The sequence below is a fragment of the Onishia taeanensis genome (assembly GCF_013349955.1).
GTDB lineage: Bacteria > Pseudomonadota > Gammaproteobacteria > Pseudomonadales > Halomonadaceae > Onishia > Onishia taeanensis_B.
The window spans coordinates 459,003-516,673 of sequence record NZ_JABVXC010000001.1; the positions used below are offsets into that span (position 1 = coordinate 459,003).

The window sequence follows — 57,671 nt, forward strand, 5'->3', positions numbered from 1 at the left end:
AGCGAAGCGGACGCGATGCCCTTGCCAAGAGAGGACACAACGCCGCCGGTCACGAAGATATATCGTGTCATGGAGAACCTGTCGAAACGTGATCAGAAGGCGCGGCAGGAAACCGCACCAGGATGGGACGACAGAATAGCAGAGTCGCCTTGGCGGCTCAATTTCGGCCGGCGCCTGGAAATGATGGACGCAGGACTAGAAGGCCGGGCGACCTCGCAAGGAGGCTGACGGGGCCGCGACCTCGGGGACAGGCCGAAGAGAAGGTCCTCTGCCATGGATGGCAGAGGTAGCGCCCAGGGATGGGGTCACCGCGCCTCCTCGCAGGCCTGTCGCCGGAGACGCTAGCGGCTAGCGTGTCGAATCGGAACAAGGTCCCTCTTGCCGATTCTCGATCGACATCCCTGTCGATCGCCACGCGCCGCGTCACTCGGCACCAGCGCCCTTGCGAGTCGCGACACTGGTCGCGCCCCTCGCCAGCATCGCCGCAGAGGCTACACCTCGAGATAATCGAGGATGCCCTCGCCGGCCTGGCGGCCCTCGTAGACGGCAGTGACCACCAGGTCGGAACCGCGCACCATATCGCCCCCGGCAAACACCTTGGCGTTGCTGGTCTGGAAGGGGTAGCGACCGTGCTCTGGGGCGGTAATGCGGCCACGCTCATCGGTGCTGATATTGTTCGGCTCGAGCCAGTCGATATCGGTGGGCTGGAAGCCAAAGGCGATCACCACCGCATCCGCCGGCAATACCTCTTCGGAGCCCGGCACCACCTCGGGACGCCGACGACCGTTCTCGTCAGGCTCGCCCATGCGGGTACGCACCACCTTGATGCCTTCGACCTTGTCCTCGCCGACCACTGCCACCGGTTGGCGATTGAACAGGAAGTCGACGCCTTCCTCACGGGCGTTGGCTACTTCGCGCTTGGAACCCGGCATGTTTTCCTCGTCGCGACGATAGGCGCAAGACACGCTGGCGGCGCCTTGGCGAATCGAGGTGCGGTTGCAGTCCATGGCCGTGTCGCCGCCACCCAGCACGACCACCCGCTGACCCTCGAAGGACACGTAGTCGGCGGGATCGGTCTCGAAGCCCAGGCAGTGGTTGACGTTGGCGATCAGGAAATCCAGCGCCTTGTGCACGCCTGGCAGGTCCTCGCCCGGGAAGCCCCCTTGCATGTACTTGTAGGTGCCCATACCCAGGAAGACGGCGTCAAAGTCCTCCATCAAGTCATCGATCGCGATATCACGACCGATCTCGGTATTGAGGCGGAATTCCACGCCCATCTCCTCGAAAACCGCACGACGGCGTTCCATCACGCTCTTCTCGAGCTTGAACTCCGGGATGCCGAAGGTCAGCAGGCCGCCGATCTCGGGGTACTTATCGAATACCACCGGCGTAACACCGTTGCGTACCAGGATATCGGCACAGCCAAGGCCCGCCGGACCGGCGCCGACGATCGCCACCCGCTTGTCGGTTCGAGCAACCTGAGACATGTCAGGCCGCCAGCCCATGGCGAAGGCGGTATCGGTGATGTACTTCTCCACCGAGCCGATAGTCACCGCACCGAAGCCGTCATTGAGAGTGCAATCACCTTCGCAGAGTCGATCCTGCGGGCACACTCGGCCACACACTTCGGGCAGCGAGTTGGTCTCATGGGAAAGCTCGGCGGCCTTGAGGATATTGCCCTCGGCCACCAGCTTCAGCCAGTTAGGAATGTAGTTGTGGACCGGACACTTCCACTCGCAATAGGGGTTACCACAGCCCAGGCAGCGATCCGCCTGACTGGCGGCTTCGCCTGGCTGGAAAGGCTCGTAGATCTCGGCGAACTCCCGCGAACGGGTGCGTGCCGCCTTCTTTTGCGGGTCCTGGCGACCCACGTCGATGAACTGAAAATCGTTGTGCTGAAGACGCTCTGCCATGATCGTCTCTCCTCGAAAACTGGAAGGTCAGGGCGGGGCCAATGCGGACGCCCCGCCGGGACGCGGCCCTTGCTCAGGGCCGCCGGGACTCGGCTTACTCGGGTCGCCGCCGGGACTCGGCGAGCAAACTGCCAAGACTCGCGGCCTTGGGCTTCACCAGCCAGAAATGGCGAATGAAGTGGCCGAAGTCCTCGAGAATCGCCGCGCCCCGTGCCGAGCCGGTGACGGCGACATAGCCCTCGATGACCTCCCTCAGGTGGCGCCGGTACGCCTCCATGGCTTCGGTGTTGATCCGGTGGATCTCCACCAGTTCGTGGTTGTACTTGTCGACGAAGGTACGATCCTCGTCGATCACGTAGGCAAAACCGCCGGTCATGCCCGCGCCAAAGTTAACGCCGGTCTCGCCGAGGACCGTGACCAGACCGCCGGTCATGTACTCGCAGCAATGGTCGCCAGCGCCTTCGATGACGGCAATGGCACCGGAGTTGCGCACCGCGAAGCGCTCGCCGGCGGTACCGGCGGCGTACAGGGTGCCCCCGGTGGCACCATACAGACAGGTATTGCCGATGATCGCCGTCTGATGGCTCTCGAATTGGCTACCCTTTGGCGGCACGATAGTGATCGAGCCGCCGTTCATGCCCTTGCCGACGTAGTCGTTGGCATCGCCCTCCAGATACAGGTTCAGGCCGCGTGCGTTCCACACCCCGAAGCTCTGACCAGCCACGCCCTGGAAGCGCACGGTGATCGGCGCGTCCTCGAGGCCCGCCTCGCCGTAGCGCTTGGCAATGGCGCCGGAAGTCATGGCCGCCACGCTGCGATCGCAGTTGGTGATGGCGAAGTCAAACTCGCCGCCCGACTTATTGTCGATGGCCGGGCGCAGCGACTCGAGCACCTCGAGGTTCTTGGCGCCCGGGTCATGGGGCACGTTGCGGCTGACACGGCAAAACTGCGGCGCATCGGCCGGCACATGATCGTTCTCGAGCAGTGGCGTTAGATCGAGCTTGCGCTGGGCGCTGGTCTGGCCTTCGAGCACCTCGAGCAGGTCGGTTCGTCCGATCAGGTCGGTGAGCTTGCGCACGCCGAGCAGCGCCATCAGCTCGCGCACTTCTTCGGCGATGAAACGGAAGTAGTGCTTGACCATATCCACGGTGCCGCGGAAATGCTCGTCGCGCAGAAACTGATCCTGGGTGGCCACACCGGTCGCGCAGTTGTTGAGGTGGCAGATGCGCAGGTACTTGCAGCCTAGCGCCACCATCGGCGCCGTGCCAAAGCCGAAGCTCTCGGCGCCGAGAATCGTCGCCTTGACCACATCGAGGCCGGTCTTCAGGCCGCCGTCGGTCTGCAGGCGGATCTTGTCGCGCAGCCCATTGATGCGCAGCGCCTGGTGGACCTCGGGCAGGCCGAGCTCCCAAGGGCTGCCGGCATGCTTGATCGAGGTCAGCGGGCTCGCCGCGGTGCCGCCATCGTAGCCGGATACGGTGATCAGGTCGGCATAGGCCTTGGCCACACCCGTGGCGATGGTGCCGATACCCGGCTCGGAGACCAGCTTCACCGACACCTGGGCGTCAGGATTGACCTGTTTGAGATCGAAGATCAGCTGAGCCAGGTCCTCGATCGAGTAGATGTCGTGGTGCGGGGGCGGCGAGATCAGGGTCACGCCGGGCACCGCATAGCGCAGCCGCGCGATCAGCTCGTTGACCTTGCCACCGGGCAACTGGCCACCCTCGCCGGGCTTGGCGCCCTGAGCGACCTTGATCTGCAACACCTCGGCATTGACCAGGTAGGCCGGCGTAACGCCGAAGCGTCCTGAGGCAATCTGCTTGATCTTCGATGAGCGGATGGTGCCGTAGCGGGCCGGATCCTCACCGCCCTCGCCGGAGTTGGAGCGCCCGCCGGCCTCGTTCATGGCCTGGGCCAGCGCCTCGTGAGCCTCCGGCGACAGCGCACCCAGCGACATCCCGGCGCTGTCGAAGCGCGGAATCAAGTCATCAATGGCCTCGACCTCCTCGAGCGGTACCGGCTCGGCGGCGGGCTTCAATGTCAGCAGATCGCGAACGGTCGCGACCGGGCGCTCGTTGACCAGGGCGGCAAATTTCTTCCACTTCTGGTAATCACCCTGCTGCACCGCCTGTTGCAGCGTGGTCACCACGTCGGGGTTGTAGGCGTGATATTCCTTGCCGTGAACATATTTGACCAGGCCACCCTGGCCAATACCCTTGCGCGGGGTCCAGGCACGGCGGGCCAGCAACTCCTGCTGCATCTGCAATTCGCTGAAACCGGCCCCTTGGATACGCGACGCCATATTGGTGAAGCACAGGTCCATGACCTCGCTGCCAAGACCCACCGCCTCGAACAGCTGAGCCCCCCGGTAGGACGCCAGGGTCGAGATCCCCATCTTGGAGAGAATCTTGTAAAGCCCCTTCTGCAGGCCCTTGCGGTAATTCTCGCGGGCGTCTGCCGGATTGCCGGTAAGCTCGCCGGTGCGATGCATGTCGGCCATCACCTGGTAGGCGAGATACGGATAGACCGCGGTGGCACCGACGCCGAACAGCACCGCCATCTGATGGGCGTCCCGGGCGTAGCCAGTCTCGACGACCAGGTTGACCCGCGGGCGCAGCGCCTCGCGACCCAGGTGATGATGCACGGCGCCCACGGCCAGCGCGGCCTGAATCGGCAATTGACCCTTTTTCAGGCCGGCATCACTCAGCACCAGGATCACCTTGCCGCTGCGGGCGGCGTCCTCGGCCTGCCGGCAGAGCACCTGAATGGCCTGCTTGAGTCCGGTGGTCTCGGGGTCGTAGGCCAGGGACAGATGCTGGCTCGCGAAGGCCGGGTCGTCCTGACTGACCAGCGCGGTGAACTTGCGCGGCGACAGCACCGGGGTCGTCAGGATCAGGCGATGTGCGTGCTCGGGCGTGGCATCGAAGACGTTGAGCTCGGCGCCGCAGATGGTCTCCAGCGACATCACGATCGCTTCGCGCAGTGGATCGATGGGCGGATTGGTGACCTGGGCGAACTTCTGGCGGAAGTGGTCGGTGAGCAGACGCTCGTGGCGCGACAGCACCGCCATGGGCGTGTCATCGCCCATCGAGCCCACTGCCTCCTGACCGCTCTCCGCCAGTGGACGCAGCAGCTGGTCGCGCTCCTCGAAGGTGATCTGGAAGAGCTTCTGGTGAACGTTGAGTTCGTCGGCGTCCATGGGCTGGAAGCGGGCCAGCTCGGTCAGCGCCGATTCCAGATAGCTGGCCTCGTCCTTGAGCCAGCGACGATAGGGGTAAGCCGACTTCAGGCGGTTATCGATATCTTCGGTGTGCAGGATCTCACCGGTCTGGGTGTCGATACCCAGCACTTGGCCGGGGCCGACGCGCCCCTTGGCCACCACGTCTTCGGGCCGATAGCCATAGGTACCGATCTCGGAGGCCAGAGTGATATAGCCGTTCTTGGTGATCACCCAGCGGGCCGGACGCAGGCCGTTGCGGTCGAGCATGCAGACGGCGTGACGGCCGTCGGTCATCACCATGCCGGCGGGCCCGTCCCAAGGCTCCATGTGCATGGAGTTGTACTCATAGAAGGCGCGCAGGTCGCCGTCCATGGTCTCCACGTTCTGCCAGGCCGGCGGCACCATCATGCGCACAGCGTTGTAGATATCCATGCCGCCGGCCATCAGCACCTCGAGCATGTTGTCCATGCTCGAGGAATCGGAACCGGAGGTATTGACGATCTCGTCGAGCTCGGCGATCTCGGTCAGGCGCTCGTTGACGAAGTTTTCCTTGCGCGAGTTCGCCCAGCCACGGTTGGCCTCGATGGTGTTGATCTCACCGTTGTGAGCCAGCAGGCGGAACGGCTGGGCCAGCGGCCAGCGCGGTGCGGTATTGGTCGAGAAACGCTGGTGGAAGACGCAGATGGCAGTCTCGAGACGCTCGTCACCCAGGTCCTGATAGAAGGTGGGCAGATCCACCGGCATCATCAGGCCCTTGTAGGACACCACCTGAGAGGACAGCGAGCAGACATAGAACTCAGGCTCACCGGCCAGCTTTTCCTCGGCGCGGCGGCGCGCCATGAAAAGATCGACGCCCAGCTCGGCCTCGAGGCGATCGTCACCGGCAGTGATGAAGACCTGACGGATGCGCGGCAGGCAATCCAGCGCCATGGGGCCACAGACGCTCGCGTCGATAGGCACGTCGCGCCAGCCATGCACGGTCAGGCCACGAGCCTCGAGCTCGCCGCTTAGCACCTCACGGGCGGCCTGTTCGCGAGCATCGTCATCCGGCAGAAAAATGCTGCCAACGGCAAAGCGCTCCCCGAGTTCGACGCCCAGTGAGTCCCGGGCCACGGCTCGCATGAAGTCGATAGGCATCTTCAGCAGCAGGCCGCAGCCGTCGCCGGTCTTGCCGTCGGCGGCGATGCCGCCACGGTGGGTCATGCAGGTCAGCGACTCGATCGCCGTTTTCAGCAGGTCATGGCTGGCCTGCCCTTCCATGTGCGCAATCAGGCCGAAGCCGCAGTTGTCGCGAAATTCACCGGGCTGGTGGAGACCTTGTCTCATGGGCGCGCCTCATCAATATTCAGTAGTCTTGTGTCCAGACGGCTTCAACGATATACTTATCGGTTTTATTTATTTCTGCATCGTTGCCAAATGCCGTTTTCTGGCGCCGAAAAAGGCTAACCAGCATAGCCAGCCCCCTCGCTCGGCGCAATTCCCCACCCACCTTGGCGTATAAAAAACCGCCGAAAAACCGCACCTTAGCGTATCTTTTCGGCAAAAAACCCTGACAGGTCAACCACTTGGACTCTGGCTGCACGACAACTCCAGCGCTATAGACTTTAGTCGCAAAAAACCGCTCAAGGGCATGCCAATCATGCATAAGCCATGCGAATTGTTTTCTAGCCATCGACAGCCAGCCATTGCGATAGCGCCAGACCAGACCGCCCCCAAGCCGTGCCGATATTTTTCACCGCCGATACAACACAGATCTAGCCGCCAGTCCGGCCACAAAAAAGGCGCCCGTGAAACACGGACGCCTGATTTCCAGTCCAGCGATATCACCCTCTAGCAACGAGGGAAGTCTGCCAGCAGTCTCTCGAGCACCTCAGGTGGAGTCGAGTCGTACAGAGTGGCATCACCCAAGCTTCGCAATAGCACCAGACGCAGCCGGGCGTCGATGTTCTTCTTGTCCAGTCGCATCACAGCCAGGAAGTCATCCACCCCCATGTCTTCGGGCGCCGCCGGCGGAAGGCCGGCGGCAGCGATGACCGCCGCCGTGCGATCCACCTCGTCCTGAGTCAGCCACCCCAGGCGCTGCGAGAGCTCGGCGGCCATCAGCATACCGGTACCCACCGCCTCGCCGTGCAGCCAGGCACCATAGCCTTGGTGTGCCTCGATGGCATGGCCAAAGGTGTGCCCCAAATTGAGCAGCGCCCGGGCGCCCTGCTCGGTCTCATCGGCGGCCACCACCTCGGCCTTGATGGCACAGCTTCTATAGATCGCCTCGCGCAGCGCACTGCCGTCAAGGCCGCGCAGCGCATCCATCCTCGCCTCGAGCCAGGCCAGGAACTCGAGATCGCGTATCAAACCGTACTTGATCACCTCGGCGAGCCCCGCCGAAAGCTCCCGGGATGGCAAAGTGTCGAGGGTATCGGTGTCGATCAGCACCGCCTTGGGCTGCCAGAAGGCGCCAATCATGTTCTTGCCACGAGGGTGGTTGACCCCGGTCTTGCCACCCACCGAGGAATCGACCTGAGAAAGCAGCGTCGTCGGGACCTGAATGAAGGCGACGCCGCGCTGATAACAGGCCGCAGCATAGCCAGTCATGTCGCCGATCACGCCGCCCCCCAGGGCAATCAGGGTACAGCGACGGTTGAAGCCGGCGGCCAGCAGGGCATCCCAGATACGGGCCACGGATTCCAGGGTCTTGGTGTGCTCACCGTCAGGCAATACCACCTCTTCGACCTCGAGATCCTCGGGCAGCCCTCGCTTGAAGGCCTCGAGATAGAGCGGCGCGACCGTCTCGTTGGTGACGACCATCACCTGGCGGCCGGCGAGATAAGGGGTAATGGTACCGGCACGGCCCAGCAGGCCGGGACCAATATGGATCGGGTAGCTGCGCTCATCGAGCGCCACGCTGAGGGTGCGGATAGCGTCGGACTGGGGCATGAGAAAGCTCGGTCAGAAAGACTCGGTCAGAAAGACTCGGTTAAGAGGTGCGGCAAGGGCACCGTCAGGCCTTGCAGGACATCAGCGGATCGAGCTGGCGGCTCACACGGCGCACGATTTCACCCACCACCGCCTTGGGGCCACGGCGATCGGTGCGCACTACCAGGTCAGCGGTCGCCCGATACAGCGGGTCGCGACGGGTAAACAGGGTGCGCAGCACCTCTTCGCGATCGTCTCGCTGCAACAGCGGTCGATTGCGGTCGCGAGCGGTGCGCCTCAGCTGCTGCTCGACGGTCGTGTAGAGATAGATCACCGTGCCGCGCTCGCGCAGCGCGCGACGATTGGCTTCCCGCATCACGGCGCCGCCTCCGGTGGCCATGACCACGCCGGGATACTGTGTCAGCTCGCCAATCACCTGCTGTTCGCGCTCACGAAAGCCGGCTTCACCTTCCACATCGAAGATCCAGGGGATATCGGCCCCGCAGCGGGCCTGTATCTCGTGGTCGCTGTCGAAAAACTCGCGGCGCAGCTCGGCCGCCAGCAGGCGGCCGATGGTGCTTTTACCGGCCCCCATGGGGCCGATCAGAAAAACGTTGGGGAGATCGTCCTGCATCAGCGAAGGGCCAGCCTGTCCTCGAGAATCCTGGGAGTGATGAATATCAGCAACTCTACCTTCTCGTTCTGTTCTTGGGTATAGCGGAACAGCTGGCCAAGCACCGGCAAATCACCCAGGAAGGGCGTCTTGGACAGGCTGCGCAGCTCTTCCTGAGTCAGGATGCCACCCAGCACCACCGTTTCGCCGTTATCCACCAGCACCTGGGTCTCGATCTGATTGGTATCGATGGCGGGGGCGCCAGCGAAGCTCTGATCGGAGACGGTATCGTTGTTGATGGCGAGATCCATGATCACTCGATTGTCCGGTGTGATCTGCGGCGTGACCTCAAGCGACAGCACCGCCTCCTTGAACTCGATGTTGGTCGCCCCGCTGGAGGTCGACTCCTGATAGGGAATCTCCTGGCCCTGCTTGATGGTCGCGGTGCGCTGATTGGCGGTGATGACCCTTGGCTGGGAGATGGTCTGGCTCTTGTTCTCGGTCTCCAGCGCATTGAGCTCGAGATCGAGCAGCACGTCGCCCGACAGGTAGCCGAAGGAGAAGCTGGTCGAGGCCGAATCGGCACTCCCCAAATCGACCGCCAGCCCCCCGTTGCTGGCAACGCCGTTAGAGGCGCCACTCAGATTGGCGCTGCTGCCATTGCCCAGCACGCCATTGATGCTATCGGCCGACGACATTCCCCAGTTGACGCCCAGCTCCTGGGTCACCCCATCTCGGGCAATCACGATTCGCGCCTCGATCTGCACCTGGCGCACGGCGACGTCGAGCTTCTCGACGGTACGCAGAATCTCGCGGATCTGATCGGCAGTGTCCTGAATCAGCAGGGTATTGGTACGTTCATCGACACTGACCCGGCCGCGCTCGGTGAGCAAGCCGAAGCCTTCACCACCACGCAACAACTTGGCCAGGTCGGCGGCCTTGGCGTATTTGACCTGTACGTATTCGGTGGTCAGAGGGGCGAGGACCTGCATCTGCTCCCGAGCCTCGATTTCCTGGCGCTCGATGCTGGCAAGCTCACTGGCGGGCGCCACCACGATCACGTTACCTTCGCGACGACTGGCAAGGCCATGGCTCTTGAGCACCAGCTCAAGGGCCTGGTCCCAGGGCACGTCATCGAGATTGAGGGTGACTCGACCGCTGACGCTATCGCTTGCCACCAGGTTGAGACCGCTGACATCGGAGATGATGGCCAGCACCGCGCGCACCTCAATGTCCTGGAAGTTCAGGCTGATACGCTCGCCTTGGTAGCTGGTACGCGCCTCGTCGCGATCCGGCTGCTGCTCTCGCGTGACGGGACGCGCTTCAACGATCAGTTGGCGGCCCTGAAGCGTCGAGAACATCGCATAGTCGCCCTGGGTGTCGATCGACAGACGCACGCCATTGGCAACCCGGCTCGGCACGACACGCGTCATCGGTGTGCCGAAATCGGTGACGTCAAGCACCTGATCCTGAGCCTCGGGCAGGTCGACACCTGGAAGTTCGGCGATGATGCTGTTTCCAGACTCACGCACCTGAGAGGCCACCCCGGCCCGGTCGAAGTTGACCACCAGCCTCCCCCCACCTTCGACGCCGCGCTGGAAGTCGAAGCTCGAGATCTGCGGATCACGGCCGACATCGTCAGGAGCGGAGGGCGGTGAGGCCTGTGCATTCGCCACCTCGCCCTCTGGCGGGGCATCACCGCCGATCACCAGCTCAAGACGATTTCCGACCTGTCGAGTGCGATAGGCCAGCGGTGCGTCGAGATCGAACACCAGCCGCGTGCGCGACCCCGCCTCCAGCGTGATCAGGCGATCGACCCCGGCCAGCCCGATCTCACGCCGGCGCTCGCTGAGGCCGTTGGCAGTCTCGACCAGGTCGATGCTCAACCGGGGAGGCGAATCGAGCCGATAGCCGCGCACCTGGGGCACGTCGCCGTCGAAGCGCATGTCGACTTCCAGCTCACCGGCACTGCCCTGGCGAACCTCGAGCCCAGTCAGCGTCGACGCGGCCAGGGCCGTGGCCGGAAGCCCCCAGACCAGCATGAATGCCAGCAATACGCGCATCATGATTTGCATCGTCGTGTCCCTTGTTGCCTGCGTGGCACGGCCGTATCTTCAGCCGGCCTGTTTCGTTGTAGGATCGTCCAGCGTTAAGCGACGCGTGCGCTCGATCCAGCCGCCGCGCCCATTGTTGACTACTTCGACAAGCTGCACAGAGCGCTCGGTGATACTGACGATGCGGCCATAATCGGTGCCCAGGTGATCGCCGCTGGTCAGTCGATGCACTTCGCCATCGGGGGCCCGCACCAGCGCCGAGGGCCGATTGCCCACACTCAAGGTACCCACCAGCACGAGCTCGTCGAGGGGATAGGCTTCGAGCGGATCCAATGCGCGGTCTGGGTCAGGCGCCAGGTCGACGGAGCCTTCGGGCGCCGTCTCGGGCGCCGGCTGACGGGCCAGGAAGGGGCTACGACGACTCGACTGGTCATAGGCCACGGCAGCATAGTGAGGCAGCTCGGGAACCGGTGGCAGCTCCACGCTACCGGGATCGGCTCGCAGCTCGCTCAGCTTCTTATCCAGCCCGGCGATATCGGGTTCGCTACACCCCGTCAACGACAGGCCGAGAGCCAGCGACAACGCGAAAGTCCGGGGCGTGAAAGTCCGTGGAAAGCACTCCCGCGATGCCGGTCTCGCCCACGAATGCGCCTGCCAATGCCACGGTACCGCCCTGCCCTTGTGCCCGCCCCTTTGAGCGCCCTCTTGCTCGTCCTTTGGAAAGGGGTAGCGGTGCAAGAGGCCACGAAATAGGGAGGCGGCGCCCCTATCCCTAGGGGCATTACGCTGACTCATGGCGACGCCTCCTCGTCACTCGCTTTTGCGCTGGGCGCATAACTGTAGGTGCGAGCCAGCATGGATAGCTCCAATCGCTCACCATCGTCGACCGGCGAGAGGCTGAAGTCATGCAGCGTGACGATGCGCGGCAGGGCTGCCACCCCTGCCAGGAAAGCGCCGATGCGGTGATATTCACCGCGCACGCGAATGTCGAAGGGTCGCTCGATATAGTGCTCCTTGGGCACCGGCTCTCGCAGGCGGATCGCCTCGATGGACAGCTGGTTGTCCAGGGCCGTCTTGCTGATATCGTCGATCAGCGCAGGAATCTCGGCACCGCTGGGCAGCATTTCCAGCAGACTCTCGAGACGAGCATTGAGGGTAGCCACCTGTTCTTCCATGGCCGGCAGCCTCGCTGCTTGCGCCGCCTCTCGACCATAGGTGTTCAACAGCTGCGCCTCTTCGCGACGCGCCTGCTCAAGAGCTTCCACCTTGGGAGTCGCCAGGTACCAGTCCATGGCAAAGCAGGTCAGTCCCAGCACCAGCAAGCAGCAGCCCACCTGAAGCGTCCAGGGCCAGCCACCGGCCTCCTTTATATCCAGCTCCCGCCAATCCAGCTCACGCAGGCGACGCCATTCGGCCGATAGGTTCATGGCGCCTCCTCGACCGAGGCGGTCAAGCGCTGATCCACGCTCAGCGAAAAGCGCCTGCCTCCCTGCTCATCGCCCTCGACCTGCGATAGCACCGGCACGCCCAGCACAGGCGCCGCCTCAAGGGCACGCAGCTGGTCGGAAACCTGGTAGTTATCCTCGGCCACGCCATCCAGGCTCAGCCGCTGGCCGGCACGAGACAGCTTCGAGTAGTACACCCCTTCCTGAAGACTGGCGCTGAGAGCATTGAAGACGCGCACCGTCTGGCCGCGCCCCTCCTGAAGCTGACTGAAGACATCGATCTTGTTGCGTATGATGTCGCGACTCTGTTCATCATCGTGCATATCCTGAATATCCTGCTTGAGCAGGACAGACTCGGCGCGGATATGCTCATTGCGCTGCTGCTGCACATCCAGCTGGTGATCGTAGTAGAAGGTCATCGCATAGCCGCCGCCCAGTCCAAGGACCGCCATCAGCCCAAGGGCCAGGTTGAAACGCTTGCCGCGACGCTCACGCTGCGCCTCGCGCCAGGGCAGCAGATTGATTTCGATCGCCATCAGCGCCCCCTCATGGCCAGTCCACAGGCGGTCAGCATGGCCGGTGCATCATTGGCCAGCGCCTGGGCATTGATGCGGGGATTGACCTGCATGCGCCTAAACGGATTGGCGTTCACCACATCCATGCCGGTTTCCTCGACCAGACGTTCCTTGAGTCCGGGAATCACACTGGACCCACCGGCCAGTATCAAGCGATGCACTTTTTCCTTGCGCCCCGCGGTATAGTAAAGCTGCAGGGAGCGGCCGACCTGCTGCACGAGCGTCTCGATGAAGGGCATCAAGACATTGGTGGCGTAATCATCGGGCAATCCACCGCGTTTCTTGGCAAGCCCTGCTTCTTCTAAGGTAAGCTCGTAGCGATTGGCAATTTCATCGGTCAGGCGCCGGCCGCCGAAGACAGTGTCACGGCTATAGACGGTGCGCCCACCCTTGAGTACATGGAAGGCGTTCATGTTGGCGCCGATATCGACCAGCGCCACGCACTCTTCGGCGCTGCTGGCCACCATCTGCTGCTGGAGCTCATTGAAGGCACGCTCCATGGCGAAGGTTTCGACATCGACCGCTGCGGGCGTCAGGCCGGCTTGAAGCAGCGCCTCGGTCAACTGGTTGACGTCTTGGTTGCGACAGGCCACCAAAAGTACGTCCTGCTGATCGGTATAGCGCTCATTGATGCCCAGGCGCTGAAAATCGAAGGAGACCTCGCTAAACGGAAAGGGAATATGCTTGTCGGATTCGAGTTCGATGCGGGCCTCGATCTCCTCGTCATTGAGGGAGGCAGGCAGAATCAGCGTCTTGGTAATGGCAGCGCTGGCAGGCACGGCGACGCAGGCGTCTCGCGTGCCAGGTTGGGCCTGGACGACGGCGCGCTGCAGCGCTTCGGCGACGGCGCCCATATCACGAATGCGCCGCTCGACCACGGTGCCCTCACGCAAAGGCCGCACCGCATAACTTTCCACCCGGCGCTGGCCACGAACGTGCTTGAGCTCAATCAGCTTTACGGTCGCCGAGGAAATATCCACCCCGATCAACCCTTTTCCGGACCTTCTGAGCCTTTTCAAGGCCTCACCCCCAACTCAAGCCTATATTTCAAGCCTACATTGTCTCGTATCCACGCAGTAATCGACTGCGCTGCACTCAGGCTACAAAGCTCATACAGGCCAGACTACATGATTCTACGAATGCTAACACTTTAGGCGCCGTTCAATACCTTCAACGCTGGTGACCTGACGCCCAGGTTCCTATAATACGGCCCTCCACGGAAGTCTCGCTCTCAGCACCATCGCCCAGCCACCGTTCATCATGAGTACTAGGTTTTCATGAAGCTATTCAAAACGCTTGCCGCATCGGCGATATGGATCACGCTATCCCTGAGCGTATCCGGCGTCCTGGCCCTGGTCGGCGCCGCCCTGTACTTCGCCCCTGGCCTTCCCGACGTGCGCCAGCTACAGGACTTCGAACTGCAGACCCCATTGCGCATCTACACTCGCGACGACAAGCTGATCGGCGAGTTCGGTGAAGAACGTCGTCTGCCAGTAAGCTACGACGAGATCCCCAAGGACATGATCGACGCCCTGCTGTCTGCAGAGGATGCCGGATTCTTCGAGCACCCCGGCGTCGACCCCAAGGGCCTGCTGCGCGCCGCCACCGAGCTGGTCGCCAGCGGCGGCGACATTCAGTCCGGCGGCAGCACCATTACCATGCAGGTGGCCCGTAACTATCTGCTGACCCTTGATCGGACCTTTACCCGCAAGATCCGAGAAATACTGCTGGCGCTGCAGATGGAGCAGGTGCTGAGCAAGGAAGAGATCCTTACCCTCTATGTCAACAAGATCTTCCTCGGCCACCGCTCCTATGGCATCGGTGCCGCCGCCGAAACCTACTATGGCAAGCCGCTCTCCGAGTTGAGCCTGGCCCAGACCGCGATGATTGCCGGCCTGCCCAAGGCGCCCTCGAACTTCAACCCGCTGACCAACCCCGAGCGCTCGCTGATCCGCCGTAACTGGATCCTCTATCGCATGCGCGAGCTTGGCCACATCGATGCCGAGCGCTACGAAGCCGCCGTACAGGCCCCGATCACCGCGCGGCGCTTCGCCACCCAGTTAGATGTCGACGCCGATTACGTGGCCGAAATGGCCCGCCAGTTCATCGTCGACCGCTATGACGATGCCTATACTGGCGGCTACAAGGTCACCACGACCCTCGACAGCCAACTGCAGCCACTGGCCCGCCAGGCGCTGACCAAAGGGCTAATCGAGTACGACACCCGTCACGGCTGGCGAGGAGCCGAGGAAACCGACATCCCGGCAAGCCTAGTGGAAGCACAGAACCGCACCCAGCGCAGCGGCCTCGAAGAAGAGCTGTCCGAATCCGAGGTCCGCGAGACGGCTCGACAGGCCGCCGAACGTAGCCAGACCCAGATCAGCGGCATCGATGGCGACGTCAGCAACTGGCTGCGCGTCCTCGAGCGCACGCCTGCCTATGGGCCTCTGGAGCCGGCGATCGTCGTCACTACCGAGGGCCGCGAGATGCGCGTGCTCAGTCGCGACGGCAAGGCCATCACACTGCCCTGGAGCGGCCTCGAGTGGGCAGACCCCTATCTGAGCCCCTACAGCCGTGGGCGACCGCCGAGCTCTGCTGGCGATATTGCCGATCGCGGCTCACTGGTCCGCATCCTCGAGCAGGACGATGGCAGCTGGCGTCTTTCCCAGCGTCCCGCCGCCGAAGGGTCGATCATCGTTCAAGCCCCCGACAGCGGCGCCGTCCTGGCTCTGCAAGGCGGCTTCAGCTTTGCCTCCAGCAAGTTCAACCGCGCCACTCAGGCCAAGCGCCAGCCCGGTTCGACCTTCAAGCCGTTTATCTATCTAGCGGCGCTGCAGGAAGGCGGCATGACACCCGCCACCGTGATCAACGACGCTCCGGTGGTCATGGAGTCCAATGACGGCCTGTGGCGGCCGGCCAACTCCGGCGGCGAGTTCCGCGGCCCGACCCGGCTGCGCGAGGCGCTGGCGCAGTCACGCAACCTGGTGACCATCCGCATTCTGCGCACCATGGGGCTCGATCGCACCATCGACTTCCTGACCGGGTTCGGCTTCGCCAAGGACGAGTTGCCCAACGGGCTGTCACTGGCGTTGGGCAGCGCCAGCCTGACGCCCTTGACCATGACCAACGCCTATTCGACGCTGGCCAATGGCGGCTTCCAGGTCTCGCCCTGGTTCATCAAGGAAGTTTCCCGGGACGGCAAGGTGATCGAGAAGGCCGAGCCGGCGGTGGCATGTCGCGACTGCTCGCCGGATGCCGATCACGTCGAGCGCGACGGTGAGCGCTATCCGCTGGCGCAGCGCGTCGCCGAGGAAAGCTCTGTCTACCTGCTGCGCAGCATGTTGCGTGACGTCATCGAGCACGGCACCGGCCGCCGCGCCCTGGCCCTCAACCGCAGTGATATCGTTGGCAAGACCGGCACCACCAACGACCGCCGCGATGCCTGGTTCGCAGGTTTCAATGACGAGCTGGTGACCACCGTATGGATCGGTAAGGACAACTACGACACCATCGCCGAGTATGGCGGTCAGGCCGCCCTGCCCATCTGGATGGACTTCATGGGCAAGGCACTGGAAGGCCACGCCGAGAAACAGCCCGAGCGCCCGGATGACATCGTGACCGCACGCATCGACCCGACCACCGGCCAGCGGCTTCGCGACGACCAGTCCGGCGGCATCCAGGAGATGTTCGTGGCCGGCGAGCTGCCAACGCTTGCACCGCGCAGCATCGACCAGGAGCTCGAATCCCAGAGCGGCTCTCAGGGCACCGGTTCCTTCGACGCCATTTTCTGATCTCCAGCGACCCGGGGCACTCCGCCCCGGGCATCGGGCACCATGATTCCCCACTTTCCATACAGCGACCGGCACGGCCCCATCGACCAAGCTCTGCGGCGCGCCGGTCAACCAGCGGTCGCAACGCAGACGCCAGCGGCGACGCGGCCGGTCCGCCTGCTGCAACTCACCCTATTGGTAGGCACCTTGAGCGTCGCTACCGCCAGCGGCCCCGTCATGGCCTACCCCTTTTACGCACCGCCGAAGGCCAAGCCGGATGCACCAATCCTCAGCGGCGACGCTGAACTGGGCTACACGCGCCTGAGCGGCAACACCAATAGCCAGACGCTGCTCGCCAAGACTCGGCTCGCCTGGCTCACCGGCGACTGGCTGCATACGCTTCGCCTGGAGGCCCGCACCGTTAGCGAAGACGAGGAGACCGAGGACGAGCACTACCTGGCCTCCTGGCGTGAGCGCTACGACCTTAGCGGGCCGCACTACCTGTTCGGCTTCACCCGCTGGGAACGGGAACGCGACAGCGGCTATGACCGGCAGCTGACCGCCATCGGCGGCTACGGGCGGCAGCTCCTTGATGACCCCACTCACGAGCTGTCCTTGGAAGCTGGCCCCGGCTATCGCGATGACCGCGTCGAGGACCAGGCCAGCCAGCAGCTGACCGTCGCCTATGGCGCCATGGACTATCGTTTCACGCTTTCCGACACCGGCTACTTCGAACAGCAGATGTCGATAGAAACCACCAGCGAGAACACCACCCTGCGCTCGCTGAGCGCTATCACCAGCAAGCTCACCTCGCGCCTGGCACTGCGCCTGTCCCACGAGATCAAACACAACTCTCAGCCGCCGGATAGCGCTGAGGCACGCACCGACACCACCACCAGTGCCTCGCTGCAGCTGAGCTGGTAGTGCTGCTGATGCTCTTTCCGCGCTCTTTCCTACTTCCCATACGCAACACGCCGGCCCAAGGGCCGGCGTGTGGTAAGCGCAGCGCGTCGCGACCATCAGTCGCCGTAGACGCCTTCTACGCTGGTCAGCGGGTAATGCGCCGGGTAGGGCTTGCGCGCCACCCCGGTATCCACGGCCGCCTGGGCCACCGCCGAGGACACACGATCCAGCAGGCGTGAATCCATCGGTGTCGGAATGATATAGCCGCGACCGAACTCGAGGTGATCGATGTCATAGGCCTCGAGCACTTCAGCGGTGACCGGCTCCCGGGCCAAATCCTTGAGGGCGTGAACCGCCGCGACCTTCATTTCCTCGTTGATGCCGGTGGCGCGCACGTCGAGAGCGCCGCGGAAGATGAACGGAAAGCCCAACACGTTGTTGACCTGGTTCGGGAAGTCCGAGCGACCGGTGGCGATGATCACGTCGTCCCGGGCGGCCTTGGCGTCTGTGGGGTGAATTTCCGGGTCAGGGTTGGAGCAGGCGAAGACCACCGGATTCGGCGCCATGGTCTTGAGCTGCTCAGGCGACAGCAGGTTGGGACCGGACAGGCCCACGAAGACATCGGCGCCCTCGATGGCATCATCCAGGGTGCGATGCTCGGTCTCGGTGGCAAACATCGCCTTGTATTGATTGAGGTCTTCACGGCCGCTGTGGATCACGCCCTTGCGGTCGAGCATGAAGATATTTTCGGCCCGTGCGCCACAGGCGACCAACAGTTTCATGCAGGCAATAGCCGCCGCACCGGCACCCAGGCAGACGATGCGGGCGCTATCCAACGACTTGCCGGCGATATCCAGCGCGTTGAGCATACCCGCAGCCGTGACAATGGCCGTGCCATGCTGATCATCGTGGAAGACCGGGATACTGCAACGCTCGACCAGCGCCCGCTCGATCTCGAAGCACTCCGGCGCCTTGATATCCTCGAGGTTGATACCGCCCCACGTATTGGCGATACGCGCCACGGTGTCGATAAAGGCCTGCGGACTTTCGGCATCGACCTCGATGTCCACCGAATTGATACCGGCGAACTTCTTGAACAGCACGCCCTTGCCTTCCATCACCGGCTTGCTGGCCAGCGGCCCCAGGTTGCCCAACCCGAGAATCGCCGTACCGTCGGAGACCACGGCCACCAGATTGCCTTTGCCGGTATAGAGGTAGGCGTTCTCCGGATCCTTGGCGATCTCACGACAGGGCTCCGCCACACCCGGGCTGTAGGCCAGCGCCAGGTGCTTCGCCGAGGTCGTCGGCTTGGTCAGCTCAATGGACAGCTTGCCGGGAATCGGATGGGAGTGGTAATCCAGTGCCGCTTGCTTCGGATCAGTCATGTCGCGTCCAGTGATGTCATGTGAAGTGGCGCAAGAATATAGAAAAACGCCCGCCCTCACAACGCAAACCAAGTTGGCCTATTTTTCCAACTTTTATCGCGCGTTTGCTGTCATTTCCACCCATTTGCTGAAGTTTATACCTGGCGCCCCACCCATAACGCACAGCTTATCCTGGTGGTTCTGCCGTCGATCCTCCACAAAAAAGCCCGCCGCGGGATATCCCGGGCGGGCTCTGCTCCGGTCGACGACCCATAAGGGTCGCCGACCTGTCGGCATAAACGCTTAGCCGCGCTTGACGGCAGCACCGAAACGCTTGTTGAAGCGCTCGACGCGGCCACCGGTGGTCGCCTGCTTCTGCTTGCCGGTGTAGAACGGGTGGCACTGCGAGCAGACGTCCAGGTAGAACTCGTGGTTCGCGGTGGAGCCCACTTCGAAGGTCGCGCCACAGCTGCAAGTGGCGGAGACCTTCTTGTAATCGGGGTGGATACCTTGTTTCATCTTGAAGCCTCATTAAGCGGTATGCCGCCACCTGATCTGCTGCCAGGCACCGCATACGGGTTATGATCGCCCGCGGCCAAGTGGCCACGTCAACGAACCGGAATCCGCCGGCTCTCTCACATGTCCTGAATCAACCCACAACGGGTAGCCAGGAAACGAGATCGAGGCCGCGGAGGGCGGTGATTCTAGCAGACCCAATCTCGGAGGCCAATTGTCCGCCAGTGCTTCGTCGCTTCCCGACGCTCCCCGCGTGCTGGGGGTGGCCGTACCCACCCCACTGCGCCGCCTGTTCGACTACCTGCCCGGCCTCGAGACGCCCACCGGCGGCTGGCGACCCGGCCTGCGCGTCCAGGTCGCCCTGGGGCGACGTTCGGTCGTCGGCATCGTCATCGAATGTCGCGCCACCAGCGAGGTGGCACTCGACCGTCTCAAGCCCGTGGAAGCCTGTCTGGATGAAAGCCCACTGCCCGCTGACTGGCTGTGGCTGACGCGCTTCACCGCCCGCTACTATCAGCATCCGCTCGGCGATACTCTGCAGCAGGCACTGCCGGTGCTGCTGCGACAGGGGCGTCCGCTCGAGGCCCGCACCCTGGAGCGCTGGCGGCTAAGCGCAAAGGGCCAGGCGACCCAGGCCGCCGACCTTGGCCGAGCGCGGCGCCAAGCCGAGCTGTTGGAGCTCTTGCGTCAGCATCCACGGGGGCTGCCCACCGCCGCCGTCACCGCCCAACAGTTCAGCCGCGCCCAACTGACGGCGCTGCGCGACAAGGGGCTCGTCGACTGCCTGGAGGAGCCCCGCTTGGCCAGCGACCCACCACGCCCGACGACTCTGCTTGCCGAACCGGCACTCAACCTCAATCGTGAGCAGGCGGCAGCCCTCTCTACCCTGCATGACGGCCTCGACCGCTATCACCCCTGCCTGCTGCAGGGCGTCACCGGCAGTGGCAAGACCGAGGTCTATCTGCAACTGATCGAGGCGGTCATCCAGCGCGGCCGCCAGGCCCTGATCCTGGTGCCCGAGATCGGCCTTACCCCTCAGACACTCGAACGCTTTCGCCGTCGCTTCAGGGTGCCGGTGGTGGCCCTGCACTCAGGCCTCACCGATCACGAACGCCTGGATGCCTGGCTTGCCGCCATGAGCGGGCGGGCACCGATCATCATCGGCACCCGCTCGGCAATCTTCACGCCGCTGGCCGCACCTGGGGTGATCATCGTCGACGAGGAGCACGACGGCTCGCTGAAGCAGCAGGAAGGCCTGCGCTACCACGCCCGGGACCTGGCCGTGGCGCGGGCCCACCACCACGGCATCCCCGTAGTGCTGGGCAGCGCCACTCCGGCCCTGGAAAGCCTGGCCCAGGCCAGGAGTGGTCGCTATACGCATCTGCGCCTGACGCAGCGGGCCAGCCGCCACCCGCCGGCCAAGCTCGAACTGATCGACCTGCGCGGTCGCCCCCGCCAGGGTGGACTCATTCCCTCTGCGATCGACGCCATTCGTCAGACGCTCGCCGCCGGCCATCAGGTATTGGTATTCATCAACCGGCGCGGCTTCGCGCCGACCCTTGCCTGCCACAGCTGTGGCTGGCTCGCCGAATGCGACCACTGCGACGCCCGCATGACGCTGCACCGTCAGCCGCCGCTGCTAGCCTGTCACCACTGCGAGCGCCAGCAACCGCTACCGCCTGCCTGCCCAGAGTGCCAAAGCGGCGACTTACGCCCGCTGGGAGCCGGCACCGAGCGGGCCGAGGAAAGTCTAGCAGCACTCTTCCCGGAGGTGCCGGTACACCGCATCGACCGCGACAGCACGCGCCGCAAGGAAGCCTTCGGCGAGGTGCTCGCCGAGATCAAACGCGGCGAGCCGAGCCTCTTGGTCGGCACCCAAATGCTCGCCAAGGGCCACCATCTGCCCCATGTCACCCTGGTGGTGGTGGTCAACGCCGATGCCGGCCTCTATGCCAGCGACTTCCGAGCCCTGGAGCACTCGGCGCAGCTACTGACCCAGGTGGCCGGCCGTGCCGGCCGCGCCGCCCACCCGGGACGCGTGCTGGTGCAGACCCTGCACAGCGACGACCCGCACCTGCGTTTGCTCGCCGAGCGCGGCTACGACGCCCTGGCCGACGCCCTGCTCGAAGAGCGCCGCGGCGCAGCCCTGCCGCCCTTCCGCTTTCTGGCCCTGACGCGTTTCGAGAGCGCCCGGGAGGCCGAGGCCATGGGGCTCGCCAAGGAGGCCGGGGAGGCGTTACGCGAGTGGCTGGCAAGGCGGGGCCATGCCGTAACCTGTCTGGGTCCGGTGCCGGCGCCCATGGAGCGTCGCCAGAACCGTTATCATGTACAGCTGCTGCTCTCCAGCGCACAACGCAGCCAGCTGCACGAGGCAGGCGCCTGGCTCGTGGCCTGGCTGGAGGCCTGCCGCGACGCCCGGCGCGTGCGCTGGTCGCTGGATATCGACCCCCAGACACTGGCCTAGCCGAGAGTCCAGACTCGGCTCCAGGCCAGGATGGCGTCGGGAATACGCGACCTGGCGCAGCAGCTAATCTATGAATTCAGGTTTAAAGCGCGGCGCCAATTGCCGATAATGCGCCATCACGCTGAGTTGAGCGACGCGAACTCGCCGGCCGGCGGCACGCTCCTCGCCGTCATTCACGCCTGCCGGGCCAGGCAAAAGGACATCAGGTTTTTCATGAAAGACACCATTATTGCACTGCTCGAAGAGGCCCTGAGCGCCCTGCAGCAGCAGGGCGAACTGCCCCAGGACATTGCCCCGACCATCAAGGTCGACCCCACCAAGGACAAGGCTCACGGCGACTTCGCCACCAACCTGGCACTGATGCTGGCCAAGCCGGCGGGCAAGAAGCCCCGCGAGCTGGCCGAGGCGCTGGTCGCGGCCCTGCCGGCCTCTCCCGCCATCAGTAAGACCGAGATCGCCGGCCCAGGCTTCATCAACTTCTTCGCCGCCACCGATGCCCTCGCCCAGGTGGTGTCGACCATCCTCGACAGCGGCGATGCCTATGGCCGCTGCCTCGACGGCAAGGGCGAGAAGGTGCAGGTAGAATTCGTCTCCGCCAACCCGACCGGCCCGCTCCATGTCGGCCATGGCCGTGGCGCGGCGATCGGCGACAGCCTGTGCCGTCTGCTCGAGGCGACCGGCTACGACGTGACCCGCGAGTTCTACTACAACGACGCCGGCGCCCAGATCAGCAACCTGGCGCGCTCCGTGCAATCCCGTGCCAAAGGGCTGAACCCGGACGACCCGAGCTGGCCGGCGGACGGCTACCGCGGCGACTATATCCGCGATGTCGCCGAGAGCTACCTGGCCGGCGACACCGTGCACGCCGATGACCGCCACGTCACCGGTGCCGCCGACCCCAACGACCTGGACGCCATCCGCGACTTCGCGGTGGCCTACCTGCGCCGCGAACAGGACCTGGACCTCAAGGCCTTCGGCGTTGCCTTCGACGTCTACTTCCTGGAGTCCTCGCTCTACGAAGAGGCCAAGGTCGAATCCACCGTCAAGACGCTGATCGAGGGCGGTCATACCTACGAGCAGGACGGCGCCCTTTGGTTGCGCACCACCGACTTCGGTGACGACAAGGACCGGGTGATGCGCAAGCAGGACGGCGGCTACACCTACTTCCTGCCTGACGTCGCCTACCACCTCGACAAGTGGCAGCGTGGCTTCACCCAGGTGATCAACGAGCAGGGCGCCGACCACCACTCCACAGTGACCCGGGTACGCGCCGGCTTGCAGGCCCTGGAAACGGGCATTCCCCAAGGCTGGCCGGACTATGTGCTGCACCAGATGGTGCTGGTGACCCGCTCGGGCGTCGAGGTCAAGCTCTCCAAGCGTGCCGGCAGCTATGTCACCCTGCGCGATCTGATCGACGAAGTCGGCCGCGACGCCACCCGCTACTTCCTGGCCGCGCGGCGCGCCGACTCCCAGTTGACCTTCGATATCGACCTGGCCCGCTCGCAGTCCAACGACAACCCGGTCTATTACATCCAGTATGCCCACGCCCGGGTATGCAGCGTGCTGCGCAAGGCCGCCGCCGAAGACCGCGACTTCCAGCACGACCTGGCACTCGACAATCTGGCCCTGCTCGACTCCGACCAGGAAAAGGCGCTGATGAACCGTCTGGCCCGCTACCCGGAGGTGGTGCGCATTGCCGCCGGCAATCGCGAGCCACAGCAGGTTGCCCAATACCTGCAGGACCTGGCCGCCGACTTCCACACCTGCTACAACGCCGTGAAGGTGATGGTCGACGACGATGCCCAGCGCAACGCGCGCCTGGCGCTGGGCATCGCGACCCGCCAGGTGATCCGCAACGGCCTCGACCTGCTGGGCGTCAGTGCCCCCGAGGAGATGTAAGCCATGGCCGCACGCCAAGCCGCCAAACCCGCTAGCCGCAAGGGGGCGACGACCCGCAAGCGCGCCACACAGGCCAAGCGCCAGGCTCCTAGCGTGCCCGGCTGGCTGTGGGGGCTCGGAGGCCTGGTGGCCGGTTTCTTCCTCTCCCAGTACCTGCAGGACTCGGCGCCGGCACCACTGGCCAAGGTGTTCAGCCGTCCCGCGGCCGAACAGGCCACACCGTCAGCCGATGCGTCGAAGGGTGACACGGGGGGCCAGGCGACCGGAGCCAGCGAGCCGAGCATGCCGACCTTCGAATTCTATACTCTGCTGCCGGAATCCGAGGTCATCGCCCCGGGCGGCGAGTCCCGGGACAACGCCTCGGCAGTGGCCAAGGATCCCATCGCCGAGCAGATCTCGCGCCAGCAGGCGCAAAGTGCCGAGAACCGCCGGCCCACCGAGATCGCCGACAACGAGCGCTACGTGCTGCAGGCCGCATCCTTCCGCGACGCCTCGGATGCCCAGCGCCTGGCGGGAAAGCTCAGCGACTTCGGGCTGATCGCCAGCATCAGCAAGGTGCAAACCGGCGATGGCGCCACCTGGCACCGGGTCCAGGTCGGCCCCTACGGCGATGCTCGCGAGCTCAATCGCGCCCAGGATCTGATGATCACCCAAGGCATCGAGCCGCTGACCATCCGCCTGCAGAACTGAAGCGATCCCCCCGCCATGACGATCGTGGTCGCGGCGGCAGACATCCACCTGCCGCCGCCTGACCAAGGTTGAATTCCCCCCTCCCCGCCCACACCTTTCCTTCACGTTACCAACGACAGCTTTCATGGCGTCCGTCCGACCGCTCACCGCATCCCGGACGCCCAAGTCACCGGGAGTGTCATCGCTCCCACTACGGAGTCCTTCTCCATGACCACAATCGTATCCGTGCGCCGCGGCGATCATGTCGCCCTGGCCGGCGATGGCCAGGTCTCACTGGGCAACACCGTCATGAAAGGCAACGCCAGCAAGGTGCGTCGCCTCTACCGCGGCCAGGTGCTGGCGGGGTTCGCCGGCGGTACCGCCGACGCCTTCACCCTGTTCGAGCGCTTTGAAGCCCAGCTCGAGAAATACCAGGGCCACCTCACCAAGGCCGCCGTCGAGCTTGCCAAGGAATGGCGCACCGACCGCGCCCTGCGCCGCCTCGAGGCGCTGCTGGCGGTGGCCGACAAGAACGCCTCGCTGATCATCACCGGCAACGGCGATGTCGTGGAACCCGAGCGCGGCATCATTGCCATCGGCTCGGGCGGCAATTACGCGCTGTCCTCGGCCCGCGCCCTGCTCGAGAACACCGAGCTGTCGGCCCGCGACATTACCGAGAAATCCCTGGAGATCGCCGGCGACATCTGCGTCTTCACCAACCACCACATCACGCTGGAAGAGCTCTGAGCCATGACCCAGATGACCCCCCGCGAGATCGTTCACGCCCTCGATCAGTTCATCATCGGCCAGCAGGACGCCAAGCGTGCCGTGGCCGTGGCGCTGCGCAACCGCTGGCGCCGCATGCAGCTCGATGAAGAGCTGCGCCAGGAAGTCACGCCCAAGAACATCCTGATGATCGGCCCGACCGGCGTGGGCAAGACCGAGATCGCTCGCCGCCTGGCCAAGCTGGCCCGGGCACCCTTCCTCAAGGTCGAGGCGACCAAGTTCACCGAAGTGGGCTATGTGGGTCGCGACGTCGAGTCGATCATCCGCGACCTGACCGAGGCGGCGATCAAGATGGTCCGCGAACAGGCCAAGGAAGAGGTCGGTCACAAGGCCGACGATGCCGCCGAAGAGCGCATCCTCGACGCCCTGCTGCCGCGTCCTCGAGGTAGCGAGTACGACAGTGCCCGGGACGACACCTCGACCCGCCAGGTCTTCCGCAAGAAGCTGCGTGAAGGTCAGCTCGATGACAAGGAAATCGACATCGAGATCACCCCGCAGAGCGGCGGCATGGATTTCAACACCCCGCCGGGCATGGAGGAGATGGCAAGCCAACTGCAGAGCATGTTCTCCAACATGAACAAGCAGAAGACCGAGACCCAGCGCGTCGCGGTCAAGGATGCCTGGAAGCTGCTGCGCGACGAGGAAGCCGCCAAGCTGGTCAACGAGGACGACATCAAGCATCGCGCCATCGAAGCGGTGGAGCAGCACGGCATCGTCTTCCTCGACGAGATCGACAAGGTCGCCAAGGGCCAGCAGGGTAGCGGCGGCGAAGTCTCCCGTGAGGGCGTGCAGCGCGACCTGCTGCCGCTGATCGAGGGCTCGACGGTCTCCACCAAGCACGGCATGGTCAAGACCGACCATATCCTGTTCATCGCCTCCGGCGCTTTCCATCTGGCCAAGCCCTCGGACTTGATTCCAGAGCTGCAGGGGCGTCTGCCGATCCGGGTCGAGCTCAACGCCCTGTCGCCGGATGATTTCCAGCGCATCCTCACCGAACCGTCCGCCGCGCTGACCAAGCAGTATCAGGCGCTGATGGCCACCGACGGCCTCGAGATCGCCTTCACCGACGACGGCATCGCGCGTATCGCCGAGATCGCCTGGCGGGTCAACGAAGGCACCGAGAATATCGGCGCCCGTCGCCTGCACACCGTCATGGAGCGCTTGCTCGAGGACGCCTCTTTCAGGGGCGGCGACATGGAAAGCCCGCTGACCATCGACGCCGCCTACGTCGACTCCCAGCTCGGCGAGCTGGCCATGGACGAGGATCTGTCCCGTTACATTCTGTGAGGCCTGCGCCAATCAGCAAGTTCACTGGCTTCGATGCGAGAGCTGGAAGCTATAAGCTGTTAGCTTGAAGAAACATCGGCCTGTGGCTGGAAGGGTTGGCCACGCCGCCGCAAGCGATTCACGACCACCGCTTGCGGCGGCACTAGGCCTATTCCAGCTTCAAGCTTCCGGCTTCAAGCTCACCGGAGGTGCTTATGTCTGTCCCTATTCCCTCACGCGTTCACTACCACAAGTCCGCCCGCGAGCTGGAACTTGGCTACCCGAACGGCGACACCTACCGACTGTCGATCGAGTATCTGCGCGTCTTCTCGCCCTCCGCCGAGGTGCGCGGCCACGGCCCCGACACCGCCGTGCTGCAGGTCGGCAAGAAGGACGTCGGCCTTGCCAACATTACCCAGGCCGGGCGCTATGCCCTGAAGCTCTCCTTCGATGACGGCCACGACAGCGGCCTCTTCAGTTGGGACTATCTGTATGCGCTCGCTACCAACGCCGAGACCAACTGGGCGGACTATCTCAAGCGACTCGAGGCGGCCGGCGAGTCCCGCGAGCCAAAGGGCATCCAGTTCAAGGAGCTGTGAGACGACCGCCGCCTCGCGGAACCGGTCGACAAACTCAGTGGGTCATCGAGCACGGTTCGAGTCCGTGACGGCAAAGACAAGGCCATCGCGGGGACGCTACAATGGCGCCACCGCCGGCCTCTTGCCGGCTCTCTTATTACTGTGCGTGCCGCACCACTGGCACGGACGGATGTACTGACTGATAGGGATGCCCATGGACAAGCGCACCACTCACTTCGGCTATCAGGAAGTCCCGGTCGACGAAAAAGCCTCGCGAGTTGCCGACGTCTTCCACTCGGTGGCGGCGCGTTATGACGTGATGAATGATCTGATGTCCTTCGGCATCCATCGGGTCTGGAAGCGCCTGACTCTGGAGCGCGCCGGCGTGCGGCCCGGCCACCGGGTGCTCGACATCGCCGGCGGCACCGGTGATCTGACGCTGAAATTCTCGCGTCAGGTGGGCCCCCGCGGCCAGGTGATCCTCGCCGACATCAATGCCTCCATGCTACGCGTCGGCCGCGACAAGCTGCTCGACCACGGCGTCGGCGGCAACGTCGAGTACGTTCAGGCCAACGCCGAGTGCCTGCCCTTCCCGGATAACAGCTTCGACTGCATCACCATCGCCTTCGGCCTGCGCAACGTCACCGACAAGGATGCCGCCCTGCGCTCGATGGCCAGGGTCCTCAAGCCCGGTGGCCGCCTTTTGGTGCTGGAGTTCTCCAAGCCCGACAACCCACTGCTGTCGAAGGCCTACGACGACTACTCCTTCCATCTGCTGCCGAAGATGGGCCAGTGGGTGGCCGGCGACGCCGACAGCTACCGCTACCTGGCCGAGTCGATTCGCATGCACCCGGATCAGGAGACCCTCAAGGGCATGATGGAAACAGCCGGGCTCGAGCGGGTCGAGTACACCAACCTGACCGGCGGCATCGTCGCCCTGCACCGAGGCGTCAAGCTCTGATGATGGTCCTCGCCGGTTTCGAACGCACCCTGAACGCCCTGCTTGCCCGGGACCCCGCAGCAGCCACGCGCCTGGCCTCGCTAGACGGCGCGCGCCTGCTGGTGCGCCTGGAGCGCCCGAGCTACGCGCTGCTGGTCAGCTTCGACACACATGGCCTGTCGCTCTCCCGGGGCGAGGGCCTCACCGATGAAGACGCCGATGTGATCGTCGAGGCCGACAGCGAGGCGCTGGGTGAGCTGATCGGCGGCGAGTCCGCCGAGCGCCTGATGTTCCGAGGCCGCTTGGCGGTACGCGGACGCGCTCAGGTGCTAGAGCAGGCCCGTGACCTGCTGCTTGACCTAGATTTCGACTGGGAGGGCGAGCTCGCTCAGTGGCTCGGCGATAGACCGGCCCACAGCCTGGCCGAAGGCATGCGCCGTCTGGCCCGCTGGGGGCTGCGCACCCGGCAGGAACTGACTGCCGACATCGGAGAATATGTCTTCGAAGAGGCTAAGCTACTGCCAGGCCGCCACCAGCTCGAGGTGATGCGCGACCAGCTCACCGAGCTCGACATTGCAAGCGACCGCCTCGAAGCCCGACTCGAGCGCCTGAGGCGACGCCTGGAGGGGCGCCGCTTGCCTGACGACAGGCGTGACGGACTGGCCGAGGAGCCCTGCCCATGAGCCTGCGCCTGGCAAGGATTGGCTGGGTCATCACCCGATATCGCCTCGACACTCTGATCCCACGGGAGCGGCTGCCCTGGCCGCTGCGGGCGCTGCTCGCGCTTTCTCCGCTGCGGCTGGTGCCAGTGCGCGGCGAGCGTGCCGAGCGGCTGCGCCTGGCTCTCGAGGCACTGGGCCCGATATTCGTCAAGTTCGGCCAGATGCTCTCGACCCGCCGCGACCTGCTGCCGCCGGATATCGCCGACGAGCTCAAACGCCTGCAGGATCAAGTGCCGCCGTTTCCCGGCGAACAGGCGGCAGCGCTGGTCGAGGAAGAACTCGAGTGCCGGCTCGACGAGGCCTTCGCAAGCTTCGATAAGACACCGCTAGCCTCGGCCTCGATCGCTCAGGTACATGCCGCCCGACTGCCCGACGGCCAGGAAGTGGTGGTCAAGATCATCCGCCCCGGCATCGATCGCGTCATGCGCCAAGACATGGCACTGCTCTACGGCGTAGCGCGCCTGCTGGCGAAGGTTCCCGAGGCCCGGCGCCTGCGCCCTAGGGAGGTGGTGGCCGACTACGAAGCGACGCTCTTCGACGAGCTGAATCTGCACCGAGAAGCCGCCAACACCTCCCAGCTCAAGCGCAATTTCAAGGACTCGCCGCTGCTCTACGTTCCGGCGATCCACTGGCCGCTGACCCGGCGCCGTGTGATGGTCCAGGAGCGCATTCATGGCATCCCGGTGGCCGACATGGCCGCTCTCGAGGCCCAGGGCACCGATCTCAAGAAGCTCGCCGAACGTGGGGTAGAGATCTTCTTCACCCAGGTGTTTCGCGACAACTTCTTCCATGCCGACATGCATCCGGGCAACATCTTCGTCGCCCACGGCAAGCCTCACGATCCTCAGTACATCGCCATCGACTGCGGCATCGTCGGCAGTCTGACCCGCGAAGACCAGGACTACCTGGCCCGCAACCTGCTGGCCTTCTTCCATCAGGATTACTATGAGGTGGCCGCGCTGCATATCGAATCCGGCTGGGTCGGCGAAGGCACCCGCGCCAACGAGTTCGCCTCGGCGATCCGCTCGGTATGCGAGCCGATTCTCGAAAAGCCGCTCAAGGACATCTCCTTCGGCCAGGTGCTGCTGGGGCTTTTCCAGACCGCGCGGCGCTTCAACATGGAGGTCCAGCCTCAGTTGGTGCTGCTGCAGAAGACCCTGCTCAACATCGAGGGCCTTGGGCGCCAGCTCTATCCGGACCTGGATCTGTGGCATACCGCCAAGCCGTATCTAGAGCGCTGGATGAAAGAACGTGCCGGCCCCCGCGGACTCTGGGAGTCGCTGCAACGCCAGGCGCCAGAGCTGTCGCGCCAACTGCCCGAGCTGCCGGTGCTCGCCCATCAGGCGCTTTCCCGGGTCGAGGCCGAACACAAGCAGCGCCACCGCCAGAGCGAGTCGCTCTCAAGTCTGCGCCGCCACCTTGCCGCCTCTGCCCGCGGCGCCCGGCGCCTGCGCCTGGGCGCCTTGCTGCTGGGCCTGGCGGTGGCCTGGCAGCCGCTGTTCGACTGGGCCGGCGAGCAGCCCTGGCCGGTGCTGCTGGCAGCGGGCCTTGGCATTTTGCTGCTTGCCTGGCAATAAACGTCGACCAGGCCAAAAGCGCATCACAGGCCACTGAATAATAAGATTTTTCGATCCACTGACCCAGGAATGTCATCGATGAGCGATATTCTCAACCAGCTCGCCGAGGTGCTCGACCAGCGCCGTCAGGCAGACCCCGACAGCAGCTATGTGGCCTCGCTGCACCACAAGGGGCTCAACAAGATACTCGAGAAAGTGGGCGAGGAAGCCACCGAGACCCTGCTGGCAGCCAAGGATGCGGCTAATGGCTCAGAGAAGAACCGTGAGGCAGTAGTCGCTGAAACGGCCGACCTGTGGTTTCATAGCCTAGTGATGCTGTCGCATCTTGGAATCGACCATCAGGACGTGCTCGATGAACTGGCACGTCGCTTCGGAATATCAGGGCTGGACGAGAAGGCCGCCCGCCCCACGGACGCTTAGGCCCCAGGGCCCATTGAAGGGAGAGACTTCATGTTAGGTGGCATCAGTATCTGGCAACTCTTGATCGTGCTGGGCATCATCATTCTGGTCTTCGGCACCAAGAAACTGCGCAACGTCGGCGGGGATCTTGGTGGCGCCGTGAAGGGGTTCAAGAAAGCCATGAATGACGGCGAAAAGGGCGAAGACGAGAAAAAAGAACAGGAAGACGCGCAACAACGTGTCGCCCATGACGAGACCGGCAAGACTTATGACGTCGAAGCCGAGACCAAGGCGCAGGAACCGGACGAGCGCAAGTAACCGCCCATGTTCGATATCGGTTTCCTCGAACTGCTGATCATCGGTGTGGTCGGTCTGCTGGTCCTCGGTCCCGAGCGTTTGCCCAGGGCAGCGCGCACCACGGGGCTGTGGATCGGCAAGATCAAGCGCACGGTCTCCGGCATGCAGCGAGACATCTCCGCTCAGCTAGAGGCCGAGGAGCTGCGCCAGAAGCTCAACGACCAACAGAAAAAGCTCGACGCCAGCCTCAACAAGGCCAAGCAGGACGTAGAGCGTTACGCCGAGCCTGACGGTGTCGACGCTGGCCGTACCAGCCCGGACGACGCCCCTGCCTATTCCCAAGACAATCCCCAGGACACTCCCCAAGACAATTCCCAGGACAGTGCCCAGTTCAGTGCTAAACCGGGCAGGGCCAAACCGGGCAGGGCCAGCGGCCAGCAGACCAACGACCGGGCTCAACGCCATGGCGAGGCCAAAGCGACCTCAGAGGCTCCCCGCGAGACCCCCGCGGACAGTGACAAGGACCAAAGCCCCCGATGAGCGCCACCCCCGACCCGCAGGACCGTCAGCCTCATGACAGCCAGAAGAGCGGCCAGGAAGCTGATCAGGCGCCCCTGATCGAGCACCTGATCGAGCTGCGTTCGCGCTTGATGCACGCAGTGCTGGCGATCCTGGTGATTTTCCTGGCCCTGTACGCCTTTTCCAACGATATCTACACCTTCGTCGCCAAGCCGCTGATGGCGCTGCTGCCGGAAGGCTCGCAGATGATCGCCACCGAGGTCGCCTCGCCCTTTCTGGCGCCCTTCAAGCTGACGCTGGTCGTCTCGGTGTTCATTGCCGTGCCCTTCGTGCTGCATCAGGCCTGGGCCTTCATCGCACCCGGCCTCTACGACAATGAGAAGCGCCTCGCCGTGCCGCTACTGGCCTCCAGCGTTGCGCTTTTCTACGGCGGAGCGGCCTTCGCCTACTATGTGGTCTTTCCCCTGCTGTTCGAGTTCTTCACCCAGACCGGGCCGGCCGGGGTCACGGTGATGACGGACATCAACCAGTACCTCAACTTCGTGCTCAAGCTGTTCTTTGCCTTCGGCGTCGCCTTCGAGATTCCGATCGCCACCTTCCTGCTGATCTTCTCCGGCGCCACCACGGTGGAGAGCCTGTCGAAGAAGCGGCCCTATGTCGTGCTGGGCTGCTTCGTGGTGGGCATGCTGATGACACCGCCGGACGTGATCTCCCAGAGCCTGCTGGCCGTGCCGATGTACCTGCTCTACGAGGTAGGCATTCTGTTTGGACGCCTGGTCAAGCGCCAGCCCGGACCCACGGACGACGGCAACGCCTGAAACCCCCGCACCGCTCTGAAGAACCCCGCTGAGGCGGGGTTCTTCATGAGTGCAGGCTAGCCACCAAGTACCTCGCTGCCGCCCCAGCGGGGTGCGACAAGTCAACGCTTCCGGCACCCGTGCACACTGCATATACTCGCAGGACTGTACCGGCACTCGCCCGGGCTGTAACCGCTTGTCATCTTGTCGTCATCATCGCCTGCCACTATCTGTATCAAGGCAACCAGGCATCGATGGCGAGCCCTGATTGGAGATAGAGATTGAGTTTCACCATTCCTCGCCAGTATCCCGGTACCCGCATGCGTCGCATGCGCAAAGACGACTTCTCGCGTCGCCTGATGGCCGAGAACACCCTGACGGCTGCCGATCTGATCTGGCCGGTCTTCGTGCTCGAGGGCAGCAACCGACGTGAAGCCGTTCCCTCGATGCCCGGGGTCGAACGTCTGTCGATCGATCTATTGATCGAAGAAGCCCGCGAAGCACAGGCGCTGGGAATTCCGGCGCTGGCGCTGTTCCCGGTAATCGACCCCGAGCTCAAGAATGAGCTCGCCGAAGAGGCCTATAACGCCAGCGGCCTGGTGCAACGCTGTGTGCGCGAGCTCAAGGCGGCCTGCCCGGCGCTTGGCATCATTACCGATGTGGCGCTCGACCCTTATACCAGCCACGGCCAGGACGGCATCCTGGACGAGGCGGGCTACGTTCAAAATGACCGTACCGTCGAGGTCCTGATCAAGCAGGCTTTATCACATGCCGAGGCCGGCGCCGACGTGGTAGCGCCCTCGGACATGATGGATGGGCGCATCGGCGAGATTCGTCGACTCCTTGAGCAGGAACGGCTACATAACACTCGTATCATGGCCTACAGCGCCAAGTATGCCTCGCGCTACTACGGTCCCTTCCGCGATGCGGTGGGCTCGGCAGGCAACCTTGGCAAGGCGGACAAGAGCACCTACCAGATGGACCCGGCCAACGGCGATGAGGCCCTCCAGGAAGTGGCGATGGATCTTGCCGAAGGCGCCGATATGGTCATGATCAAACCCGGCATGCCCTATCTGGACGTGGTGCGGCGGGTCAAGGACGAGCTGCGTGTCCCGACCTATGCCTACCAGGTCAGCGGTGAGTATGCCATGCACATGGCGGCCTTCGAACGTGGTTGGCTCGAGGATGATAAAGTCATTCTAGAGTCGCTGATGTGTTTCAAGCGCGCAGGTGCCGACGCTGTTCTGACCTACTTCGCCAAACGCGCGGCGCGACTGCTAGCAAAATAACAGGGAGGGCGTGAGTGCCCTTCCTTGGCTTCCCGGAGGCAAAATGGAAGACTCTCGCACCCCCGATACCGGCAGTGCGCTGCCCGAGGCGCCCTTCGACGAGAACGGCCCCGCCGAAGCGCCACCGTTGCGGGTCAACCGGACTCGCACCGGCATTCAGGCCAAGGTGGTGCCAGACCCCGAGGCCGATCTCAGCGATCCGCGTCTGTACTTCAATCGCGAGCTGTCGCACCTGCAGTTCAACATCCGCGTTCTCGAGCAGGCTCTCGATCCGTCGCACCCGTTGCTGAACCGGGTGATGTTCCTGCTGATCTTCTCATCCAACATGGACGAGTTCTTCGAGATTCGCGTCGCGGGACTCAAGCATCAGCTGATGCTGGGCAACGACGATACGGGTGCTGACGGCCGCCTGCCCCGCTCGGTCCTCGATGAAATTTCTCAGGTCGCCCATGCCCAGGTCGAGCGTCAGTACCAGATACTCAACGAACAGCTGATCCCTGCGCTGGAAGAAAAGGGTCTGCGTTTCCGTCGCCGAGGCGACTGGAGCGAAGCCCAGGCCAACTGGGTCAAGGACTACTTCGAAGAAGAGATCGTGCCGGTGATCAGCCCGATCGGGCTGGATCCCTCACACCCCTTCCCGCGGCTGGTCAACAAGAGCCTCAATTTCATCGTCGAGCTGGAGGGCAAGGATGCCTTCGGTCGCGAGGGAGGCTTGGCCATCCTGCCGGCACCGCGCTCGCTGCCGCGGGTGATCGCCCTACCCGACGCGCTCTGTGCGGAAGGTTTCAACGAGTATGTGTTCCTGTCCTCGATGATCCACGCTCATGCTCAGGAGGTCTTCCCGGGCATGAAGGTACGTGGCTGCTATCAGTTCCGTCTGACCCGCAACGCCGACCTGGCCGTCGACCCGGAAGAGGTCTCCGATCTGGCCACGGCGCTGCGCGGCGAGCTGCTGGCCCGACGCTATGGCAGCGGCGTGCGCCTGGAAGTCGCCGATAACTGCCCCGATGATCTGGCAGCTTTCCTGCTCAAGCAGTTCGAGCTCGAAGAATCCGACCTGTATCGGGTCCACGGTCCGGTCAACCTGACGCGGATGATGGCGGTGCTGGGTGATATCGACCGTCCCGAGCTCAGCTATCGCCCCTTTACGCCTGGCGTACCCAAGCCCCTCAACAAGAGTGGCAGCCTGTTCGACGCCATTAGTAGCCAGGACATCCTGCTCCACCACCCCTTCCAGTCCTTCAAGCCCATCGAGGACCTGCTCGCCGAAGCCGCCCGAGACCCGGCGGTGCTGGCGATCAAGCAGACCCTTTATCGCACCGGTGCCGACTCCCCGATCGTCAGCGCCTTGGTGGAAGCGGCGCGCAACGGCAAGGAAGTGACGGTGGTGATCGAGCTGCGGGCCCGCTTCGATGAGGCCGACAACCTTACCCTGGCCTCAAGGCTGCAGGAGGCCGGCGCCATCGTCATCTACGGCGTGATGGCCTACAAGACCCACGCCAAGATGATCCACATCGTGCGTCGCGAAAAGGGCGACCTTCGCTACTACGCGCATCTGGGGACAGGCAACTACCATTCCAAGACCGCCAAGCTGTACACCGATTACAGCCTGCTGACCGCCAACCCGACGCTCTGCGAGGACGTCCACAAGGTCTTCCAACAGCTCTCTGGCATGGGCCAGGCCCGCCAGATCGAAACGCTACTGCACGCGCCCTTCACCCTACATCCCAAGATGGTGGAGATGATCGACCGGGAGGCCAAGAATGCCGAGAAAGGCAAGCGCGGCCACCTGATCATCAAGTGCAATTCGCTGACCGAACCGCAGCTGATCCGCGCGCTCTACCGCGCCTCACAGGCAGGCGTCGAGTGCGACCTGATCATCCGCGGCATGTGCTGCCTGCGCCCCGGCATCCCGGGGATTTCCGACAATATCCGGGTCCGCTCGGTGATCGGACGCTTCCTCGAACACACCCGAGTATTCTACTTCCACAATGGTGGCAAGCCTGAAGTATGGGGTTCGAGCGCCGATTTCATGGCCCGCAACATGTTTCACCGTGTCGAGACCTGCTTCCCCTTCCTCGATAAGAAGATCGCTGCCCGAGTGCGCAAGGACCTGGAGACCTACCTGGTCGACAACTGCCAGAGTTGGCTGCTGCAATCCGACGGCAGCTACATCAAACAGGAAGTCGGCGACAGCGCTCCGATCAGCGTCCAGGAAACCCTGCTCTACGCTTACGCCACCAAGGCATAAGTAAGGGATAAGCGACGCAAGGCAGCATCACGGCAAGGCAGAGGCCTTGCATTGACACCAAGACGCCGGGCCTGGGCCCGGCGTCTTGGTGTCCGGTCGCTGCACCTGGGCACCCCAACGGCATGTTACGTCAGCCTGTGCCCTGAATCAGGCACCTCGCAACCGCTCGGCAGCGGTCACCAGCAAATGCTCGGTGGTCTCCCAGCCAAGGCAGGCATCGGTCACCGAAACACCGTAGCGCAGCGCACCGGGCTTCAAGGGCTGCTTGCCTTCGTGAAGGTGGCTCTCGAGCATCACCCCGACCAGACCGGCATCGCCGGCCAGGCGCTGGCCCAGCACATCGAGCAGCACTTCGCCCTGACGACGATGGTCCTTGCGCGAATTGGCATGACTGCAGTCAACCATGATCCGTGGCGCCAGCCCTGCTTCCTGAAGCGCCCGGCGGCAGGCCGCCACTTCCGGCGCCCGGAAGTTGGGCTCGCCATGCCCGCCACGCAACACCACATGAGTGTGGGGGTTACCCGGCGTGCGGCGCATCACCGGCCGGCCATCGGCGGCAATGGCCGGATGATGATGCGGGTGGGCACTGGCGCGAATGGCATCGATGGCCACCTGAACGCCGCCATTGGTGCCGTTCTTGAAGCCGACCACGGCGCCCAGGCCGCTGGCCAGTTCACGGTGAATCTGGGATTCAGTGGTGCGCGCACCAATCGCCGTCCAGGCCAGCAGGTCATCGAGGTAGGGGGCGAGCATCGGCTGCAGAAGCTCAGTGGCAACCGGCAGGCCCAATGCCACGATCTCGCGCATCAGCGACCGAGAAAGGTTCAGGCCAGCGGCCATGTCATCGTCGCCCTCGAGGCCGGGATCGTAGGCGAGCCCCTTCCAGCCCACGGTGGTGCGCGGCTTCTCGACATAGACCCGCATCACCAGCAGCAGACGGTCCTCGACCTGACGGGCCAAGGCCGCGAGGCGCTCGGCGTAGTCACGGGCGGCCTTGGGATCATGGATCGAGCAGGGGCCCACCACCACCAGCAGGCGATCGTCGCGGCCATCGAGAATAGCGCGAATGGCCTCGCGCTGCCCCTCGACACGCTCGGCCAAGGCCTGCGTCAGCGGCAGCTCGCAACGCAGCTCGTCGGGGGTTGGCAGCGCACTGTCCTCGTGGACCGGGACCGGCGCGGCCTCAGTGCGCGTATCGGCCGCCTGCGGAGAGAACGCTACACGCTGGCTGTCTTCGGGGGTACCGGCGGCGGTTTCGACAGCAGCAGGATCGGCAACGGTATCTAGGGCAGAAAGACTGGCATTCATGGGGTAAGGCTCCGGCTAGGCGATTGACGTCGAGTCGTGTGGCCACCAAGCGCATGCCGGCCGGAGGTGGCGAACTGTGCCGACCGGGCATCGCTAAATCGCCAATAGCCATACGCGCTCGAGTAGCGGGGCGAGAGGGTCATGGCAAAAGCTGAGTGGCGGTCGAACATCGCGTCTCTTCCTTGTGGGCCCGAGGCCCGATATATGAGGTCAAAGCATGCAGAAACGAAAACCCCCAGTCGGGTTGCCGACCGGGGGTTTCAAGACATCGGAGGCAACCCTGAGTGGGGCGTACCTCGTGGCGTGGGTCAGTGAGACCTGGCCACCGGCACGCCGGCGCTAAACCAATAGCTCCAGAACCCTTGCCAACCGGCGCTCTCAAGGCCTACCTCGGTCTTGCACGCCATGCACAGCACATCGCCTGAGAGGGCGAAGCGGGCAGTGTTGGGTACAGGCGTGAGATGGGTCATGGATAGTCGGCTGTCTGCTGTGAGTTCTGGTCAAGGCGTCGGGTGGCTGCGTTTCTAATGACTGTGTTTCTAATGACTGTGTTTCTAATGACTGTGTTTCTAAATACTGAGTTGCTGATGGCGGTGTTGCTAATGACGAAGTTTCATCCTACACACCCTGACGGGCTTGGCAAGCCCGGCCAAGTGGATACAGGCCTGCGCCAACGCCCGGGGAGCCACCTTGAGCGCTGGCCCACCCCATCCGTCTAGTCAGCAGAGCCTGGCACTTGGTGTCAGTACTTGGTGTCAGTACTTGGTGTCAGTCATCGGCCAAGTCAGCCCTCAGCCCACATACTGGACCCAGCCAATGGTCGCCGGCAGGCCGGCCATGCCAACCAGCACGACGACCCCGAGGAACAGGGTCAGCAACCCCGAGTCGTCTTTGAAGTTAGGATCTTGCTCAGCCATGAGTGACCTCACAGGATAGGGCGTCAGCCGATAGTCAGAGTCTAGCGCAGGTGCCGCCCGCCATCGACCGGCAGTGTCACGCCGGTGACGAAGCGGTTATCGAGCAGGTAGCGCAGGCTCTCATAGATCACCCCCGGCCCTGGGATCATCTGCATTGCCGACTTGGCGCGAGCCTTCTCGGCATAGGCCTCATCGTCGCCCTCATTGAGCATGATCATCGCCGGCGCGATCGCATTGACCTGGATGCGCGGCGCGTACATGGCGGCGAATGACAGCGTCAGGTTATCGAGCCCGGCCTTGGTCGCCGCATAGGCAGCGTGCTTCTTCGAGCCCTTGGCCGCCACATAGTCGGTCATGTGCACGATGTCGGCGAGCGGCTCGTCGCCAGCCTCGAGCAGCGCCTGAGCCTGCAGGTTGATCAGATAAGGCGCCTGCATGTGTACCCGGAACAGACGCTCGAAGTTGGCACCGGCATCATCGCCGCGGCTGTCCGGGGCCCAGTCGCTGGCGTTGTGAACGATCGCCCGCAGCGCAGGCGTCGTCGCCTTGAGCCTTGCGATGAAATCGAGGATACCGGCTTCGCTCGAGAAATCCGCCGCCAGAGTGACGATGCCCTTCTCGCGCAGGGCCTCGAGTTCAGGGCGCTCGCGACGATAGCTGATAATCACCGGGTGTCCGTCATCGATCAGTCGCTCGGCACAGTGGCGTCCCAGCCGCTGGGCGCCACCGGTGATCAGGATCGGGGCTGCACTCATGTCTCGCCCGCCTTCACCAGGCTGCCAACAGTGGGCACCAGAGGATCACGCGGTGCATAGGCGAAGACATCTGAGAACACCCGCGAGGGCTCGAGCCCCAGCGAGGCCAGCACATCGACGCAGGCGTAAACCATGCCAGGCGACCCCGACAGGTAAACGTCGTGGCCTGAGACATCGACATCGTCCAGCGCCTCGCCCAGCGCGGCGTCGATACGGCCGACATGTCCATGGATACGCGGGGCCGCGAAGTCGTCGCTCATCCCCTGCTCGCTGACCGCGTGGAAGGTCACATTAGGGTGCCGGGCGACCCACTCCCGGGCCCGACTCTCCAGATAGAACTCGCGTCGCTCCTTGGCCGCCCACCACAGGTCGATCTCGCGCTCGGGGTCAGCGTGCAGGGCCGCCTCGACGATCGCCTTCATCTGCGCGAAGCCGGTGCCGGCGGCCACCAGCAGTAAAGGACGGCTGCTGTCGGGATCAAGCACACAGTCGCCGCTGGGCAGGCGCAGGGTCAGGTGGGCGGCGTGTTGCATGAGCTCGCGCAGGCGCGCCGAATTGGAGCGCTCAGGCCAGTGCTGGATATGCAGCTCGAGGGAGCCGTCGCCGGCATGCGCATTGGCGATCGAAAACGGCACCCAGGTTTCGTCGTCCAGCTCGAGCTCCAGGTACTGGCCCGGGGCGTGCGCCATGGCCTCGGGGCGCCCTTCCAGGCGTACCCGGAAGACATCGGGATTGAGATCCTCCACCGCCGTCACTTGGCAGGTCAGGGTCCTTGCGGTCATAAGCGCCTCTCGTTGTCAGGAGCGTGAGCGTAGGTGGGCGTACTTGGGCCTAGTTAGAAGCGTCAGGAGCGTGGCGCGGGGCCCGGCGGCAGGGTAATCCCGAGCTCGGCCCAGCGGTCATCGACCCGCGACTTGATCGCCTCGTCCATGACGATCGGCTCGCCCCATTCGCGCTCGGTCTCGCCCGGCCACTTGTTGGTCGCATCCATGCCCATCTTGGAACCCAGCCCGGCGGTGGGCGAGGCAAAGTCCAGGTAATCGATGGGCGTATTCTCGACCATCACCGTATCACGGGCCGGATCCATGCGAGTGGTGATGGCCCAGATCACATCTTCCCAGTGGCGGGCATCGACATCGTCATCGAGCACCACCACGAACTTGGTGTACATGAACTGACGCAGGAAGCTCCACACGCCCATCATCACCCGCTTGGCGTGCCCCGGGTACTGCTTCTTCATCGTCACCACCGCCATGCGGTAGGAGCAGCCTTCGGGCGGGAGGTAGAAATCGACGATTTCCGGGAACTGCTTGCGCAGGATCGGCACGAAGACCTCGTTGAGGGCGAGGCCAAGGATCGCCGGCTCGTCGGGGGGCCGGCCGGTATAGGTCGAATGATAGATAGGGTCACGGCGGTGGGTGATGCGCTCGACGGTGAACACCGGGAAATGCTCGACTTCGTTGTAATAGCCAGTGTGATCGCCGTAGGGCCCCTCAGGTGCCATGTCGTCGGGATAGATGAAGCCTTCGAGGATGATCTCGCTGGAGGCCGGCACCTCGAGATCGGCATGGCCACACTTGACCAGCTCAGTGCGCGAACCGCGCAGCAGGCCGGCGAAGGCATACTCGGAGAGGGTATCCGGCACTGGCGTCACCGCCCCCAGGATGGTGGCCGGATCGGCGCCCAACGCCACCGCGACCGGGAAGGGCTCGCCGGGGTGGGCGGCCTGCCACTCCTTGAAGTCCAGCGCCCCGCCGCGGTGGGAAAGCCAGCGCATGATCAGACGGTTCCTGCCCAGCTTCTGCTGGCGATAGATACCGAGATTCTGGCGCTCCTTGTGGGGCCCCTTGGTGACCACCAGCGCCCAGGTGACCAGCGGCGCGGCATCGCCGGGCCAGCAGTGCTGGATGGGAATGCGGTCGAGATCCACTGCTTCGCCTTTGAGCACCACTTCCTGCACCGGCGCCTTGCGGAGCACCTTGGGGCCCATGCTCATCACCTGCTTGAAGATCGGCAGCTTCTCCCAGGCATCACGAAAGCCCTTGGGCGGATCGGGTTCCTTGAGGAAGGCCAACAGCTTGCCGACCTCGCGCAAGGCACTCACCGACTCCTGCCCCATGCCCAGCGCCACTCGCCGCGGGGTGCCGAACAAGTTACCCAGCAGCGGCATATCATGCCCCTTGACGTTCTCGAACAGGAGCGCCGGGCCGCCGGCCTTGAGGGTGCGATCACAGATCTCGGTGATCTCGAGGTAAGGGTCCACCTCGGCGGTCACCCGCTGGAGTTCTCCCTGCGCCTCCAGGGCGGCGATAAACTCACGCAAGTCCTTATACTTCATGCGGTTATTGCGCTCCCAAAACGACAAAAGGGGCAGCATAGCATGCCGCCCCTTGGACTGATTAGCGATTCATGTCCGGCCGTCTCCGGGCCTGACTAGCTTCACCGCCGCTTCATCGCCTCGAAGAACTCGAGGTTAGTCTTGGTATCTTTCAGGCGATCGATCAGGAACTCGGTAGCCGCCACATCATCCATGGGATTGAGCAGCTTGCGCAGGATCCACATCCGCTGCATCTCATCCTCGGAGGCGATCAGGTCCTCGCGGCGGGTGCCGCTGCGACGAATGTTCATCGCCGGATAGACTCGCTTCTCGGCCAGCTTGCGGTCGAGGTGGGCCTCCATGTTACCGGTACCCTTGAATTCCTCGAAGATCACCTCGTCCATCTTGGAGCCCGTGTCGACCAGCGCCGTGGCGAGTATGGTCAGGCTGCCGCCTTCCTCGATGTTGCGCGCCGCGCCGAAGAAGCGCTTGGGCTTCTCGAGAGCATGGGCATCGACACCGCCGGTCAGCACCTTGCCGGAGGACGGCACCACGGTGTTGTAGGCACGGGCCAGACGGGTGATGGAGTCCAGCAGGATCACCACGTCCTTCTTATGCTCGACCAGACGCTTGGCCTTCTCGATCACCATCTCGGCGACCTGCACATGGCGGGCCGGCGGCTCATCGAAGGTCGAGGCCACGACCTCGCCACGAACGGTGCGTGACATTTCGGTCACTTCCTCCGGACGCTCGTCGATCAGCAGCACGATCAGGTGGCACTCGGGATTGTTGCGAGTGATCGAGGTCGCGATGTTCTGCAGCATCAGCGTCTTGCCCGCTTTGGGAGGCGAGACGATCAGGCCACGCTGGCCCTTGCCGATGGGTGCCGTCAGGTCGATGATGCGCGACGTCAGATCCTCGGTAGAACCGTTGCCGATCTCCATCACCATGCGTTCCTGAGGGAACAGCGGGGTGAGGTTCTCGAACAGGATCTTGTGCTTGGCGTTCTCCGGCCGGTCAAAGTTGATCTCGTTGACCTTCAACAGGGCGAAATAACGCTCACCTTCCTTGGGTGGACGAATCTTGCCGGCAATCGAGTCGCCCTTGCGCAGGTTGAAGCGACGGATCTGGGACGGCGAGACGTAGATGTCATCGGGACCGGCGAGATAGGAAGAGTCGGCGCTGCGCAGAAAGCCGAAGCCGTCCTGGAGAATCTCCAGTACACCATCGCCATAGATGTCCTCGCCGCTCTTGGCGTGCTTCTTGAGGATGGCGAAAATGATGTCCTGCTTGCGCGAGCGGGCCAGATTATCGATGCCCATTTCTTGGGCGATATCCAGCAGTTCCGGCACGGTCTTTTGCTTGAGTTCGGTAAGATTCATCGGTTTGATCAGAAATAGCTCGTGTCAGCGTGGCAACGAAGCCGGAAAACGACAGGAGGCGGTGACGATGCGCCGCGTGGTGCGTTCAGAGCCCTGGGACATCCACTCTCGAGATATGATCAGCCGACCGCTGCTTACGGGGAAGCCATGGACGATATCGAACTAAGAGGGAAGCGCTGTTCATGTAGCCGTATTCGTGTCGCCTGAATAGCTAGTCATGATGGCGAAGCGTCATCGTAAGGAATCAGCGGGCTGACTGACGACTTGGAGTTTGACCGCGGCGTGAGATGCCGTTTAGCGGTCACCGTGAAGCAGTCGGGAAGTATTCGGAACAGGCGAACGACTCGATGGTAGTCAAGCGAATCGGCAAACGCAAGCCCCAGAAGCGCTTCGCCGCGTTGGCGGCGATTGACAACCCCGGGAGCGGGCCGCAACCTTGGGGCCAAGTGACATCAAGGAACCTTTCATGATCAACCATCCGGGCTTCGGCGACACGCCTGACGACGCCCCAGCGCCACAGCGCCTGGCGGCTATCGACCTGGGCTCCAACAGCTTCCACCTCTTGGTCGCCAACAACGTCAACGGTCAGCTACAGGTCGTGGCCAAGCTCGGCGAGAAGGTCCAACTGGGCGCAGGCCTCGATGACGACGGCGCCCTGACCGAAGATGCCATGCAGCGCGCCCTGGACTGCCTGGCCCGCTTCGCTCCCTTCCTCGAAGAAACACCCAACGCTCAGCTCAGAGTGGTAGGCACCAACGCGCTGCGCGCGGCAACCAACAGCCAAGTGCTGATCGAGCGCGCCGAGGCACTGCTCGGCCATGAGATCGAGATCATCGCCGGGCGCGAGGAAGCCCGCTTGATCTATCTTGGCGCTGCCCATGCCCTGGCCGAGGTCCACGGCCGGCGCCTGATCGTCGACATCGGCGGCGGTTCCACGGAGTTCATCATCGGCGAGCATTTCGAGCCCCTAGCGCTCGAGAGCCTGGAAATGGGCTGCGTGACGTTCACCAAGCGTTTCTTCGCCGACGGCGATATCTCCGAGAAACGCTTTCGCAAGGCCGAGCTCGCCGCCCTCTCGGAGCTGGCCAACATCCGCCGCCCCTTCGAGGAACTCGGCTGGGCCGATCCAGTCGGCTCCAGCGGCACCATCAAGGCTGCCGCTTCTGTGCTTTCCGCCAGTGGCCAAGCCCCCGATGGCATCATCGACCGCAAGGGACTGGCCGCCCTGCGCAAGCGCCTGATCAAGATGAAACGGCTCGATAAGGTCGCGATGGATGGGCTCAAGGAGGACCGCGCCAGCGTCTTCCCCGCCGGCATCGCGGTGCTCTCGGCGGTCTTTGAAGCCTTCGGCCTCGAACAGATGCGCTATTCCGACGGCGCCCTGCGCGAAGGCGTGCTCTACGACATGATCGGGCGCAACACCGCCGAGGACTCTCGCTTGCAGACACTCGAAGGGCTGCGCCGGCGCTACCAGATCGACCCCCGCCAGGCCGACCAGGTCGCCAGCAGCGCCCAGCAGTGCCTGAGGCAGGTAGTGCCAACCTGGCAGTTGAGCGCCAGCAACGCCCAGTTCCTCGACTGGGCCGCCCAGCTTCACGAGATTGGCCTGGTCATCTCGCACAGCCAGTTCCATCGCCACGGCGCCTACCTGCTGGCCAACTCCGACCTCGCCGGGCTGTCACGCCCCGAGCAGCAGGCCCTGGCCTTTCTGGTGCGGGCCCACCGGCGCAAGTTTCCGCTCAAGGAGCTCGACGCTCTGCCCGCCGCGGTACGGCCGACGCTGGGGCGCCTGGCCCGGCTGCTGCGGCTGGCGGTGATCCTCAACCACTCACGTCCCGAGCACCCGCCAACCGCCTTTCGCCTCGCTGCCGATGGTGAGCAGCTGTCGCTGTCGCTGAGTGGCGAACTCGCCGAGCAGGCGCTGCTGGTCAATGACCTGGAGCAGGAACAGGAATATCAGCGCGCGGCCGGCTTTACGCTGACCATCGAAACGCTGGACACCGCCGAGGTTTCGGCGGGTTAATCGACGGCTCTGGCGCTCCCCGCACTGTCAGAGCCTCAGCTTGTTAAGGTCCCCGGGCTCGATAAGAGCCTTAAGCCTGTTGCGAGCGGCAGCGAGAGAAGTTCCCTCATCAGCGCCATGAGGGCCTCTCAGTTCCGTTAAAGGCTCTCAGTGCCGCCACCCTCGGCCCAATAGCTCGCTGCACAGGCCACCACGTCCGCCCGCAGGGGGTCGAGGACCGCCGCCACCACATCGCCGTCCCACACCACCAGCAGAGCCTGCCGACGCCAGGGTGGCAGACCCGCTTCCTGCAAGAGCCGCTTGAGATCCCGCCGACCGCGTCCCGCCAGACGCAGTACCTCGCCGCCCTGACGCGGCTGCACCCGGTAGTGGGCGCGCTCTCCGCCAGAAGGAGCGCCGGCGGGGCGTCTCTCGAGCCGCACCGCAAGCCCTCCTAGCGGCGTTTCAAGTACCGCCAGGCCATCCCAGTCGACCTGCCAGCCTGCGGGCAGATCGGCCAAGGGGCGCTGCAGATAGAGGCTCTCACGCCAGCAACGCGCCTCGGCGCCTGGCCAGGTGACCTGCACTTGGGCATCGCGTCGCGCGGCAAGCTGCTCATCGAGGGCCGACAGGCGAGCGGTCGGCGGGGTGGGTAGCCCCAGGCGTTGGCAGGCATAGCGAATCAGCAGACGCCGGCGCGGTGCCCTCAGCGCCTTGAGTGCCGGTAGCGCCAGCCGACCGGGGGCGCCCCCGCAGGCGGCCAGATCCAGCTCGGCCAGCTCAGCGAGAAGATCATCGGCCTCGCCGGCGAGCGTCGCACTGTGGGCAATGCTCGCCTCGGCGCGGGGCCAGCGAGACTCGAGCAGCGGCAGCACCCGCTGGCGCAGGAAGTTGCGATCGAGCATCTCATCGGCGTTGCTCGGATCCTCGACCCAGGCGACGCCCAGCGCCTCGGCGGCTTTCTCCAGACGCGCCCGCGACAAGTCTCGCAGAGGGCGGGCGATACAACTGCCGGCCCAGCTACGCGCCCTGGGCATGGCCGCCAGCCCCCGCACCCCACTGCCGCGCAGCGCGGCCAGCAGCCAGGTCTCCGCCTGATCGCGGCGATGCTGGGCGAGCCACAGGGTGTCCTCCTGGCTCAGCCGGGCGGCGAAGGCGCCGTAGCGGGCCTCCCGGGCGGCACCCTCGAGCCCGCGGCCAGCGGTCACATCGACACTCACCCGCTCGATGAACAACGGCACGCCCAGGCGGTCGCACAGCCGACGACAATGCCAAACGAAATCAGCCGATGCCGCCTGCAAGCCATGGTCGACGTGCAGGGCATATAACGGACGGGGGTGACGATGAGCCGCCCGGGCCACGAGTGTCAGCAGCAGGCTAGAGTCGAGCCCGCCCGAGAGCGCCACCCAAACGCAACGCCCCGGCGGGGTCTCCGCCAGGGCGTCGTCGATCAACCGTTGCATATCCTCGAGCATCAGAATTCCAGCACGCTGACAGGCCGCTTCGAAAAACGCGGCCTCTGACCCATCAGGCCGGGGCGCCGTAGCTCATGAGGCGCTGATAGCGGCGCTCGAGCAGAGCCTCGGTGTCCAGGCCCTGCAAGCGATCGAGACTCTCGATCAGCGAGGTCTTGATACGCTCAGAGGTTGTCGCCAGATGACGGTGAGCACCGCCCAGCGGCTCCTTGATCAGGGTGTCGACGAAGCCGAGTTCCTGCAGACGCTCGGCAGTGATCCCCATGGCGTGGGCCGCCTCCGAGGCACGCTCGGCACTCTTCCACAGGATCGAGGCGCAGCCCTCCGGCGAGATGACCGAGTAGGTGGAGTACTGCAGCATCTGCAGCTCGTCGCACACGCCGATGGCAAGCGCCCCACCAGAGCCGCCCTCGCCTACCACGGTGGAGATGATCGGGGTCTTGAGCCGCGACATCACCGCCAGGTTGTAGGCGATGGCTTCGGACTGACCGCGCTCCTCGGCATCGATGCCGGGATAGGCGCCGGGGGTGTCGATGAAGGTCAGCACCGGCATCTTGAAGCGCTCAGCCATCTCCATCAGGCGGCATGCCTTGCGATAGCCCTCAGGACGCGGCATGCCGAAGTTGCGGCGTACCTTCTCCTTGACGTCGCGGCCCTTCTGATGGCCGATGACCATCACCGGCTTGTCGTCGAGACGCGCCACGCCACCGACCAGTGCCGCGTCATCGGCGAAATGACGATCGCCGTGGAGCTCGTCGAAGTCGGTAAAGACGTGCTCAAGGTAGTCGAGGGTGTAGGGGCGCTGCGGATGACGCGAGAGCTGGGATACCTGCCAGGCGGTGAGATCCTTGAAGATCGACTCGGTGAGCTTCTTGCTCTTCTCCTGGAGCTTGGCCACCTCTTCGTTGATGTTGATCTTGCTGTCATTGCCGACCAGCCGCAGTTCCTCGATCTTCGCCTGCAACTCGGCAATGGGCTGTTCGAAATCCAGATAATTGGGGTTCATAGGCTTCAGCTTGTTAGCAATCGGGGCAGCCTGGAGGCCACGGCTGTCGCGGAACGTTCAAAAGGAACTATTGAAATATAGCCGTTCATTATCGCAGCTTGTCAGTCCGGCGCAAGGCACCTCCTGGCCTTGCGCCGACGGCGGCGGCTGCCAGGCGAATCAGCGTCGATACTTGAGACGCACGCCGTCCTGGCCCTGCACATCGCGCAAGGCGATCATCAGCTCGTCGGAGGGGGTCACCTTCCAGTCCTCGGCCAGCTCCAGCCAGCCGGAGGCCTCGGCATTGCGATACTTGAGACGCACCGGTAAGCCGTTGGCGTCGCGGTAAGGCGTCAGGCTGTCCCGCAGGCTGTCGACCAGCCGTCCGTTAGCCTGGGCGCCGTCGACGGCAAGCTCAACGGCCTGCCCGAAGCGGGCGCGAGCTTCGACCATCGGCGTGACATCCTTGCCGCGCAGGCGCAGGCCGCCTGAATAATCATCGCTCGAGACCTCACCCTCGACGATCATCACCTGGTCGGCCTCCAGTCGGCCTCGCAGGCGCTCGTAGAGCTCGCCAAACAGCGAAGCCTCGATACGCCCGGTGCGATCGTCGAGGGTCACGAAGGCCATGGTGTCGCCGCGCTTGGACTTCATGGTGCGCATCGCCACCACCAGGCCGGCCACCCGCTGGGGCTCACGGGACGGCCGTAGCTCGCTGATGCGAGTCGAAACGAAGCGCGCGAGCTCCTGCTCGTATTCATCGATCGGATGTCCGGTGAGATAGAGACCCAGGGTGTCCTTCTCGCCGGCCAGGCGCTCCTTATCGCTCCAGTCGCGCACGCCCCGGTAATCGGCATAGACGTCGCCCGCGTCAGGCTCACTGAAGGCTTCGCCGAACATGTCCATCATGCCCTGGTTCTGGTTGGCCAGGTTCTGGGACGCGGCCTTCAGGGCCGCTTCCATGGAGGCCGTGAGCACCGCGCGGGCCGCGCCCAGATTGTCGAGCGCCCCGGAGCGAATCAGCGCCTCGAGGGTGCGCTTGTTCATGCGCTTAGGATCGACCCGACGGCAGAAGTCGAACAGGTCGCTGAAGGCGCCGCCCTCCTGGCGGGCTTCGACGATGGCACCGATCGGGCCCTCGCCGACGCCGCGAATGGCACCAAGGCCATAGACCACTCGGCCCTCGGTATCGACGGTGAACTTGTAGCCACCGACGTTGACATCCGGCGGGGTCACGGTCAGCCCCTGGTGGCGACATTCCTCGATCAGCGGTACCACCTTGTCGAGGTTGTCCATTTCGGTGGACATCACCGCCGCCATGAAGGGCCCGGGGTAATGGGCCTTGAGCCAGGCGGTCTGATAGGAGACCAGAGCGTAGGCCGCCGAGTGTGACTTGTTGAAGCCGTAGCCGGCGAACTTTTCCACCAGGTCGAAGATGTTACCGGCGAGGTCCTTGTCGATGCCGTTTTCCGCGCAGCCTTCCATGAAGCCGGCGCGCTGCTTGGCCATCTCCTCAGGCTTCTTCTTACCCATGGCGCGGCGCAGCATGTCGGCCTGGCCCAGGGAATAGCCGGCCATCACCTGGGCGATCTGCATCACCTGCTCCTGGTAGAGGATGATGCCGTAGGTGGGCCCGAGCACCGGCTTGAGCAGCTCGTGCTGATAATCCGGGTGTGGATAAGATATCTCGGCCCGGCCGTGCTTGCGGTTGATGAAGTCATCCACCATGCCCGACTGCAGCGGGCCGGGGCGGAACAGTGCCACCAGGGCGATCATGTCCTCGAGAGAATCCGGCAGCAGGCGCTTGATCAGCTCCTTCATCCCTCTGGATTCAAGCTGGAAGACCGCGGTGGTCTCGGCCTTCTTGAGCATGTCGAAGGTCGGCACGTCGTCCAGCGGAATGGTGTCGATGTTCAGCGGGCCCTGCCCTTCCACGGCACGCACCTTGTCGACCATCTCCAGCGCCCAGTCGATGATGGTCAGGGTCCGCAGGCCCAGGAAGTCGAACTTGACCAGCCCGGCCTCTTCGATGTCGTTCTTGTCGAACTGCACCACCAGGCCATTGCCCTCCTCGTCGCACAGCAGCGGCGAGAAGTCGGTGAGTTTGGTCGGCGCGATCACCACGCCGCCAGCGTGCTTGCCGGTACCGCGGGTGATGCCTTCGAGCCGCTGGGCCATTTCCCAGATCTCGGCGGCTTCCTCATCGGCCTCGAGGTACTCGCGCAGCGGCTCCTCCTGCTCGTGGGCCTTCTCGAGAGTCATGCCGACCTCGAAGGGAATCAGCTTGGAGAGCTTGTCGCCCAGCGAATAGGGTTTGCCCTGGGCGCGGGCCACGTCGCGCACCACCGCCTTGGCGGCCATGGTGCCGAAGGTGACGATCTGCGAGACCGCATCGCGGCCGTAGCGCTCGGCCACATAGTCGATGACCCGGTCGCGCTTCTCCATGCAGAAGTCGACGTCGAAGTCGGGCATCGAAACACGCTCGGGGTTCAGGAAACGCTCGAACAGCAGGTCATACTGAATCGGATCGAGGTCGGTGATCTTCTGGGCATAGGCCACCAGCGAGCCGGCACCGGAGCCACGGCCCGGCCCTACCGGCACGTTGTTGTCCTTGGCCCACTGGATGAAGTCCATGACGATCAGGAAGTAGCCCGGGAACCCCATCTGCAGAATGATGTTGAGCTCGAAATCGAGCCGCTCCCGGTAGCGCTGTTCGATGGGTGCCCAGTCGGCGCCGTCGCGGGGATAGCGCTCCCGCGGATAGAGGGCCTCGAGCCGCTCGGTGAGGCCATCGTGAGAGACCTTGCGGAAGAACTCCTCCTGGGTCATGCCATCGGGAATCTCGAACTCGGGCAGGAATATCTCGCCCAGCCGCACATCGACGTTGCAGCGCGCGGCGATCATCACGCTGTTCTCCAGCGCCTCGGGGATATCCGCGAACAGCTCGGCCATCTCCTGCGGCGTCTTCAGGTACTGCTCTTCGCTGTAGCGGCGCTCGCGACGCGGATCATCCAGCGCCTTGCCCTCGCCGATGGCGACCCGCGTCTCGTGGGCCCAGAAATCCTCGCGGGCCAGGAAGCGTACATCGTTGGTGGCGACCACCGGAGTATTGGTCTCACCGGCAAGCTCGACCGACAGGTGCAGGCATTCTTCTTCGAAGGGCCGCGAGGTGCGAGTGAGCTCGAGATAAAAGCGCCCCGGGAAGTACTGATTCCACTCCTGAAGCAGTGAGCGGGCCGTATCGCCATGCTCGCTCAACAGATGACGACCGATCTCGCCGTCGCGACCGCCGGAAAGCGCGATCAGCCCCTCGCTCTGGGCAAAGACCCAGGCCTTGTCGAGAATCGCCCGCCCCTGACGCTGGCCTTCCATCCACCCTTTCGAGATCAGTTCCGTGAGGTTGCGATAGCCGTCGCTGTCCATGGCCAGCAGGGTCAGCCGGTACGGATGCGCATCGTCATGGGGATTGTTGAGCCACAGGTCGGCACCGATGATCGGCTTGAGCCCGGCACCCTGAGCCGCCCGGTAGCCTTTCACCAGGCCAAACAGGTTGGCCTCGTCGGTCATCGCCAGGGCCGGCATACCCGCCTGTGACGTCTGCTTGACCAGCGGCTTGAGGCGCACCAGGCCGTCGACGAGGGAATACTCGGTATGCACGCGAAGGTGAACGAAAGAAGGGGTCATGGTGAACTCGTGGCTTAGCTATTTCAAAGGCAGTGTCGAGGGCGGTATCGAGGACGGCGCCGGCGAGCCATACAGGAGCGTCAAACCGACGCGCCATGGCTGAACCGCTAGAGCAGGTCCAGCTGTTTCTTGACCGGCGCGAAGGAGCGACGGTGCTCTGGCAGCGGGCCCAGGCGCTCCAGGGCCGCCAAATGCTCCTTGGTCGGGTAGCCCTTGTGGCGAGCGAAACCGTAATCAGGATGCCGGGCATCCAGGGCCACCATCTGAGCATCACGGGCCACCTTGGCCAGGATCGAGGCGGCGGCGATGGCCGGGTGGCGAGCATCGCCCTTGACCACGGGCTGGCCGGGAAGTTGATGGCCCGGCAGGCGGTTGCCGTCTACCAACAGGTATTCGGCTGCTGGCGCCAGACCATCGATGGCGCGTCGCATCGCCAAATGGGTGGCATGGTAGATGTTGAGTCGATCGACTTCCAGCGGCGAGGCCTCAGCGACGCAGTAGGCCAAGGCCCTATCACGAATCTGGTCGTCCAGCGCCTCTCGGCGCCGAGCGCTAAGCGTCTTGGAATCGTTCAGCCCCTCGATGGGCCGAGCGGGATCGAGGATCACCGCCGCCGCGACGACCGCACCGACCAGCGGACCACGGCCAACCTCATCGACACCGGCCAAACGCTCGCCCTGATAGGCGATCTGCAGCGGGGGCAGGGACTTGGCACTCATGATACCTTTCCCGAACCGGTGCCCGAATCGGATGACGCACCATCCTGGCCCATATCCAGGCCAATGGCCGCCGCCGCGGGTGCCACGCTCGCCGGCAGCGCCCGCCCCGCGATCAATGCCTCGATAGCCGCGGCGGCCCGATCGCTGGCACCGCGCTGCAATCCCGCATGCATGGCCGCAAAGCGAGTCTCCAGCGCCTCACGCATCGGCGCATCGTCCAGCATCTCCGTCAGCCGTGCGGCTATCGCCTCGGGACTGGCAGCTTCCTGGATCAACTCCGGCACCAGTGTCTCACGAGCGATCAGATTGGGAAGCGATATCCACTCGGTCTTGACCAGGCGCTTGGCGAGCCAGTGAGTGGCCGGCGCCATCTTGTAGGCCACCAGCATCGAGCGATGGCAGAGCATGGCTTCAAGCGCTGCGGTACCCGAGGCCAACAGCACGGCATCAGCCGCCACCATCGCCTCCCGAGCCTGGCCGTCGAGCAGCGTGACGCGCTTCGCAAGAACTGGATAGCCGGCCAGCAGCGCTTCGAGCTCGGCCCGTCGGGCCGGGGTCGCCGCAGGAATCACCACCTGAAGCTCGGGACGTGCCTGACACATCTGCTCGGCGGCCATGGCGAAGGTCGCCCCCAGAAAACGGATCTCGTTCGCCCGGGAGCCTGGCAGCAGGGCCAGCACCTCGGCGTCATTGGCCACCCCCAGGGCCTGGCGAGTGCCGGCGCGATCGTTGTGCAGCGGCAGCTCGTCGGCCAGCGGATGGCCGACGAAGGCGACCGGCACACCGTGACGCTCGTAGAAGGCCGCCTCGAAGGGCAGGAAGGTGAGGATAGCATCCACCGACTTGGCGATCCCTTTCACCCGCCCCTGGCGCCAGGCCCACACGGAAGGACTCACGTAATGGGCGGTAGTGAGGCCTGACTCGCGCAGCTGACGCTCGAGACCCAGGGTGAAATCAGGGGCATCGATGCCGATCATGATGTCCGGGGCCCAGGCCAGGGCATCGCGCTTCAGCGCCCGGCGCACCTTGATCAGCTCGGGCAGGTGTTTCACCACCTCGACCAGCCCCATCACCGAGAGGGTTTCCAGCGGATAGCGGCTATCGATGCCCTGGGCGAGCATGCGCGGGCCACCGATGCCGCGGAACTCAACCTCGCCGAGGCGCCCGCGCAGCGCCTGCATCAGGCCCGCACCGAGGATGTCACCTGACAGCTCGCCGGCAACCAGATAGACCCGCAACGGGCGCTGTTCCTGAGGGGCGTCTGACATGATCTAGCGCAGAATGCCGCGAGTGGAAATACGGATAGAGTCGGCGAAGATCTTGGTTTCGGGTATGGCGTATTCGGCATCGATCGCGGCAAGCGCCTGCTCGACGGTCAGCCCCTTGCGATAGACCATCTTGTAGGACTCGGTAAGCGCCTTGATCGCCTCACGGGAAACGCCGCGACGCTTGAGGCCCACCAGGTTGAGGCCATGCGGCTGAGCCGGATTACCGTTGATCATCACATAGGCCGGCGTGTCCTTGGTGATGATCGACCCTCCGCCCGCCATGGCCTGAGTGCCGAAATGACAGAACTGGTGGATCGCCGACAGCCCGCCGATGATCGCGGCATCGCCTAGCGTGACGTGGCCGGCCAGGGTCACCTGGTTGGCCAGGATACAGTCGTTACCGACCACACAGTCATGGCCGACATGCACGTAGGCCATGAACAGGTTACGGCTGCCGATAGTGGTCTCGCCGCGGTCCTGAACGGTACCACGATGCAGGGTAACGCCCTCGCGAATGACGTTGTCGTCACCCATGACCAGACGCGTCGGCTCACCGGCGTACTTTTTGTCCTGGCAGTCCTCGCCGACCGATGCAAACTGGAAGATGCGCGTGCGCTCACCAAGCACCGTCGGCCCCTTGACCACCACATGAGGGCCAATCACGCTTCCGGCGCCGATATCGACGTCGGGGCCAATCACGCTGAACGGGCCCACTTCGACGTCCTCGGCGAGGCGCGCCTTTGGATCAACGATAGCAGTGGGATGTATCAAGCGACCTTCCTCTCGGCACAGATGATCTCGGCCTCGCAGGCCACTTCGCCGTCAACGCTGGCGCTGCACTGAAACTTCCAGATACCGCGCTTCGCGCGGATCACGTTGGCTTCGAGACGCAGCTGGTCGCCAGGCATTACCGGGCGCTTGAAGCGCACATTGTCACTGCCCACGAGGTAATAGACGTAGCCATCGGCGGGCAGCTTGTTGACGGTCTTGAAGCCAAGAATACCGCAGGCCTGGGCCAGCGCTTCAATGACCAGCACGCCCGGCATGATCGGATGATGGGGAAAGTGGCCATTGAAGAACGGCTCGTTGATGCTGACGTTCTTGTTGGCCACGATGCGCGCACCGTGCTCGAGTTCCATGACCCGGTCGACCAGCAGGAAGGGGTAGCGGTGGGGGAGATACTCACGGATCTCGTTGATGTCCATTACCATCGATGCGACCTCTGAAATGACAAAATGCTCAACCGGAGGCGAGCATGCTGGGGCGGCAGGGCCGCCGCCATGATTAGGGTGGGCGGATTATAGCGCTCGCCGGGGGCGACTCAACGCCTGGCTACTTCTTTTCCAGACGGGTCACCCGCTTGGCGAGCTCATCCAACTGCTTGAAGCGCACCGCATTCTTGCGCCATAGGGCGTTACGCATCGAACCGGTACCGGAAGAGTAGACCCCGGGCTCTTGAATCGAATTGGTGACCAGGCTCATGCCGGTGACCTGCACCCCATCACAGAGGGTCAGATGACCGGAGAGCCCGACGCCGCCACCGAGCATGCAATGGCGGCCCACCTTGGTGGAACCGGCAATGCCCACGCAGCCGGCCAGAGCGCTATGATCGCCGATCTGCACATTATGAGCGATCTGCACCTGGCTATCGATCTTTACGTCGTTGCCGATCACGGTATCGCCGAGCGCACCACGGTCGATGCTGGAACAGCTGCCGACCTCGACATCGTCGCCCAACACCACGCCACCAAGCTGGGCGATCTTGTGCCAGCGACTGCCGTCGTGGGCGAAACCGAAGCCATCACCACCGATCACGCAGTGGCTATTGAGCACCACTCGCTGGCCGATCACCACGCCATGACAGACACTGACATGCGCATGCAGACGCGAACCGGCACCAATCACGCTGTCGGCGCCGACCACGCTGCCCGGCCCGATGACCACGTCATCGCCGATCACCGCGCCGTCCTCGATCACCACCTGAGGGCCGATTTCGACGTTGGCACCGAGCTTGGCGCTCTCAGCGACGACCGCCGAGGTGTGTACCCCCGGCCGATATCTCGCGGCCAGCGGATCGAACAGCCGTGACAGCTCGGCATATCCCAGATAGGGGTTCTCCAGGGTGAGACAGGCCGTAGGGCTCTCCTCGGCATGATCGGGGTGCAGAAGCACCGCTGCCGCCCCCGTCGCGGGCAGATACTTCAGATAAGCCCGATTGGCGAGAAAGGTCAGCTCATGAGGACCGGCATCGCTCAGCGTCGCCAACCCGCTCACGGTGCGCTGGCCATCGCCGATCACACGGGCATTGAGGCGCTCGGCGAGCTCATCGAGGGTATAAGTGGGGTATTGGGCGGTTGTCATGGACGCAGGTCATCGCGGACGGCACGCTGGAACGCGCCGCCGGCCTCAGTTGGACGAATTGAGAATCTCGGTGACCTCGTCGGTCACGTCGAGGAGGTCGCCTTTGGCCTGAATGACCCCGTTGCGGTCTACCAGCACCTCGATGTCATGACGCTCGATGATCTGATCCACGGCGCGCTCGAGCCTCGGCTGAGCCTGCTGCATGAACTGCTGTTCTGACTGCTTACGCGCCTGAACCACTTGGCGGCGCAGCTGTTGGAAGCGGCCACCTTTTTCCTGAAGCTCCTGCACGGCCGCCTGGCGCTGCGACTCGGACATGGTCGCACCGTCGCGCTGCAGGCGCTGCTGAAGCTGCTGGACTTCCTGCCCCAGGGCCTCGGCCTCTTGCTGCTGACTGCCGATCTGATTTTGCAGCTCGTTCATCGACTGCTGGGCGTCATCGCTTTCCAGCAGGGCCTGTCGCCAGTCCAGCACGGCGATATCGGCGGCCAGGGCAGGGGCACTCATGGCCGCGAACAGGCCGAGGCACAGGGCTCCGGTCAACTTGCGCATCTTGTAAAACTCCTCGAGATCGGTGGTCTGGCATCCGTCCGCGAACCTAGAACGTCTGGCCCAGCGAGAACTGGAAGAACTGGGTGTCGTCGCCCTTCTCGTCGTTGAGCGGTTCGGCCACGCTGAAGGTCAGCGGTCCGACCGGCGTCAGCCAGGAAAGGCCCAGGCCCACACTGTAACGTAGATCGGCCAGGTCGACACCCGAGCTGCAGTTGGACGGCCTGTCAGCGGGCAGCACAGCATAGCACTCGGTGAGGAAGGTGTTGCCGCCATCGATGAACAGCGACGACTGCACGCTGCGCTGATCCTCGACGAAGGGAACCGGAAACAGCAGTTCCGCTGAACCGCTGACCAGCACGTTACCGCCCAGGGTCTGATCATCACCGCTGTTGCGCGGCGTGGTGGCCGGCCCAAGCGTGCTGGCAGTAAAGCCTCGCACCGAGCCCAGGCCACCGGTCAGGAAGTTCTCGTAGAACGGATAGGGATCATCCCCCGGGGTATCGGCATAGCCCAGGTTGGTACCGAACTTCAATGACCAGGCATCGTTGAGAGCAAACAGCTGCTGGCCCTTATAGCGCAGCTTGTAGTAGATGGCATCGCTGCCCGGTGCCGCCGTCTCCAGCGACAGCCGCTGGTAGTTGCCCGCCGTGGGCATGACGCCGCGGTTGAGCTTGTTGCGGGTCCAGCTTGCCGTCAGTTTGAAGCTTTGAGCACTGTCGCCTTCATCATCGACGTACTGGACGATCTCCGACGGCGTGTCGGTATAGGTCTGCACTTCCAGCTGTTCGACGCCGACCCCGAAGTTGAGGCGCGTGACCTCATCGATGGGGTAGCCGAAGTTGATGCTGCCACCCACCGAGTCGGTGGAGTAGGTCGAGATATCGGAGTCTTCATAGTCCGTCTCGCGGTAGAAGAGGTTATACCCACGCGAGATGCCATCCAGGGTCCAGTAGGGATCGGTAAAGCCAAAGTTGAGGCTGGTATAGGTATCGCCCTTCTGGGCACCGATATTGACCCGATTCCCGGTACCCAGGAAGTTATTCTGGGACAGCGAGGCACCGTAGATGACGCCATCGCTCTGGGAAAAACCGATGCTCGCCGAGATCGAGCCGGACGGCTGTTCCTCGACGTTGTAGGTCACATCCAGCTGGTCGGGTTGGCCGGCTACAGGGCGCGTCTCGACGTCGACCTGCTTGAAGAAGCCCAGGCGCTCGAGGCGCTGACGCGACTGACTGATCTGCTCGGTGGAGGCCGGTGCGCCTTCCATCTGGATCATCTCGCGGCGCAGCACCTCATCCATGGTGGTGGTGTTGCCGACGAAATCGACGCGGCGCACATAGGCACGGCGACCGGGATCGACCTGGAAGGTGACATCGACCCGCTCGCCGTCGGCGGTGACCTCAGGCACCCCTTCGACGCTGGCAAAGGCATAGCCCTCGGCACCCAGGCGGGTGCGCAGCGCCTCGGAGGAAGCGGTAATGTCGCTGCGCGAGAATATCTCGCCGGGCGTGGCCTCGACCAGGCTGCGCGCTTCGGAGGGAGAAATCTTCAGGTCGCCGGCGAAGCTGATCTCGCCCAGGCGATACTGCTTGCCTTCCTCGACGTTTACGGTAACGAAGATCCGCGATTTGTCGGGGCTGATCGACACCTGGGTCGAGGTGATCGCGAAGTTGACGTAACCGCGGTCCAGGTACCAGGAACGCAGCCGCTCCAGATCACCGGAGAGCTGTTGGCGAGAATACTCATCGCTCGAGAACCAGCCGAAGAACCAGCTCGGGCGGTCCTCGAGTTCGAAGACGTCGCGCAGGGTGTCGTCATCGAAGGCCTGATTGCCGACCACATTGATCTGGCGAATCTTGGCCACCGCGCCCTCGTCGATATCGACCTTGACGCGAACTCGACTCGCGTCGATTTCCTCGACCTCGGCATCGATACGGGCGCTGTAGCGGCCCTGGCCATGGTAGAGCTGCTCGAGCTCGCGCTGCATCTCGTCGAGCGTCGAGCGCTGTAGCGCCTGCCCCTCAGCCAAGCCTGCATCGCGCAGGCCCTGGCGAAGCTCCTCTTCGGAGATCTGGGAGTTACCGGTGATCTCGAGGTCGGTGATGAAGGGTCGCTCATCGACCTGAATCACCAGTACATCGCCCTCGCGAGCCAGCCGCACGTCCTCGAAGAGGCCGGTAGCAAACAGCGTCTTGGCTGCCTCGGCC

The 57,671-nt window shown here is 64.0% G+C and carries 48 protein-coding genes (2 of these 48 cut by a window edge); 18 read left to right on the forward strand and 30 right to left on the reverse strand.

Going from position 1 to position 57,671, the window contains the following annotated elements; translation table 11 throughout:
• The 11 genes from HUS66_RS02075 to pilM all read right to left on the reverse strand — a co-directional run.
• Nucleotides 1-71: the 5' portion of a CTP synthase gene (locus tag HUS66_RS02075; protein ID WP_175069299.1), read on the reverse strand. It extends 1,591 nt beyond the left edge of the window; the window shows 71 of its 1,662 coding nt (coding positions 1-71); its start codon is at nt 69-71; the stop codon falls past the left edge of the window.
• Nucleotides 72-491: 420 nt separating this feature from the next.
• The gene (locus HUS66_RS02080) at nt 492-1,913 is read right to left on the reverse strand and encodes an FAD-dependent oxidoreductase (protein WP_175069300.1); all 1,422 of its coding nucleotides are present in this window, start codon (nt 1,911-1,913) and stop codon (nt 492-494) included.
• 94 nt (nt 1,914-2,007) lie between these two features.
• Nucleotides 2,008-6,459, reverse strand: coding sequence for a glutamate synthase large subunit (gene gltB / locus HUS66_RS02085; protein WP_175069301.1), 4,452 nt, complete (start codon nt 6,457-6,459; stop codon nt 2,008-2,010).
• Between the two features lie 19 nt (nt 6,460-6,478).
• Nucleotides 6,479-6,805, reverse strand: coding sequence for a hypothetical protein (locus HUS66_RS02090; protein WP_175069302.1), 327 nt, complete (start codon nt 6,803-6,805; stop codon nt 6,479-6,481).
• A gap of 158 nt (nt 6,806-6,963) precedes the next feature.
• Nucleotides 6,964-8,067 (reverse strand): 3-dehydroquinate synthase, encoded by a 1,104-nt coding sequence (aroB, locus tag HUS66_RS02095; RefSeq protein ID WP_175069303.1) that lies wholly within the window; start codon nt 8,065-8,067, stop codon nt 6,964-6,966.
• 64 nt (nt 8,068-8,131) lie between these two features.
• On the reverse strand, nt 8,132-8,680 hold the full coding sequence (gene aroK / locus HUS66_RS02100) for a shikimate kinase AroK (protein ID WP_175069304.1): 549 nt from the start codon (nt 8,678-8,680) through the stop codon (nt 8,132-8,134).
• Nucleotides 8,680-10,734, reverse strand: coding sequence for a type IV pilus secretin PilQ family protein (gene pilQ / locus HUS66_RS02105; protein ID WP_254628644.1), 2,055 nt, complete (start codon nt 10,732-10,734; stop codon nt 8,680-8,682). The genes aroK and pilQ overlap by 1 nt, the downstream gene beginning before the upstream one ends.
• A 39-nt stretch (nt 10,735-10,773) precedes the next feature.
• The gene (locus tag HUS66_RS02110) at nt 10,774-11,295 is read right to left on the reverse strand and encodes a pilus assembly protein PilP (RefSeq protein ID WP_254628645.1); all 522 of its coding nucleotides are present in this window, start codon (nt 11,293-11,295) and stop codon (nt 10,774-10,776) included.
• A 209-nt stretch (nt 11,296-11,504) separates the two neighbouring features.
• Nucleotides 11,505-12,140 (reverse strand): type 4a pilus biogenesis protein PilO, encoded by a 636-nt coding sequence (locus HUS66_RS02115; protein ID WP_175069306.1) that lies wholly within the window; start codon nt 12,138-12,140, stop codon nt 11,505-11,507.
• A complete protein-coding gene (locus HUS66_RS02120; protein WP_175069307.1) occupies nt 12,137-12,694 on the reverse strand; it encodes a PilN domain-containing protein in 558 nt (185 codons plus the stop codon). The genes HUS66_RS02115 and HUS66_RS02120 overlap by 4 nt, the downstream gene beginning before the upstream one ends.
• Nucleotides 12,694-13,713 carry a type IV pilus assembly protein PilM gene (gene pilM / locus HUS66_RS02125; RefSeq protein ID WP_340162723.1) on the reverse strand — a complete coding sequence of 340 codons (1,020 nt, stop codon included), beginning with the start codon at nt 13,711-13,713 and terminating at the stop codon, nt 12,694-12,696. The genes HUS66_RS02120 and pilM overlap by 1 nt, the downstream gene beginning before the upstream one ends.
• A gap of 297 nt (nt 13,714-14,010) precedes the next feature.
• Between pilM and HUS66_RS02130 the strand changes: the two genes are divergently transcribed.
• Nucleotides 14,011-16,524: a penicillin-binding protein 1A gene (locus HUS66_RS02130; RefSeq protein ID WP_175069309.1), complete on the forward strand. Its 2,514-nt coding sequence runs from the start codon at nt 14,011-14,013 to the stop codon at nt 16,522-16,524.
• Between the two features lie 216 nt (nt 16,525-16,740).
• A complete protein-coding gene (locus HUS66_RS02135; protein ID WP_175069447.1) occupies nt 16,741-17,427 on the forward strand; it encodes a DUF481 domain-containing protein in 687 nt (228 codons plus the stop codon).
• A gap of 95 nt (nt 17,428-17,522) precedes the next feature.
• Here the strand turns inward: HUS66_RS02135 and HUS66_RS02140 are convergent, their stop codons facing one another.
• Complete coding sequence (locus HUS66_RS02140; RefSeq protein WP_175069310.1) at nt 17,523-18,791, reverse strand: malic enzyme-like NAD(P)-binding protein; 1,269 nt, start codon at nt 18,789-18,791, stop codon at nt 17,523-17,525.
• Nucleotides 18,792-19,073: 282 nt separating this feature from the next.
• The gene (rpmE, locus tag HUS66_RS02145; protein ID WP_175069311.1) at nt 19,074-19,289 is read right to left on the reverse strand and encodes a 50S ribosomal protein L31; all 216 of its coding nucleotides are present in this window, start codon (nt 19,287-19,289) and stop codon (nt 19,074-19,076) included.
• Nucleotides 19,290-19,500: 211 nt separating this feature from the next.
• On the opposite strand from rpmE, the gene HUS66_RS02150 reads away from it, so the two are divergent.
• From HUS66_RS02150 to ppk1, 15 genes are all read left to right on the forward strand, one after another.
• Nucleotides 19,501-21,750, forward strand: a complete 2,250-nt coding sequence (locus HUS66_RS02150; protein ID WP_175069312.1) for a primosomal protein N' — start codon at nt 19,501-19,503, stop codon at nt 21,748-21,750.
• Nucleotides 21,751-21,963: 213 nt separating this feature from the next.
• Entirely contained in the window at nt 21,964-23,649 is a 1,686-nt protein-coding gene (gene argS / locus HUS66_RS02155) for an arginine--tRNA ligase (protein WP_175069313.1), read from the forward strand.
• A gap of 3 nt (nt 23,650-23,652) precedes the next feature.
• On the forward strand, nt 23,653-24,339 hold the full coding sequence (locus HUS66_RS02160) for an SPOR domain-containing protein (RefSeq protein ID WP_175069314.1): 687 nt from the start codon (nt 23,653-23,655) through the stop codon (nt 24,337-24,339).
• A 207-nt stretch (nt 24,340-24,546) separates the two neighbouring features.
• A complete protein-coding gene (gene hslV, locus HUS66_RS02165; protein ID WP_092522988.1) occupies nt 24,547-25,065 on the forward strand; it encodes an ATP-dependent protease subunit HslV in 519 nt (172 codons plus the stop codon).
• 3 nt (nt 25,066-25,068) lie between these two features.
• Nucleotides 25,069-26,391 carry an ATP-dependent protease ATPase subunit HslU gene (gene hslU / locus HUS66_RS02170; protein ID WP_175069315.1) on the forward strand — a complete coding sequence of 441 codons (1,323 nt, stop codon included), beginning with the start codon at nt 25,069-25,071 and terminating at the stop codon, nt 26,389-26,391.
• Nucleotides 26,392-26,585: 194 nt separating this feature from the next.
• Nucleotides 26,586-26,969 (forward strand): gamma-butyrobetaine hydroxylase-like domain-containing protein, encoded by a 384-nt coding sequence (locus tag HUS66_RS02175; protein ID WP_175069316.1) that lies wholly within the window; start codon nt 26,586-26,588, stop codon nt 26,967-26,969.
• A gap of 193 nt (nt 26,970-27,162) precedes the next feature.
• Entirely contained in the window at nt 27,163-27,909 is a 747-nt protein-coding gene (ubiE, locus tag HUS66_RS02180; protein ID WP_175069317.1) for a bifunctional demethylmenaquinone methyltransferase/2-methoxy-6-polyprenyl-1,4-benzoquinol methylase UbiE, read from the forward strand.
• The gene (locus HUS66_RS02185; RefSeq protein WP_175069318.1) at nt 27,909-28,571 is read left to right on the forward strand and encodes a ubiquinone biosynthesis accessory factor UbiJ; all 663 of its coding nucleotides are present in this window, start codon (nt 27,909-27,911) and stop codon (nt 28,569-28,571) included. Before ubiE ends, HUS66_RS02185 begins: the two co-directional genes overlap by 1 nt.
• Nucleotides 28,568-30,187, forward strand: coding sequence for a ubiquinone biosynthesis regulatory protein kinase UbiB (gene ubiB, locus HUS66_RS02190; protein ID WP_175069319.1), 1,620 nt, complete (start codon nt 28,568-28,570; stop codon nt 30,185-30,187). Before HUS66_RS02185 ends, ubiB begins: the two co-directional genes overlap by 4 nt.
• Nucleotides 30,188-30,265: 78 nt before the next feature.
• Nucleotides 30,266-30,607 carry a phosphoribosyl-ATP diphosphatase gene (locus HUS66_RS02195; RefSeq protein WP_175069320.1) on the forward strand — a complete coding sequence of 114 codons (342 nt, stop codon included), beginning with the start codon at nt 30,266-30,268 and terminating at the stop codon, nt 30,605-30,607.
• A gap of 30 nt (nt 30,608-30,637) precedes the next feature.
• The gene (gene tatA / locus HUS66_RS02200) at nt 30,638-30,904 is read left to right on the forward strand and encodes a Sec-independent protein translocase subunit TatA (RefSeq protein ID WP_175069321.1); all 267 of its coding nucleotides are present in this window, start codon (nt 30,638-30,640) and stop codon (nt 30,902-30,904) included.
• A 6-nt stretch (nt 30,905-30,910) separates the two neighbouring features.
• On the forward strand, nt 30,911-31,423 hold the full coding sequence (gene tatB / locus HUS66_RS02205; RefSeq protein WP_175069322.1) for a Sec-independent protein translocase protein TatB: 513 nt from the start codon (nt 30,911-30,913) through the stop codon (nt 31,421-31,423).
• Nucleotides 31,420-32,220 carry a twin-arginine translocase subunit TatC gene (gene tatC / locus HUS66_RS02210; RefSeq protein ID WP_175069323.1) on the forward strand — a complete coding sequence of 267 codons (801 nt, stop codon included), beginning with the start codon at nt 31,420-31,422 and terminating at the stop codon, nt 32,218-32,220. Before tatB ends, tatC begins: the two co-directional genes overlap by 4 nt.
• Nucleotides 32,221-32,519: 299 nt before the next feature.
• Nucleotides 32,520-33,488, forward strand: coding sequence for a porphobilinogen synthase (gene hemB / locus HUS66_RS02215; protein WP_175069448.1), 969 nt, complete (start codon nt 32,520-32,522; stop codon nt 33,486-33,488).
• Nucleotides 33,489-33,531: 43 nt separating this feature from the next.
• Complete coding sequence (gene ppk1 / locus HUS66_RS02220; RefSeq protein ID WP_175069324.1) at nt 33,532-35,739, forward strand: polyphosphate kinase 1; 2,208 nt, start codon at nt 33,532-33,534, stop codon at nt 35,737-35,739.
• A gap of 147 nt (nt 35,740-35,886) precedes the next feature.
• Here the strand turns inward: ppk1 and HUS66_RS02225 are convergent, their stop codons facing one another.
• The 7 genes from HUS66_RS02225 to rho all read right to left on the reverse strand — a co-directional run bounded on the left by HUS66_RS02225 (nt 35,887) and on the right by rho (nt 42,418).
• Nucleotides 35,887-37,047, reverse strand: a complete 1,161-nt coding sequence (locus tag HUS66_RS02225; protein ID WP_175069325.1) for a 3-deoxy-7-phosphoheptulonate synthase — start codon at nt 37,045-37,047, stop codon at nt 35,887-35,889.
• 308 nt (nt 37,048-37,355) lie between these two features.
• Entirely contained in the window at nt 37,356-37,517 is a 162-nt protein-coding gene (locus HUS66_RS02230; RefSeq protein WP_175069326.1) for a hypothetical protein, read from the reverse strand.
• Between the two features lie 321 nt (nt 37,518-37,838).
• The gene (locus tag HUS66_RS17915) at nt 37,839-37,964 is read right to left on the reverse strand and encodes a hypothetical protein (RefSeq protein WP_282847861.1); all 126 of its coding nucleotides are present in this window, start codon (nt 37,962-37,964) and stop codon (nt 37,839-37,841) included.
• A gap of 41 nt (nt 37,965-38,005) precedes the next feature.
• Nucleotides 38,006-38,719, reverse strand: a complete 714-nt coding sequence (gene folM, locus HUS66_RS02235) for a dihydromonapterin reductase (protein ID WP_175069327.1) — start codon at nt 38,717-38,719, stop codon at nt 38,006-38,008.
• Nucleotides 38,716-39,501 (reverse strand): NAD(P)H-flavin reductase, encoded by a 786-nt coding sequence (locus tag HUS66_RS02240; protein WP_175069328.1) that lies wholly within the window; start codon nt 39,499-39,501, stop codon nt 38,716-38,718. The genes folM and HUS66_RS02240 overlap by 4 nt, the downstream gene beginning before the upstream one ends.
• Before the next feature lie 62 nt (nt 39,502-39,563).
• A complete protein-coding gene (gene ubiD / locus HUS66_RS02245) occupies nt 39,564-41,057 on the reverse strand; it encodes a 4-hydroxy-3-polyprenylbenzoate decarboxylase (protein ID WP_175069329.1) in 1,494 nt (497 codons plus the stop codon).
• 101 nt (nt 41,058-41,158) lie between these two features.
• Nucleotides 41,159-42,418, reverse strand: a complete 1,260-nt coding sequence (rho, locus tag HUS66_RS02250; protein WP_092522964.1) for a transcription termination factor Rho — start codon at nt 42,416-42,418, stop codon at nt 41,159-41,161.
• Between the two features lie 466 nt (nt 42,419-42,884).
• Between rho and ppx the strand changes: the two genes are divergently transcribed.
• Nucleotides 42,885-44,441 carry an exopolyphosphatase gene (gene ppx / locus HUS66_RS02255; protein WP_175069330.1) on the forward strand — a complete coding sequence of 519 codons (1,557 nt, stop codon included), beginning with the start codon at nt 42,885-42,887 and terminating at the stop codon, nt 44,439-44,441.
• 137 nt (nt 44,442-44,578) lie between these two features.
• Here the strand turns inward: ppx and tilS are convergent, their stop codons facing one another.
• The 10 genes from tilS to bamA form a co-directional block, all read right to left on the reverse strand.
• Complete coding sequence (gene tilS, locus HUS66_RS02260) at nt 44,579-45,895, reverse strand: tRNA lysidine(34) synthetase TilS (protein WP_175069331.1); 1,317 nt, start codon at nt 45,893-45,895, stop codon at nt 44,579-44,581.
• Nucleotides 45,896-45,947: 52 nt separating this feature from the next.
• Nucleotides 45,948-46,901, reverse strand: coding sequence for an acetyl-CoA carboxylase carboxyl transferase subunit alpha (gene accA / locus HUS66_RS02265; RefSeq protein ID WP_175069332.1), 954 nt, complete (start codon nt 46,899-46,901; stop codon nt 45,948-45,950).
• Between the two features lie 159 nt (nt 46,902-47,060).
• Complete coding sequence (gene dnaE / locus HUS66_RS02270; protein ID WP_175069333.1) at nt 47,061-50,564, reverse strand: DNA polymerase III subunit alpha; 3,504 nt, start codon at nt 50,562-50,564, stop codon at nt 47,061-47,063.
• 107 nt (nt 50,565-50,671) lie between these two features.
• Nucleotides 50,672-51,283 carry a ribonuclease HII gene (rnhB, locus tag HUS66_RS02275; protein WP_175069334.1) on the reverse strand — a complete coding sequence of 204 codons (612 nt, stop codon included), beginning with the start codon at nt 51,281-51,283 and terminating at the stop codon, nt 50,672-50,674.
• The gene (gene lpxB / locus HUS66_RS02280) at nt 51,280-52,551 is read right to left on the reverse strand and encodes a lipid-A-disaccharide synthase (RefSeq protein WP_175069335.1); all 1,272 of its coding nucleotides are present in this window, start codon (nt 52,549-52,551) and stop codon (nt 51,280-51,282) included. Before lpxB ends, rnhB begins: the two co-directional genes overlap by 4 nt.
• Before the next feature lie 3 nt (nt 52,552-52,554).
• Nucleotides 52,555-53,322: an acyl-ACP--UDP-N-acetylglucosamine O-acyltransferase gene (gene lpxA, locus HUS66_RS02285; RefSeq protein WP_175069336.1), complete on the reverse strand. Its 768-nt coding sequence runs from the start codon at nt 53,320-53,322 to the stop codon at nt 52,555-52,557.
• Nucleotides 53,319-53,762: a 3-hydroxyacyl-ACP dehydratase FabZ gene (fabZ, locus tag HUS66_RS02290; RefSeq protein ID WP_175069337.1), complete on the reverse strand. Its 444-nt coding sequence runs from the start codon at nt 53,760-53,762 to the stop codon at nt 53,319-53,321. Before fabZ ends, lpxA begins: the two co-directional genes overlap by 4 nt.
• 121 nt (nt 53,763-53,883) lie before the next feature.
• Entirely contained in the window at nt 53,884-54,912 is a 1,029-nt protein-coding gene (gene lpxD, locus HUS66_RS02295) for a UDP-3-O-(3-hydroxymyristoyl)glucosamine N-acyltransferase (protein ID WP_175069338.1), read from the reverse strand.
• 45 nt (nt 54,913-54,957) lie between these two features.
• Nucleotides 54,958-55,464, reverse strand: coding sequence for an OmpH family outer membrane protein (locus tag HUS66_RS02300; RefSeq protein ID WP_175069339.1), 507 nt, complete (start codon nt 55,462-55,464; stop codon nt 54,958-54,960).
• 46 nt (nt 55,465-55,510) lie between these two features.
• On the reverse strand, nt 55,511-57,671 hold the 3' portion of the coding sequence (gene bamA / locus HUS66_RS02305; protein ID WP_175069340.1) for an outer membrane protein assembly factor BamA. Its footprint extends 176 nt past the window's final position; the window shows 2,161 of its 2,337 coding nt (coding positions 177-2,337); its start codon lies off the right edge, out of view; it ends in the stop codon at nt 55,511-55,513.

Coding starts and splice junctions, on each gene's coding strand:
- lpxD (WP_175069338.1), bottom strand. CDS start 54,912: ATGACAACCGCCCAATACCCCACTTATACCCTCGATGAGCTCGCCGAG.
- aroB (WP_175069303.1), bottom strand. CDS start 8,067: ATGCCCCAGTCCGACGCTATCCGCACCCTCAGCGTGGCGCTCGATGAG.
- rho (WP_092522964.1), bottom strand. CDS start 42,418: ATGAATCTTACCGAACTCAAGCAAAAGACCGTGCCGGAACTGCTGGAT.
- HUS66_RS02080 (WP_175069300.1), bottom strand. CDS start 1,913: ATGGCAGAGCGTCTTCAGCACAACGATTTTCAGTTCATCGACGTGGGT.
- pilQ (WP_254628644.1), bottom strand. CDS start 10,734: ATGCAAATCATGATGCGCGTATTGCTGGCATTCATGCTGGTCTGGGGG.
- tatA (WP_175069321.1), top strand. CDS start 30,638: ATGTTAGGTGGCATCAGTATCTGGCAACTCTTGATCGTGCTGGGCATC.
- HUS66_RS02135 (WP_175069447.1), top strand. CDS start 16,741: ATGGCCTACCCCTTTTACGCACCGCCGAAGGCCAAGCCGGATGCACCA.
- folM (WP_175069327.1), bottom strand. CDS start 38,719: ATGAGTGCAGCCCCGATCCTGATCACCGGTGGCGCCCAGCGGCTGGGA.
- HUS66_RS02130 (WP_175069309.1), top strand. CDS start 14,011: ATGAAGCTATTCAAAACGCTTGCCGCATCGGCGATATGGATCACGCTA.
- lpxB (WP_175069335.1), bottom strand. CDS start 52,551: ATGTCAGACGCCCCTCAGGAACAGCGCCCGTTGCGGGTCTATCTGGTT.
- fabZ (WP_175069337.1), bottom strand. CDS start 53,762: ATGGTAATGGACATCAACGAGATCCGTGAGTATCTCCCCCACCGCTAC.
- HUS66_RS02160 (WP_175069314.1), top strand. CDS start 23,653: ATGGCCGCACGCCAAGCCGCCAAACCCGCTAGCCGCAAGGGGGCGACG.
- HUS66_RS02115 (WP_175069306.1), bottom strand. CDS start 12,140: ATGAACCTATCGGCCGAATGGCGTCGCCTGCGTGAGCTGGATTGGCGG.
- HUS66_RS02185 (WP_175069318.1), top strand. CDS start 27,909: ATGATGGTCCTCGCCGGTTTCGAACGCACCCTGAACGCCCTGCTTGCC.
- HUS66_RS02090 (WP_175069302.1), bottom strand. CDS start 6,805: ATGGCTAGAAAACAATTCGCATGGCTTATGCATGATTGGCATGCCCTT.
- ubiB (WP_175069319.1), top strand. CDS start 28,568: ATGAGCCTGCGCCTGGCAAGGATTGGCTGGGTCATCACCCGATATCGC.
- HUS66_RS02300 (WP_175069339.1), bottom strand. CDS start 55,464: ATGCGCAAGTTGACCGGAGCCCTGTGCCTCGGCCTGTTCGCGGCCATG.
- hemB (WP_175069448.1), top strand. CDS start 32,520: ATGCGTCGCATGCGCAAAGACGACTTCTCGCGTCGCCTGATGGCCGAG.
- HUS66_RS02230 (WP_175069326.1), bottom strand. CDS start 37,517: ATGACCCATCTCACGCCTGTACCCAACACTGCCCGCTTCGCCCTCTCA.
- gltB (WP_175069301.1), bottom strand. CDS start 6,459: ATGAGACAAGGTCTCCACCAGCCCGGTGAATTTCGCGACAACTGCGGC.
- HUS66_RS02175 (WP_175069316.1), top strand. CDS start 26,586: ATGTCTGTCCCTATTCCCTCACGCGTTCACTACCACAAGTCCGCCCGC.
- HUS66_RS02140 (WP_175069310.1), bottom strand. CDS start 18,791: ATGACTGATCCGAAGCAAGCGGCACTGGATTACCACTCCCATCCGATT.
- HUS66_RS17915 (WP_282847861.1), bottom strand. CDS start 37,964: ATGGCTGAGCAAGATCCTAACTTCAAAGACGACTCGGGGTTGCTGACC.
- hslU (WP_175069315.1), top strand. CDS start 25,069: ATGACCCAGATGACCCCCCGCGAGATCGTTCACGCCCTCGATCAGTTC.
- rpmE (WP_175069311.1), bottom strand. CDS start 19,289: ATGAAACAAGGTATCCACCCCGATTACAAGAAGGTCTCCGCCACTTGC.
- tilS (WP_175069331.1), bottom strand. CDS start 45,895: ATGCTCGAGGATATGCAACGGTTGATCGACGACGCCCTGGCGGAGACC.
- rnhB (WP_175069334.1), bottom strand. CDS start 51,283: ATGAGTGCCAAGTCCCTGCCCCCGCTGCAGATCGCCTATCAGGGCGAG.
- HUS66_RS02120 (WP_175069307.1), bottom strand. CDS start 12,694: ATGGCGATCGAAATCAATCTGCTGCCCTGGCGCGAGGCGCAGCGTGAG.
- ppk1 (WP_175069324.1), top strand. CDS start 33,532: ATGGAAGACTCTCGCACCCCCGATACCGGCAGTGCGCTGCCCGAGGCG.
- aroK (WP_175069304.1), bottom strand. CDS start 8,680: ATGCAGGACGATCTCCCCAACGTTTTTCTGATCGGCCCCATGGGGGCC.
- ppx (WP_175069330.1), top strand. CDS start 42,885: ATGATCAACCATCCGGGCTTCGGCGACACGCCTGACGACGCCCCAGCG.
- tatB (WP_175069322.1), top strand. CDS start 30,911: ATGTTCGATATCGGTTTCCTCGAACTGCTGATCATCGGTGTGGTCGGT.
- hslV (WP_092522988.1), top strand. CDS start 24,547: ATGACCACAATCGTATCCGTGCGCCGCGGCGATCATGTCGCCCTGGCC.
- HUS66_RS02240 (WP_175069328.1), bottom strand. CDS start 39,501: ATGACCGCAAGGACCCTGACCTGCCAAGTGACGGCGGTGGAGGATCTC.
- dnaE (WP_175069333.1), bottom strand. CDS start 50,564: ATGACCCCTTCTTTCGTTCACCTTCGCGTGCATACCGAGTATTCCCTC.
- HUS66_RS02225 (WP_175069325.1), bottom strand. CDS start 37,047: ATGAATGCCAGTCTTTCTGCCCTAGATACCGTTGCCGATCCTGCTGCT.
- HUS66_RS02195 (WP_175069320.1), top strand. CDS start 30,266: ATGAGCGATATTCTCAACCAGCTCGCCGAGGTGCTCGACCAGCGCCGT.
- ubiE (WP_175069317.1), top strand. CDS start 27,163: ATGGACAAGCGCACCACTCACTTCGGCTATCAGGAAGTCCCGGTCGAC.
- ubiD (WP_175069329.1), bottom strand. CDS start 41,057: ATGAAGTATAAGGACTTGCGTGAGTTTATCGCCGCCCTGGAGGCGCAG.
- accA (WP_175069332.1), bottom strand. CDS start 46,901: ATGAACCCCAATTATCTGGATTTCGAACAGCCCATTGCCGAGTTGCAG.
- tatC (WP_175069323.1), top strand. CDS start 31,420: ATGAGCGCCACCCCCGACCCGCAGGACCGTCAGCCTCATGACAGCCAG.
- argS (WP_175069313.1), top strand. CDS start 21,964: ATGAAAGACACCATTATTGCACTGCTCGAAGAGGCCCTGAGCGCCCTG.